Raw genomic sequence first — 55,928 nt, forward strand, 5'->3', positions numbered from 1 at the left:
CCCGACTCGTGCAGCGAGATGGTGAGGCTATGCCTCAGAGAGCGAACGCAGGGCCGCGCTGCCAGCATGGATCCACGAGTACAACCACCACCGACCCCACACCGCCTGCGGGAACAAGCCACCCATCACCCGCTTGACCAACCTCTCCGGTCAGTACAGCTAGGTCAGCAGGCCGAGTTCGACCGCCTCGACTTCGGGAAGCTGGGTGCCGACGGCAAGCCCGCGATCCCGGTCGACGCCCACGTGGCGCTCGCGCACGAGAGCCGGCTGAACGGCATACGCATCCTGCGCCGTGGCTACAACTTCACCGACGGCTCGGACGGAGTCGGGCACCTCGACGCAGGGCTGTTCTTCATCGGCTTCATGCGCGACGCCCACCAGCAGTTCGTGCCGATGCAGCGGTCACTGGCGGCCAAGGACGGTCTCAACGAGTACATCGAGCACACCGGCTCGGCGATCTTCGCCTGCCCGCCGGGACTGGGGCCTGACGAGCACTGGGGTCAGACGCTCTTCTCCTGAGCGGCGCGATGGCGGTACCACTGGTAGGCGAGGACGGCGCAGACCAGGCCGTTGAGCATGCCGGCCAGCACGTCGGAGATGTGGTGGGCGCCGCGGTAGAGCCGGGCGATCCCCACGAGGAACGGGATGACGGCGCACGCGGTCATGAGCAGCCGCCGCAGCCAGGGCCGCTCGATGCTGGCCGAGGCCATCATCAACAGCGAGAAGTAGAGGGCCGTCGCCGCGCCCGTGTGCCCACTCGGGTAGCTCGAGGTCGGGGGTGAGGCGTCCATCGGGATCGCCGGCGGGCGCTGTCGCCCGACCACCAGGGTCAGGAACAGGAAGATGGTCGCCTGCAACGAGATCGCGATGAGCGGCACCACGGACCAGCGCCACTCTCGGGTGCGCCACCAGATGATCGCGACGGCGATGAGGCAGACCCCGATCACGACCTCGGTGTTGCCGAACCGCGAGAAGACCCAGCTGATCGGGTCCCAGAAGTCGGTGCGGTTCCGGTTGAACGCGTCGGTGACCTTGTCCTCCGCGTCGTCCACGGCGTCGAGCGGACCGTTGAGGAGCAGGCCGAGGCCGGCGAGCACCCCGAAGAGGACTACGCCGGGTGCGACGGCCCTGACGAGGAGGTCGCTGACGTCTTGCCGATGAATCCGAGCCATGAGGAGAACGTAATGCCCACGCCGAGGACATAGCCCGCCAACACGTCGGACGGGAAGTGCACACCGAGAAAGATCCGGTCCAGGCCCACGACCAGCGCAAACACCGCTGCGAGCACGACCGAGACCCGGTGGCCGAGGGTGGACAGCAGCGGCCAGAGCAGGAAGACGACCACGGTGACGACGACCGCGACGTTGAACGCGTGCCCCGACGGGAACGAGAAACCGGGTGAGTGCGAGATCGGGTCCTCGACCACCGGCCGGGCCCGGTGGACCAGGACCTTGGCCAGCAGGCCGACGTTCCACGCGACCATCATGGTGACGAACGCCCACAGGGCCCGGCTGCGCAGGTCCTTGGCGAGCCAGGCCCACAGGCACAGCCCGGTGGCCAGGAGGTAGAGCAGGAACGGCTGGCTGATCCCCTGGAGCGCGACCAGCGTGTCGCCGATGCCGTGCTCGCGGGTGAAGTCCGTCGCGCTCCGGATCAGGTCGTTGTCGAGCCGGATCAGCGGGTCGAACTTCTGCCGCACCGCGAACCCGAGCAGCAGCACGGGCACCACGAACAGCACCATCGCCACCGCCCCACGCGCCAGCCGCGCGGCGCGGGACACCGCGGGTGACGCGGTCCCGACGGCCATCAGTCGACCGACCCCACCCGCACGACGAGGGCTCCGGGGACCACCTCGGCGGAGATGGCGCGGGCCTTGCCGAGGGTGTCGCCGTCGATCTGGACCTCCTGCGGGCGGTCGGCGCGGATCTTCATCGAGGGACTCGTGTAGTGGTCGACGATCTGGTGCCCCTTGCGCTTGCGCGTGGCCAGGCGGGCCGCGACGGCGGCCCAGCCGGCGACGCCCTTGGGGGAGAGGATGACCATGTCGAGCTGGCCGTCGTCGACCTCGGCCTCGGGCATGAGGACCAGGCCACCGAGCAGCTTGCCGCAGTTGCCGATGACCACGGTGCGCGCGCGGCGGCTGAACTCCTCCTGCTCCTCGACCTTGACCCGCACCTTGAACTGCGGGCCGCGCAGGTTGCGGGTGCCGGAGACGACGTATGCCGCGGGGCCGACCTTGGCCTTCAGCTTCTCCGGGGCGTCGGCCATGATCGCCGCGTCGAAGCCGAGCCCGGCCATGACGAGGAAGACGTGCTCGGCGGGGGTCTGGTCCTCCCCGGAGGTGTCCATGGTCAGGCGCCCGACGTCGACGCGCTTGTTCTGACCGGTCAGGGCCACCCGGAGCGCGTCGTCCAGGTCGTCGACCGGGAGGTCGAGGTTGCGGGCGAGCAGGTTGCCGGTGCCACCGGGCAGCAGCCCCATCGGCACCTCGCTGCCGACCATCGCCTCCGCGACCGCGCGCACCGTGCCGTCACCGCCGAGGGGGCAGACCAGGTCGACGCCCTTGTCGAGGGCCTGCTTGGCCTGGCCGGTGCCGGGGTCGCGCTCGGTGGTGAGGATGAAGAGGGGCTCGGCCCAGCCGTGCTTGGCCGACTGCTCGGTGATCCGCCGGCGCACCGCCGCCACGTCGTCGAACTTCGTGGGGTTGACGATGATCGCGGCGCGACGGGTGGGGGAGTCGGACACGGTGCCCTCCGGGCGGAAGTCGTTGCGGTGCGGGCGGCGCCCCCACCGGCGGCCACGGTGGGCACCTCCGACGGTGCGCACGCGCATCCCGGCCCACCCGGCGATGCCGAGGGCGAGGATGACGACGAGCACGATCGCCCCGAGGGCGACCCAGCCGGAATGTTCGCGAAGCACGGGCCGACGCTACCCCACGGCAGCGGTGGCATCCGCACAGGTCAGAGCGCCTGCCCGGTGCCCAGGCTCCCGGCCAATTGGCCGATTCCGTGGGTCGGTCGGCCGCTTCGGCCGCTGGCTTTCGGGCAATTGGCCGAAAGTTGTGGGTGAGTGGCGCCGCTGCCCCTCGGCGGGCGGGGCGTCGCCACCTACCGTGGTCGCCATGGCCGACCAGCACGCAGAACCCGGCGACCCGATCGTCCCGGACACCAAGGACTGGACCTGGACCCTCCAGCGCCCGTGCCCCGACTGCGGGTTCGACGCCCGCACGGTGGCAGCGGCGGAGATCGCCGCGACCACCCTCGCGTCGACGGCGCCCTGGGCTGCGGTGCTCGCCAGGCCGGACGCCGCGCAGCGCCCGGCGCCGGACGTGTGGTCACCCCTGGAGTACGCCTGCCACGTGCGCGACGTCTGCCTCGTCTTCGACGGCCGGCTCAGGCTGATCCTCGACGAGGACGGACCGCGGTTCGCCAACTGGGACCAGGACGAGACGGCGGTGGCGGACCGCTACGGCGAGCAGGACCCGGCGGTGGTCGGCCCCCAGCTGCAGGAGGCGGCCGCCGTGGTGGCGGACCGGTTCGCCGGGGTGCGCGCCGACCAGTGGGGCCGCACCGGTCTGCGCAGCGACGGGTCCGAGTTCACCGTGCTGTCGCTGGGGCAGTACTTCCTGCACGACCTCGCGCACCACCTGGTGGACGTCCGCGCCTGACTGGTGCAGGCGGCATACCCGCGGCCGGTCAGGCTTTGTGAGGATGTCCCGTCAGCGCCGCGGCGCCGCCCATGACGAGGAAGATGCTCCCCGACACGTACTTCTGCCGCCGGACCGCGCGCGGGTGCCGGGCCAGCCACTGGCCGATCGACCCCGCACTGAGCGCGTAGACGCTGTCGAAGACCGCGCCGATCGCGACGAAGATCGCACCCAGCACCAGCACCTGCGACCAGATCGGCCCGGACTCGCGGTGCAGGAACTGCGGGAAGAACGCGACGAAGAAGACCGCCGTCTTGGGGTTGGAGATGCCCACGAGGAAGGCGTCACCGAAGGCGCGCCGGGAGTGCGTGACGGGCGCGCGGTCGAGGGCGAAGTGCCCCTTGCTGCGGAACTCCCTGATCGCCAACCAGACGAGGTATGCCGCGCCGGCGTACTTCACGATCGAGAAGGCCAGGACCGAGGAGCTGATCACCGCGGACAGGCCGAACGCCGTCGCGACCACCATCACCGCTGTCGCGGTCTCGATGCCGGCCATCGAGGCGACGGCCAGCCGGCGGCTGCCCTGGCCGATGCCCCGCGAGATGAGGAACAGCATCGCCGGACCGGGCAGCAGGATGAGGGCGGTCGCCGCGAGGGCGAACGACGCGAGGGTGGGCGTGGACGGCATACCGCAAGGATCGCGTCCCGAAACCCTCCCGGGCAACGTGTTTCAGGGGCTGGTCAGCGGGTCGGTCAGACCGCGAGGTGGCGGCGGGTGAGGGCGGCCGCCTGCTCCACGACGTCGATGCCCTGTCCCTGGCTGGGGTGCCGCTGGCTGAGGATCGCCAGCCGCAGGTCGAGCGAGCTGCTGGTGATCCGGCCGATGCTGTTGATGATCCAGCGCTTGCCGAGGGTCGTCCGGGGCAGCCAGCCGTTCTTGAGGCAGACCCGCTCGGTGCCGTGGGCCGCCGCGCTGACCCCCCATTTCTGCTCGGCGACCACGTCCTCCATGAGGTCGAGCAGCACGGTCCCCGAGTGAGCGTCGAGCGGCGAGGAGCTCGTCCCCGCCCCGCTGATCGCACCCACCAACCGCAGCTGGTCGCGGGCCGAGGTGCGGGTCAGCCCCCAGCTGTAGTCGAAGCACTGGGTGCTGCGCAGCCCGAAGCGCTGGTTGGCGGCCGACATCCCCGACGCCAGGCCGACCTGGCGGAAGAGGGTCCACGCCGACTCGTGGTCGCTGCGCCGGATCATCGCGTCGGCGACGGCGAGCTGGCTCGACGACGGACGCGCGCCCCGGTCCTGCAGCTGGAGCAGCAGGGTGGCCAGGATGTCGGCCTTGGCGATGCTCGCCGTCTCGATCGTGGTGTCGGCGCCCCACGTGAAGCTGCGCCCCGACCGTCGCTCGGTGGCGGCGATGCCGAGGTCCACGCCGTACCTGCGGGACAACGCCGACAGCTCCTCGCGCAGGTCGTCGAGGCTGGCCGCGGCGCGGGTGGGCCTGCTGGGGGCCCGGGTCGTGGTGGCCTTGGACGTCGGGGTGGCTGTCGTGGTGGTGGCCGTCGTGGGGCTGGTGCTCGTCGGCGTCGTGGTGCCGGAGGTGACCGCCCCGGTCGCCGCCGGCGGGTTCCCGGCGGCCGGCTCCCCGGCGCAGGCCGCGGCGACGCCGAGGGGCGCCACCGTCAGCAGGTACCGCCGCGTGAGCATGCAGGCATTGTGACCTGCGACCGCGCCCAGTGGCCGCTTCATCGCTCGATAGGCTGACCCGGTGATCGACATCAAGCTCCTGCGTGAGGACCCCGACCGCGTCCGCGCCAGCCAGCGCGCCCGTGGTGAGGACGAGGGGATCGTCGACGCGATCCTCGCTGCCGAGCAGACGCACCGCTCCTCCCTCACCGAGTTCGAGCAGCTGCGGGCGCAGCAGAAGTCGATGGGCAAGCAGGTCGCGCAGGCCCAGGGTGACCAGAAGCAGGCCCTGCTCGCCCAGACCAAGGACCTGTCCGCCCGGGTCAAGCAGCTGCAGGCCGATGCCGACACCGCGCAGGCCGAGCTCGGCGGGCTGATCCGCCAGATCGGCAACATCGTCGAGGAGGGCGTCCCGACCGGTGGCGAGGACGACTACACGGTGCTCGAGACCGTGGGGTCGGTGCCGGAGTTCGACTTCGAGCCGCGCGACCACCTCGCGCTCGGGGAGGCGCTGGCCGCCATCGACATGGAGCGCGGCGCCAAGGTCGGCGGCTCGCGCTTCTACTTCCTCACCGGGGTCGGTGCCCGGCTCGAGCTCGCGCTGCTCAACATGGGCATCGCGCAGGCCGTCGAGCACGGGTTCACTCCGATGATCACGCCCACGCTGGTCAAGACCGACGTGATGGCCGGGGCCGGGTTCATCGACAAGCACGCCGACGAGGTCTACCGCCTCGAGGCCGACGACCTGTTCCTCACCGGCACCTCCGAGGTGGCGCTCGCGGGCTACCACGCCGACGAGATCCTCGACCTGTCCGCGGGACCGAAGCGGTATGCCGGGTGGTCGGCCTGCTACCGCCGTGAGGCCGGGTCGCACGGCAAGGACACCCGCGGCATCATCCGGGTCCACCAGTTCCACAAGGTCGAGATGTTCACCTACTGCCGGGTCGAGGACGCGGCTGCCGAGCACCAGCGGCTGCTGGGCTGGGAGAAGGAGATGCTGGCCAAGATCGAGGTGCCCTACCGCATCATCGACACGGCGGCCGGCGACCTCGGTGGCCCGGCGGCGCGCAAGTTCGACTGCGAGGCGTGGGTCCCGACCCAGGGCCGCTACCGCGAGCTCACCTCCACCTCCAACTGCACGACCTACCAGGCCCGGCGGCTCAACACCCGCGAGCGCGACCCGAACGGCCAGGGCACCCGCGCCGTCGCCACGCTCAACGGCACCCTCGCGACGACCCGGTGGATGGTGGCCATCCTCGAGAACCACCAACAGGCCGACGGCTCGGTCATCGTGCCCAAGGCGCTGCAGCCGTTCCTGGGCCTCGAGGTCCTCAAGCCGGTCTGACCGAACACGGGTAGCGTCGGTGAGGTGAGCGATCGCCAGCTGCCCAAGTGGTCCGAGCTCAAGCCGCTGCTGCGACCCAAGCCGGTCGAGCTCAACGCGAAGAAGCGACGGCTGGCGGCGGCGCTCACGATCGCCGACCTGCGGGAGGTGGCCAGGCGCCGCACCCCGCGGTCGGTGTTCGACTACACGGACGGCGCGGCCGAGTCGGAGCTGAGCCTCCAGCGCGCCCGGGCGACCTTCCGCGACCTGACCTTCCAGCCCTCGGTGCTGCAGGACGTCGGCGACATCGACACCACCACGACCGTCCTGGGGAAGCCGTCGGCCCAACCGTTCGGGTTCGGGCCGACGGGCTTCACCCGGATGATGCACCACGAGGGCGAGCGCGCCGTGGTCCGCGTGGCCGAGCGGGTCGGTATCCCCTACGGCCTCTCGACCCTCGGCACCACCGACGTCGAGGGCCTGGCCGCGGCGTCGCCGGGTGCGCGCAAGTGGTTCCAGCTCTACGTCTGGCGCGACCACGGTCCGGCCGAGGACCTGATGGCCCGGGCGAAGGCGGCCGGCTTCGAGGCACTCATCCTCACCGTCGACGTGCCGGTGGCGGGCGTGCGGCTGCGCGATGTGCGCAACGGCTTCAACATCCCGCCCGCGCTCTCGGCCCGGACCGTGCTCGACGGGGCGATGCACCCGAGCTGGTGGGTCAACTTCCTCACCACCGAGCCACTGCGGTTCGCCAGCCTCGACCGCTGGGACGGCACCGTCGCCGAGATGATGAACGCGCTCTTCGACCCGACCATGACACTGAAGGACCTCGACTGGGTGCGCACCACCTGGGACGGCCCACTCATCGTCAAGGGCATCCAGACCGTCGACGACGCACGGCGGATGTTCGAGGCCGGCGCCGACGCGATCGTGCTGTCGAACCACGGCGGACGGCAGCTCGACAAGGCGCCGGTGCCGGTCCGCCTGGTGCCCGACGTGCGCGACGCGCTCGGCGACGGGCCGGAGGTGATGGTCGACACCGGGGTGATGTCGGGGTCGGACGTCGTCGCCGCCATGGCCCTCGGCGCCAGTTCGGTGCTCGTCGGTCGCGCCTACCTCTACGGCCTGATGGCCGGTGGCGAAGCCGGGGTCGAGCGCGCCGCCCAGATCCTCAGCACCGAGGTCCGCCGCACGATGGCACTGCTCGGCGCGCGTCGCATCGCGGACCTCGGTCCACAGCACGTCCGGCTTCCCTAGGCTCGTCCCATGAACCCCGGGCTCGCGGCATGACACGTCCCCAGAAGGCGTGGTCCCAGGCGGGTACGCCCCACCTCGTCGCGCTCGACGTCGACGGCACGACGATCAACCACGCCGGCGAGCTGTCACCCGCCGTGCGCGACGTCGTGCACGACGTGCTCGCGGCCGGTCACCACGTGATCATCGCCACCGGACGGTCGATCGTGGCGACGACCACCATCATGGCCGAGCTCGGCATCGAGAGCGGGTATGCCGTGTGCTCCAACGGGGCGGTGACGATCGAGCTGGACGCCAGGGAGGACAACGGTTTCCGCATCATCGACGCAGTCACGTTCGACCCTGCTCCCGCCCTCAACCTGCTCCGCCACGAGTGGCCGGATGCGGTCGTCGCGGTGGAGGAGCTGGGGGTCGGGTTCAAGCTGAGCGCGCCGTTCCCCGACGGCGAGCTCCAGGGCGAGCTGCGGGTCGTGCCGTGGGACGAGCTGGTCGCCGACCCGGTGACGCGCGTGACCTTCCGCGCGCCGAACGGCACCGCGGAGGACTTCCTCGCGCTCACCGAACGGATCGGCCTGCACGGCGTGAACTACGCGGTCGGCTTCTCGGCCTGGCTCGACCTCAACCCCGAAGGCGTGTCCAAGGGTTCGGCCCTGGAGCTCCTGCGCCGCCGGCTGGAGGTCGAGCCGCAGTACACCCTCGCCGTCGGCGACCAGCGCAACGACGTGGAGATGTTGCACTGGGCGGCGCGCGGAGTGGCGATGGGCAACGCGCCCGACTCGGTGAAGGAGGTCGCCGACGAGGTGACCCTCACGGTCGACGAGGACGGTCTGGTGCCGGTGCTCCGCTCCCTGCTGTGACCACGCGGCCGGCAGGGCTCTGGCTGACCCGGTAGCCGGTGATCCAGTCCTGCGCCCGGTCGGTCACCAGGTGCCGGAAGACGACCCGCAGCATCGCCTCCATCGGCACCCGACCGATCCTGCCCGGGATCTTGGAGCTGCTCGAGCGGGCGCCGACGGCGACCACCTTCTCCGCTCTCCTGCGGCGAGCGGCGACGAAGGAGTCGTATGCCGCGGGCACCCCGGTGCCGTGGGACGCGGCCGTGGCGAGGCAGCCGGCGAGCACGACGGCGTCCTCCAGGGCGAGCGACACCCCTTGGCCCGAGCTGGGCGACGGCGCGTGCGCGGCGTCCCCGACCAGCACGAGGCGGCCGCGGTGCCAGGTCGCCACGTGGCCGAGGTCGTAGGTGTTGTCGCCGGCCAGCTCCAGCTCTCCCGACTCGATCAGCGCCCGGGCCGGTCCCGCGTCATCGGCGACCAGGTCCGCGAGCCGGGCTCGCCACTGGTCCAGCGAGGTGTCGGCGCGCTGCGTCCGGCTGATCTGCGCCTCGGGCACGTTCACGAACCACACCACGTCGTCGGTCGGGGTGCGGTGGAGCCCGACGAAGGCGTGCCGGCCGAAGGTGAACTGCCAGCCGTCGCCGGGCAGGTCCTGCGCGAGGTCGGTGTTGCGGGTGATGCCGCCGAAGTTGGTCAGCCCGACGTAGCGCGCCGCAGGGGCCCCTGGGTCGACCGCGGTCCGGACTGCCGAGTGCACGCCTGATGCCCCCACGAGCAGGTCGCCCTCGACCGTGTTCCCGTCCTCGAGGACGGCGACCGCACGCTGCCCTTCGGTGCGCACGGAGGTGACCTTGGCGGCATACCTGACCTCGATGCCGCGCCGCGCGGCCTCGTCCATCAGCGCGCGGGTGAGGTGGGGCCGCTTCATCGTGAGCGCGGGCGTGCCGTCGGCCAAGGGGGTGCCGAGAGTGATCGAGCCGAGCCGCCGCCCCGTCGCCCCCAGCATGGTGTTGCGGCGCGAGGGGAAGCCGAGGTCCCGCACGAGGTCGAGGCAGCCGATCGCGGCCAGGGCGTCGAGGCCGTTGGGCGCGATGGTGAGGTAGGAGCCCGCCTCCGTGGCGGCGCGGTCCCGGGCCTCGAGGACGACGGCCTCGATGCCGACTTGCTGGAGGGCCATGGCGGTGGCGGGTCCGGCCACTCCACCTCCGACGACGACAGCCTTCACGGTGATAACCTTTCTTACGACAATCGGATAGTTCGATAATCGAAAGGATTGCACGCGTGGCGCGGACCCGTCAAGCAGCCATCGAGCAGGCCGGCAGGGCGATGCAGCGCTACCAGCGCAGCGTCCAGTCGTTCGACGACGCGGTGGGCCGGGCGCTCGGGCTCGGTCCGGCCGACATGCGGTGCCTCGACATCCTCAGCGAAGGCCCCCGCACGGCCGGTGAGCTGAGCGCCGCGACCGGGCTGCGGCCGGCAGCCACCACGGCGCTCATCGACCGGCTCGTGGTCAAGGGGTTCGTCCAGCGGCAGCCGAGCGAGACCGACCGGCGGCAGGTCCTGGTGGCGATGACCGAGGAGGGGGCCCGACGCACCTGGGAGGCGTACGGTCCGATGGTCACCGAGGGTCAGCAGGCCTTCGCGTCGTTCACCATCGCCGAGCTGGACCGGCTGCGCGACCTGCTCGACGGGTTCACCGAGCTGACCGCGCGGCACCGCGCGCGCGTCGAAGGGTCAGCGTGACTGGAGCGCGTCCAGCGCGACCGCCATGCCCAGACCGACCCGCCAGTCGAGCTGCCACCCGTTGCTCGCCTGGGGCATGTGGATGTCGTAGCGGTCGCGCAGGCTCCGCTTGCGCTCCGACGACAGGACGATGCTGCCGTCCGCGGTGGTGAAGTCGAAGTGGAAGAGGAACGGCAGCGGGATGTCTCCGACGACCGGGATGAAGTCCCAGACCCGGCGCAGGATCGCGATGTTCTGGTTGCGCTCGGTGCCGAACGCCTCAAGCCCGTCCGGGGTGCCCAGGTGCCAGGACGAGCGCAGCAGCGACTTGCCGAAGTCCTTGCGGAACCACCCGATCGGCGCCCCGGTCGCGTCGAAGACGTCGTAGGTGGCGCCGAGGTCCATCCGGGTGCGGGCCTTGAACGAGAAGACCGGCTGGGTGCGCGCCTCGTCCGCGTAGAACGTGACCTGCTCCTTGAACGCCATCCGCTTCTGCTGGGCGACCGCGATCACCGGCCCCTCGACCCCGGACGCGTCGACCGCCCGGATCTCGTAGCGGTTGACCATCATCGTGATCTTCTGGCTCAGCGAGTAGCGCTCGGTGACAGCGGGTTGGCTCATGGCGGACAGTGTGCCGCATGGCCCAGCAGTGACTGACAGACTGGCCACGCCATGGCTGACCTGATCATCACCTCGCCGTCGAACCCGCGCCTCAAGGCGCTCGCCGCGCTGCGCCGGCGGCGTACCCGTGAGGAGACCGGCCGCACGCTGATCGAGGGGTTCGAGGAGCTCAGCCTCGCGCTGGGGGCCGGGGTGCTCCCCGAGGCGCTCTACTACTGCCCCGAGCTGATGCTCGACCCGACGAGCCAGGAGCGGGTGGTCGACGAGGTGCGTCGCGACGGGGTGGAGACCGTGCAGGTGTCGCGGACCGCGTTCGAGCGGGCCGCGTACCGCGAGGGGCCGGACGGGTTCATCGCCGTGGTGCCCTCGGTCGTGCGGTCGTGCAGCGAGCTGACCGTCGGGCCGAGCGCCCTGACCGTCCTCTGCCAGGGCGTGGAGAAGCCGGGCAACCTCGGGGCCATGCTGCGCACCGCCGATGCGGCCGGTGCCGAGGCGGTGGTCGCGGCCGACCCGGTCACCGACTGGGGCAACCCGAACCTCGTCCGCGCCTCCAAGGGGACCGTCTTCAGCGTGCCGGTCGCGAGCGACTCGACGGCCGACACCCTCGTCTGGCTGGATGCGCACGGCATCGCCCTCGTCGCCACCACCCCGGACACCGACCTGCTGCACACCGACGTCGACTACACCGGCCCGGTGGCCATCGCGGTGGGGGCCGAGAAGTACGGGCTGACGGACGAGGTGCTGGCGCACGCGGCATACAAGGTGCGGATCCCGATGGTGGGCAAGGCGAACTCGCTCAACGTGGCCACCTCCGCCGCCATCGTGATCTACGAGGCGGTGCGTCAGCGGGGAGCCGCCGCCCCCGCCCCGGCTCACTGAAGCCTCACTGACCACACCCGTGTCAGGAGCACTCCCTGACGTATGTCACGATGTCGGGTATGCGAGTTGACCACGTTTCGTATGCGGCAGAGCACGACGGACTGCAGGCGACCGCGGAGCGCCTCGCCAAGCTGATCGGGGTCGACCCGGTCGATGGGGGCATCCACCCGCGGTTCGGCACGCGCAACGTGATCCTCCCGTTGGCGCACGAGCGCTACGTCGAGGTCGTCGAGGTGCTCGACCACCCGGCGTCCGACAAGGCGCCGTTCGGGCAGGCCGTCCGCGCCCGGTCCGAGGCCGGCGGCGGCTGGCTCGGCTGGTGCGTCGCCGTCGACGACCTCACGCCACTTGAGACCCGCATCGGTCGGGAAGCGGTCCCCGGCAACCGGTACCGTCCCGACGGCGTCGAGCTGCGCTGGCGCCAGCTGGGCATCAAGGGGCTGATGTCCGACCCGCAGCTGCCCTACTTCGTGCAGTGGGAGGACGCCTCGCTGCACCCGTCGACCGCGGCCATGACGACGGTCACGATCGACAGCCTGCAGATCGCCGGCGACCCGGCCCGGGTGCGTGACTGGCTGGGCCTGCCGCCCGACGAGACCTCTTCGGTCATCGACTTCACCTTCGTCGCCCCGCGCGGCACCCCCGGTCTGCTCGCGGTCACCTTCGACACCCCCGACGGCAAGGTCACCATCTGACCCCTGCACTCCCCGACGTACGCCCCGCTCGACCTCGGTCGCTCGCGGGGCGTCGTCGTCCCCGGTCTAGGGCATGTCGAAGTGGTCCCGGAGCAGCGCCTGGAGCGGGTGGGGTGTCGACTGTGGCGTGGCCAGCGTGTACAGGACGCCGTCCACCACCGCGTGGTGGAGCTGCGGGCTGCCCCAATATCCCTCGTTGAAGGCGACGGACTGCACCTGGCCGGCGGGTAGCGGGAGTGGATCGGCCCCTTCGTCGACGACGAGCAACGACGTGCCGGGGGTCGCCACGACCACCGACCTCACTTCCTGGGTCGAGTCCGGGAGCAGGACGCTGGTCCAGTTGCCGGTGGGGCAGTCGAAGTCATCTGGCTCGTTGGGGAAGTCCTCGATGCCCCAGAACTGCGGATGCCCGTCTTGGAACCCAGCGAAGCGAACGTCGCCCGGCCAGTCACCCATGTCGGTGACATGCACCGCCGCGGACGGCTCAGGGAGGGCATGCCACTCGCGCGAGTAGCGACCTTCCTCTCCATGGTCGAGGAATCCTGACCACGCCCACGCGAAGGACGCCGTGGCCGGCTCCCCGTCGACCCGCAGGTCCCCGGCCACTGCGACCACACCCGAGTGCGAGCCGCACATCACGTCGTCGACGCTGCCACGCACGTCGAGCCGATTGACCTGCGGCAGGAGCCGAAGGGGAAAGCCGCCGCCCAACACGCGAACCTCCTGGCTCGGGCCATACGTGGCGACCACCCGGACGTCTTCGTCACCGGCCACCGGCCACAGGCGGGTGGCCTGGTGGCCCACCTCGTCAGGTGGGGCGGAGGCTGCCCTGATCTCCCCGCCCCAGTCGCAGTGCCAGAGCCCTGTCGCACCGCACACGCCCACCAGTCGATATTCGACTTCACTTGAGCCGACCGGCGCCAGTCCCCACCGCACCGTTCGGACCGCACCCTGGGCGGCCGCCTCCTGTGGGACATCCACGACGCGGACGAACGCACCGTCCTCCATCAGAGCGAGCACCACGCGACCGTCATCGAGGTGCCCCCACACCGCTGTGCAGCTGGCTCCCGCGTTGGTCACTCCGTCAACCTGGACCGAAGGCCAGTCGACTCGCTGCCAGGCCTGCTCGGGTAGGTCCACGACAGGGAAGGTAGCCGATCGGTGGTCTGCCCCTCGGCTTCCCGGCTAGTCGTCCCAGGTGCGGTAGCAGGCGAATACCTCTTCTTCGTCCGCGTCCCTCATTGGCCACCGGGGGTCATCTGCGTCGGTGGGTGCGCCCGGGTCATGGCCGGGTGGTTTGACGAGGTGGAGCTGTCGGTCCCAGTGGGCTAGATGGTCGGGGAGGATCTCGATGTCGTTCCAGCGGGCGGGTTCGCCGGTGGGTGGTTGGTATGCCGCGGCTGTGCGTGGCTGGGGTGGGTCGCCGCCCGGTGGCGCGGCGAGCTCGACCGCGGTCGGGGGTCGGACCGGGAGGCCGTGCCGGGTGGTGACGACCAGCCCGTCGAGCCGGGTCGGGTCACCGGTCATCCGGTAGTCGCCGCGGCCGACCGCGTCGTGGTGGAACGGGCAGAGGCTGACCTGGTTGTCGTCGTCGGTGGGCCCGCCGTCGGCCCAGTCGTGCAGGTGGTGGATCTCGACGAACCGGGTGGCGGTGCAGCCGGGGAACCGGCAACCGCGGTCGCGGTCCTCGATCAGCCGACGGGACCGCTGCGGCAGGATCCGCATCGAGCGCCCGACGCTGACCGGTCGTCCTTCGGTCTCCCAGACCGGCTGGACCACCCCGTCGGAGATGAACCGGTCGAGCAGCCGCCGCGGGATGGCTCCGCCGCCGTTGACCCAGGCCCCGTCGGTCGACAGGTGCAGGTAGACCCGGTAGTGGCTGGCCCGACCCGACGAGGTGACCGAGGAGAACGACCGCCGGGCCAGCTCCTCGAGCGCGTCCGCGTAGGTCGGCCGGTCCGTCGCGGCGATGCCGTGCGCACGCGGAGCCCTCACCGACACGGAGGTGGCGTCGAGGGTGGCGCCGGGTGTGGTGCTGGGCGTTCCGTCGAGCTCGCCGTCGGTGGTCTCGGAGGCGGTGGTGTCGGGGGCGGTGGTGTCTGCGGCGGCGAGGAACAGGGCGTCCTTGGCTTCCTTGAGTGCCTGCTCGACCAGTGCCCCGACGGGCGCCGGCGCGCTGTAGCGCAGCTGGAACCGGCCGTCGACGTCGTAGTGCATCGACAGGTCAGGCCGGGCGCAGGCCCGACGCTCCGACTCGTCCTGCCCGGGCAGCCCAGGCGCCGGAGCGGGGTCGGTCGGGGCGGTGTCGGTCGCAGCGGTGTCGGCCGTGGCGTCTGCGGAAGGGTCGGCGGTCTCGGCGGGCGTCGCTGGCGCAGCGGCGAAGGCGTGCCGGCTCAGCGCGCGACGCAGCTGCGGCACCGTGGCGTGCCTGGCGAACTCTGCAGCCGACCGCTGGTGGGACGCCGGCGCGTGGTGGGCGACCACCGCGGTCTGGTCGAGGGACAGCAGCCCGTCACGCAGGGCCTCGGAGGCCGCGGGCAGCTCGTGGCGGCGCTTCGCGATCGCGACCACGTCCCGCGCGTGCGCCGGCGACAGGCCGGCCCGCACGACCAGGTAGTGCTCCGGCGAACGGAACCCGCCGTCACCCCAGTGCTCGCCGTCGATGAGCTCGGCAGTCAGGTCGACCAGCTCGCCCTGCGCCCGGTTGAGCCGCCCCGCGACCTCGGCCGTGCGCGTCCAGAGGGCTCGCTGCTCCTCGTCGCGCTGCACGGCTGCCGGGCTGACTGACATACCTCAATCGTACACCTGTTCGAATGCTGTGACCGGTAATCCACAGCTGAAATCAGTTGTGGGACAACGGATTCCGCTCTCAGCGAAGAAGTGCAGTGCGCTCGTGCTGGCCCGCGGCGGGCACAGTGGGGCGGGCACGCCGCCCGCCACTCACACGCGCCGTGCCGCCCACACCCGTGCGCTACCCACACCCGTGCGCCACCCCGTGTCCCGCGCCGCCCGCGGGACCCGAGCCGGTCACTGGCTCAGAAGTAGCGCTGCCAACCCGTCCCGATCACGCGCCCGGCATACACGCGCCCGGTGCCGTTACCGGCATAAAGCCGGAACTCACCGCCATGGTGATGCCGACGACGTCGGCCTTCCCATCACCGGTGAAGTCGCCGAGCGGGCCGACCGACCCGAGCGTGTTCCAGCCGGTGCCGACCTTCGACCGGACGCCGCGGAACCCGCCCTTGCCGTTGCCGGGGTAGAGCCACAGAACCCCGGCCTGGTCGACGGCCAGGATGTCGCGGGTGCGGTCGCCGTTGAAGTCCGCGGTCATGAACACCGACGTCATGGTCTGCCACCCGGACCCGATCTGGCGCCCCGTGGCCACCTTGCCGCGACCGTTGCCGGCATAGAGGTTGAGCACCCCGGTGGGGGTCACGCCCAGCACGTCAGCCCGTCCGTCGCCGGAGAAGTCGCCGCCGCCGGTGATGAACCGCATCGACGACCAGCCGGTGCTCGCGATGGTGGGATCGGTGAGGAAGCCGCCGTTGGTGCCCTGATAGAGCTCGAGCCGACCGACGTGCTCGGCGATCAGGTCGGGCTGTCCGTCACCGGTGAGGTCGCCGGCGGGCAGGATGCGAGTGCCCGGGACGACGTCCGCGATGTTGCGGACGCCGCCGCTGAAGCCGCCCTTGCCGTTCCCCCAGTAGCCGAAGGTGTGGGTCCAGTCACGCCTCAGGGCCACGAGGTCGCCGTGCCGGTCGCGGTTCAGGTCGCCGATGCCCACGACGTTGGACGTCAGCATCGGCGTGACGGTGAACGTCGTGGCCGGGCCGGGGCCGGCAGCGCTCAGGGAGGTGACCTTCACGGTGTACTTGGTGCCGGCCGTGAGGCCCTTGACGTATGCCGTGTAGAGGTTGATGCCGGTGACCCGCGAGACGTGGTGTCCGGGCTCGGCGACCATCTCGTAGCCGGTGATGTTGCCGATGTCGTCGTCCATGCCGGGGTTGAAGTCGATCCTGGCGCCGCGCGCCCACGCCCTCGCGGTGAGCTTGGGCGGCTTCGGGATCACCCGGATGTCGAGGCTGCGGAGGTCGAACTGGTGCGTGCCGACGACCTGGTTGAACCTCAGGTTCACCACCGTGCCGTCGGAGCGGTACTCAAGGGCGGGGGTGTAGCCGTTGTGGACGACGATCGAGTCCAGGTGATACAGCCCGATCCGGTCCATCACCTGGCTGATGGTCCCCGTGCGGGGTGCGTCAAGCCGTCGGACTTCGACGTCGCGCAGACCGTCGCCTTGGTAGGTGTACAGGAGCCGCACCCCGTCCAGGGTCGCCTGCCGATTCTGCACGGCGTACGAGACGACCACGGGCTTGCCGACGAGGACGGTGGGTGCCGCAAGCCGGATGGAGGTCAGCACCGGCGGGTCCGAATTCACGTCGAAGGTCCCGGAGAAGGTCGGCTGGGCGCCGGTCGGCGTCCGGGCCCCCCTGGCCAAGGTGACCGAACCATCGGGGTGGTACTCCGCACAGTTGAAGGACTTGTCGCACAGCATGAAGCTGGTCAGGTCGTAGAGACCGTTCGGGGTGCCGCCGGCGACCCATCCCCCGAACCTGCCGGCAGCAAGTGCCACCGGATCGCGGGAGTCGAGAATGACGCCCACCTGCCCGGTACTGCGGTTGGTGAAGCGGGCCGATACGTAGGCGAGGTCGGGAGCCGGGGACCGTAGGGTCCATGCGAGGTTTGCCTGGCGCTCGGGCCCGACGACCAGTGGCGCCGCCGGGGACACCGTCACCGAGGCGAGCTGCGGTGCGTCGTACTCCGGTGTCATCCCCCGCACGGTGACGTCACCCGCGGACAGGTCGCGGGTGACTGTGCAGTCTGAGACGCGTAGTGCCCAGAACGTGCCGCAGACCTTGGTGATCAGGTCGGGCTCGCTGCGCAGGCGCACCGAGCCGAGCCGCCACGTGCTGGTCTCCGTACCCGTCGGCACGGTCAGCGTGCCGGCGCCGGTCGAACCCGGCGTCAGGACCACCTTGTGCTGGACCCCACGGTCGTCGACGAAGACCGCGTCGGCCAGCGCCACCGGCGGACCCTCCGCGGTGTAGGTGACCTGCGCCGTGCCCGGCGCGGCCACCGTGGTGGGAGCGACGGTCACCGACGTGAGGCTCGGCGGGTCGGCCGCCTGGGCCGGTGAGCCGGCAAGCACGCCACCCACCACGGCCAGGACGGTCAGGAGCGCGGTGCTCGCGCGTCGCGTCAGGATCTGGTGCACGTCGTCCCCCCGGATGTTCGATGACCGGAGCAGCATAGGTGTGCGGACCGACGGGGCGCGGCGAAACAGCGCAAAGCCCCCGCGGAGGGCGATCGCGGAGAGACCTTTAGTCGCCGAAGTAGTCCGCGACCAGCCGCTTCGGCGCCTTCGTGGCCCACGCGTCGGTGATGACCTCGGCGAGCTCGGCGCGCGTCAGCCGTCCCAGGTCGCGCTGGCGCAGCAGCACCGCGTTGTAGCCGTCGAAGTGCGGCGTCGTGAACCACGGACCCCCACTTCCGAGGAGGGCTTCCTTGTCGTCCTGGTCGCCCACCGCGAACATGATGACGTCCTGCATCCGCTCCCCGGTCTCCGGGTCGATGGCGTCGGGCCGTGGCTCGCGGAAGTGCAGGAACGACTTCTTCCGCACCACGTAGGCCGGGTTGCCCCACGACGTGCCCTCTTCCACCTCCGGGAGCGACAGCGCGATCTCCGCGAGGTCCGACAGCTTCGCCTTGCGTGCGGCCATGGCGGCGACGCTACGCCGAGCCCCGTCCGCGCGCGCCCCGCCCGCCGGCGTCCCCGGCGCCGGCTGCCTCCGACTCGGCCACCAGTGCCCGGACCGAGGGGAGCAGGGCCAGCCCGTTCACCACCACCGAGAAGACCAGGAACGCCACCGCCCACCCGTGGTGCCCCGCGGCCCAGAGGCCGAGTCCGGCCAGTCCGAAGACCAGCACCTTGGCGACCGGCCGGATCACTGGACCGCCGAGTGGCGCTTTCGGCGACGCGAACGCCCACCAGACCCCGACCACGACGACCACCATCAGTACCGCGAGCAGCACGCCCCTCTCGTGGTTTCCCCAGACGCCCGCCGCCGCAGCAGCCAACAGCTCGTCCAGGAACACCAAGGCCAACACCACCCAGCCCAACGCCACCATGGGCCAAGCGTCGCACGTGCCCCCGTCGTGACCCGCGAGGTATGCCGCGTGGTCACCTCGCGGCATACGCGTCAGTCGGGCCGGCCCAGCCCAGCGGGCCCAGCCCAGCCGCTCAGTCCAGGAAGTCGACCAGCTCGGGCGCGACGCCGATGTAGCTCTGCGGCGTCAGCTCGGCCAGTCGCTTGGCGACGTCGTCGGGCAGTCCGAGCCCGGCGACGAACTCGCGCAGGTCGTCGCCGGTGATCCGGCGGCCGCGGGTGAGCTCCTTGAGCCGCTCGTAGGGGTTCTCCATCCCGGCGACGCCCTGGGCGCCGAGCGCGCGCATGGCCGACTGCACCGGCTCGCCGAGGACCTCCCAGTTGGCGTCGAGGTCGGCGGCCATCGCGGACGGCACGGCGTCCAGGCCGGCCAGGCCGCGGGCGGCGTTGTCGATCGCCAGCAGCGAGTGCCCGAACGCGACGCCGATGTTGCGCTGCATCGAGGAGTCGGTGAGGTCACGCTGGAGCCGGCTGTTGACCAGCGTCGAGGAGAGCACGTCGAAGAGCGCGTTGCTGACCTCGAGGTTGGCCTCGGCGTTCTCGAACCTGATCGGGTTCACCTTGTGCGGCATCGTCGACGACCCCACCGTGCCCTGGCCACGCACCTGGGCGAAGTAGCCGAGCGAGATGTAGGTCCAGACGTCGGTGCAGAGGTTGTGCAGGATCCGGTTGAACCGCGCGAGGTCGGCGTAGAGCTCGGCCTGCCAGTCGTGCGACTCGATCTGGGTGGTGAGCGGATTCCACTGCAGCCCAAGGGATTCGACGAACTCACGGCTGAGCGCGGGCCAGTCGGCCTCCGGCACTGCGGCGAGGTGGGCGCCGTAGGTGCCGGTGGCGCCGTTGAGCTTGCCGAGGAACTCGGCCGCCCCGATCCGCCGCAGCTGGCGGCCGAGCCGGTGCGCCAGCACGGCCAGCTCCTTGCCCATGGTGGTCGGTGTGGCCGGCTGCCCGTGGGTGTGCGCCAGCAGCGGCACCTCGCGCAGGTCGGACGCCATCGTCGCAACGGTCTCGACGAGCGCGGTGGCGCGCGGGAGCCAGACCTCGGTGACCGCGCCCTTGACCATGAGGGCGTAGGACAGGTTGTTGATGTCCTCGCTGGTGCAGCAGAAGTGGATCAGCTCGGCCAGCCCGCGGTCCTCGTCGCCGGGGGCGATGGCGGTGAGGCGGCGCTTGAGGAAGTACTCGACCGCCTTGACGTCGTGCTGCGTCTCGCGCTCGATCGTCGCGAGCTCCTGGATCTCGGCGGCGCCGAAGTCGTCGACCACCTGGCGCAGCTGCCGCTGCTCGTCGTCGGTGAGTGCGCGCACGCCCGGCACGACCTGGTGGGTGGTGAGGAAGATCAGCCACTCCACCTCGACCCGGATCCGCTCGCGGTTGAGCGCCGGCTCGGACAGGTGGTCGACGAGGGGGGCCACCGCACCGCGGTAGCGACCGTCGAGGGCGCCCAGCGCAATGGGAGGGGTCGCGTCAGCAAGCGAAGCCATGACCCACAGTCTCCCAGAGAGCGGGGCCACCTCCGGACACCGGTATGCCGGGTGCCCACCTCCCCGATGCGGGGCGCCCGAGGCGCCGGCACCGGCGGCCGTGGCACGGCCGCGCGCTGGGTCAGCGCGCGGCATACCGTGGGAGCCATGCGATACACCACGCTCGGCTCCAGCGGCACCGTCGTCTCCACCCAGTGCCTCGGCACGATGACCTTCGGCGCGGAGGCGGACGAGGCGACGTCCGGCGCGATCCTCGAGGCGTACGTCGAGGCCGGTGGCACGTTCGTCGACACCGCCGACGTCTACTCGAAGGGGGTCTCCGAGGAGATCATCGGCCGGTGGCTGGCGTCCCACCCGGACGACGCCAAGGATCTCGTGATCGCCACCAAGGGCCGCTTCGCCATGGGTGACGGCGCGAACGACCTGGGCCTGTCGCGCCGCCACCTGCGCCGCGCCCTCGACGACTCGTTGCGGCGGCTCGGGGTCGAGCACATCGACCTCTACCAGATGCACGCGTGGGACGCGGTGACGCCGCTGGAGGAGACGCTGCGCTTCCTCGACGAAGCCGTCAGCGCCGGCAAGATCTCCTACTACGGCTTCTCCAACTACCTCGGCTGGCAGGTCACCAAGGCCGTTCACGTGGCGCGCGAGCACGGCTGGACGGCTCCGGTCACGCTGCAGCCGCAGTACAACCTGCTGGTCCGCGACATCGAGCACGAGGTCGTCCCGGCCTGCCTCGACGGCGGCCTCGGACTGCTCCCGTGGTCGCCGCTCGCCGGCGGCTGGCTGACCGGCAAGTACCAGCGCGACGCCACTCCCGCCGGTGCGTCCCGGCTGGGGGAGGACCCCGAGCGCGGCATGGAGGCGTGGGGTCCCCGCAACCAGCAGGACCGCACCTGGGCCGTGATCGACGCGGTCGGCGAGGTGGCGTCCGAGGCGGGGGTGACGTCGGCCCAGGTCGCGCTCGCGTGGGTCGGTGCCCAGCCAGCCGTCACCTCGGTCATCCTCGGGGCCCGCTCCGTCGAGCAGCTCACCGACAACCTCGCCGCCGCCGACCTCGACCTGTCCGCCGAGCAGCTCGACCGGCTGGGCGAGGTGAGCGCGCCGCACGCGGACGACTACCCCTACGGCGCCGGCGGTGTGGACCAGCGGCACCGCGACGTCCAGCCGCGAAGTCTGACCAAGGTCTAGCCGGGCGGCGTGAACTGGCTGACGGTGAACTGCGCCCCGAGCGGGTCGGCCACGACGGCCTCCCGGGTCCAGTCGGAGGTCGAGCTGCGGATGACCGTGCCGCCGAGGCGCTCTGCCGTCGCCGCCGCGTCGTCCCGGTCCGCCACGGAGAAGGTGACGTGCCAGTGCGCCGCCTCGTCGGGCGCGAGCGGGGCGACCCAGCCGATCGCGTCGGCGAACCCCGGCGGCACCATCGCGCCCGACTGGCGCTCGCGGATGCCCGGGTCGACGGTCGCCTCGAGGTGGTCGCCGTAGCCGGGGCGCCGGATCATCCGGGCGAACCCGAGGTCCGAGACCTCCCAGTCGAACAGCGCGGTGTAGAAGGCAGGGGCGCCGTCGGGGTCGGCGGTGTGCAGGTCGCTGAAGTTCCAGGCGCCCGGCTGGTTGGTCACCTGGGCGCCGAGCCTGCGCCTGGCCTGGAAGAGCCCGAAACGCAGGCCATCGGGGTCGGCGCACAGGGCCGAGCGGCCGCCCTCGCCGGCGTCGGCCGGGGGCAGCAGCACCTGCCCGCCTGCGCGGGCCACGGCCGCGGCCGTCGCGTCGGTGTCGTCGACGGCGATGTAGGTCGTCCACTCCGTGCCACCCGGTCGGTCGGGTGACGCCGGTCCACCCAGGCCGGCTGCGTCCTGGCCGTCCAGCCGGGCGATGAGGTAGCGGAACGGTGCCTCGTCACGGGTGGCCGGCTGGAAGGTCCAGCCGAGCAGGTCGCCGTAGAACCGGGTGGCGACGTCGAGCGCCTCGAGGTCGGCCACCTCGAGGTCGACCCAGGAGGTCACCCCCGCCGGGTAGGTGCGTTCCATGGTCATCGGGGTCCCCTTCGGTCGGTCGTGCGCACAGCCTTTCCGTCCACGCTAGGACGGCGGACCGACAGTGGGGGATCGGCTCCCGGCGCGAGCAGGTGCGAGACCGACCGGACCCCGCCGGCGACCGGCTCAGTAGAAGCCGTGGCGGTCGAGCGCGGTGACGAGCTCGGACTCCTCGTAGGCGAGGTGCTCGAGGAGGGTCGACGACAGGACGTCGACGACGCGCTTGAGCTCCGTGGTCCCCGAGGCTCCAGAAACCAGCCCGACCAGGGCCTCGTCGAGCTGCTCGAGCACGTCGTGGATCACGAGGTGCTCCGACTCCAAGCGGTCGAGCACCGGCGTGAGCGCCGGGTCGCTGCGGCGCAGGTGCGGGAACACCGACCGGTCCTCGAGGCCGTGGTGGCCGGTGACGAACCGGCAGTACTGCGCGCAGTAGGCGCCCAGCGTCCAGTTGTTCTGGCGCATGGTCAGCTCGTTGATGGCGTTGCGTGCCCGATGGGCTTGCTCCTCGCCTGCGACCACCTGCTCGACGATGTCGCGCAGCCGGGTCAGCTCGGCCCGCAGGCCGTCGTGCACCTCGACGAGGTGCGCTCCCGCTCCCGAATGCGCTTGCGGCGCAACGGCTTCGGTGAATGACTCAGCGGTCAAAGGCTCAGCGGTCAAGGACTCAGTGGTATGCCGCGTGGCGGCAGCCGGGGCCGCCTCCTGCCCACGCACCTCGACTGCGGCAGTCTGCGTCGAAGTACCCGCGGCGCGCCTCGCGCGCTCGTCGTCGACCAGCTCGCGCACCGCTGGCGCGACCTCGTGGGCGAAGCGCTGGACCTGGTCAAGGCTCTTGACGGCGAGGATGTAGGTGCTCATCCCCTCGGTGAGGGTGAGCTCGGCGAGCTGCTCGGCCCACTCGCGCGGTGACCCCTGCAGCATCCCGCCGCCCGAGCCGAACCGCCCGTGGATGTTGTAGAGCCGGCGGATCGACGCTGGGTCACGGCCCGCCTTGGCGGCCGCGTCGTCGATGGTCCGGTTCAGCCCACCCAAGGTGTCCGGCGCGGCATACCCCATGCTCGGGAGCCAGCCGTCCGCGGACCGGCCGGTGAGGCGCAGCATGCGCGGCTTGTACGCCCCCAGCCAGATCTCGACGGGGTGCGCGGGTGCCGGGCCGGGGTGCAGGCCGACGACGCGGTGGTGCTTGCCCTCGATGCGCACGGTCGGGCCACCCTCGCCGGCCCACACCGCGCGGATGACCTCGATCGCCTCGGTGAGCGACTTGATGGACTCGCCGGGCGTGAGCCGGGTGCCGCCGGCCGCGACGATCGCGTCGAAGAACGCACCCGTGCCCAGCCCCAGCTCCACCCGTCCACCGCTGAGCAGGTCGAGGGTGGCGACGCTGCGGGCCAGCACGACGGGCGGGCGCAGGGGGAGGTTCGCGACGTTGGGCGCCACCCGCACCGACGTGGTGCGGGCCGCGATGACCGACAGCAGCGTCCAGGTGTCGAGGTGCTTGGCCTGGTAGGGGTGGTCCTGGATGGTCACGAGGTCGAGCCCGGCGACGTCCGCCGCCTCGCTGAGCTCGAGCACGAGGTCGGCGGACGCGGCGTCGGGGCTGGGGAAGATCCCGAACTGCAGGTCCTGTCCGTAGTCGGTCATGACGCGGGAGCGCCGTAGGCAGCCGGCCGCTCGTAGTCACCGAGGACCTCGGCCAGCGCGAGGTGCCGCTGGGCATCGGCGTGCCGACGCTGGCGCTGGAGCGTGCGTCCGAGGAGCAGGTGCAGGTAGCCGTCGTCGGGGGCGTCCTCGACCAGCTGTCGCAGCTCGGTCTCGGCCCGCCCGAGCTGGGCCGACCCGAAGTAGGCACGGGCCAGCAGCAGCCGCAGGTCGGCCGTGCCGTGCAGGTGCTCACCGCTGCCGGACTCGTCGACGAGCTCACGCAGCGCGGTGGCAGCGGCGCTGAAGTCGCCGTGGTCGAAGAGGCTCCGGGCCCAGTCGAGCCGCAGGGCGAAGGGCGTGCTGTTCGTCGTCATGACCCCTCAACAATAGTTCGATATTCAACTATTCCGGTCGGCGAGGGCGCGGCGCACGTGGTCCACGACGCCGTCAGCGGCGGCCACGACCTCGGCGTAGGTCTGGTCGAAGGCGGAGTCGTCGCCGTACCAGGGGTCGTCCATGTCGAGCTCGCCCGAGCGCTGCGCGTCCGGGTCGAAGGACCGGAACATCCGCACCTTGGCGCGCTGGCTGTCGGTGCGGGCCAGCTTGGTCAGCTCCCGAAGGTGACCGGCGTCGGCGGCCAGGACGAGGTCCACCTCGTCGAGCCAGGACCGCTCGAACCGTCGGGCCACGTGGTCGCGTCCGCCGAAGTCGTCGTGCCCGTTGCGGGCCAGCACCGCCAGGGTCCGCGGGTCGGCGGGGTTGCCCACCTCCCACGAGTGGGTGCCTGCGGAGTCGACGACCACCTGGTCGCCGAGACCGGCCTCCTCGAAGCGCTCGCGCAGGACGAACTCGCCCATCGGTGACCGGCAGATGTTGCCGGTGCACACGACGGTCACACGGTAGGGCCGCTTCTCGTGGAGCTCGGGTGCCATGGCCCCATTCAACCCACCGTGACGACCAGCAGCGCCACGGGGGCAGCGAGCACGCCCAGTGCAAACACCACCATCGCCGTGCGCAGCCAGGGTGGGGCGACTGGTTCGGTGAGCAGCCGCATCCGCGCTGCGGTGGTGGCCCGGTCCTCGGTCGCCCCGAGGGTGGTCTCCGGGTGGCTGCCCGCGGCGAGCGCCACCAGGGCCCGGGCGAGTGGCACCGGACCGACGGCGCGGCGGGCGGCGCGGTCGGCCAGCACCTCGATGAGGAGGTGCACCTCGCGCAGCGCCTCGGCCGCCCGCAGCCGAGCTGGCACCGCACGGTGCAGCACCGTGAAGAACTCCAGGACGAGGTCGTGCCGGGCCCGCAGGTGGGCGCGCTCGTGCGCCATCACGGCGGCCAGCTCGTCGGGTGGGAGCGCCGCGAGGGTGCCCTCGGTGAGCACCACCCGGCGGCGCAGGCCGGGCAGGCAGTATGCCGTGGGCGTGGGGTGGGCGAGCACGCGCACGTGGTCGCCGGTGTCGGTCCCCAACGCGTCGACGAGGGTGCGGTGCTCCCGACGCTGGGCGCGCAGCCGTGTGCCGATGGTGTGCCCCGACCAGAGCAGCCGCGCGAGCATGGCGGCGCTGAAGAGGAGGGCGAGGAGCAGCCCCCAGAGCGGGAGCGTGGTCGACAGGGCCGCCGCGGGAGCCACGGACAGTGCCGCGACGACCCCGGCGAGCGACACGGCCTGCCAGACCAGGAGCGCTTCTCGTGGCGCGCGGCGAAATCCATTGAGCCGAGCCATGACCCGTGGCGCCGGGCCGGTCAGGCCGAGCGCGAGGACCGCGAGTCCCGCCGTGGCGAGGGCGGCGCTGCTCAGGGCGCCTTCGTCCCCGAGCCGTCGCCGTGCCGCGCCTCCACCTCGGCGAGCGCGGCCTTGAGGTCGGCGATCTCCTCGGGCGAGGCGTCCCCGAGGAAGTGCAGCATCGCCGAACGTCTGTCGGTGGTGTCCATGCCGTGCAGCTGGTCGAGCATGGTCGAGGCGGTCAGCTCCTCGCGGGAGCCGGCGGCCGCATAGCGGTACGCCCGCCCGGTGCGCTCCTGGGTCAGCAGCCCGGCCTCGGCCAGCCGACCCATCACCGTCATCACCGTCGTGTAGGCGAGGTTGCGACTCGTGCCCAGCGCCTCGTGCACCTCGCGCACCGACACCGGCGCGCGGTGTTCCTCGGCAGCGCGCCAGACCTGTTCCATCACGGCGCGTTCGAGGTCGCCCAGCGTGTTCATCGCCTTGCGGGGCATCGGCACCTCGTTCCACTCACGGCAGGGTCGGCACGGCATCGGGGACCGGGTCACGAGGGGCCACGGTGGTCCGGGTCAGGTCCATGATGCCGTGTGCCTCGGCGAGCCCCTCGGGTCGGTGGCTCACCACCACGACACTGCGCTCGCCGCGGGCGGCCAGCAGATCGGCCATCACAGCCAGTGCCGTCGGGTGGTCGAGGTGGGCGACTGGTTCGTCGAGGAGCAGGACCGGCCGCTGCGAGAGCAGCGCCCGCGCGATGGACAGGCGGGCCCGCTCCCCACCGCTCAGCCCGCGTCCGCTGGCCCCGAGCCGGGTGTCGAGCCCGTCGGGCAGTCCCGCGAGCCAGGCCCCCAGCCCGGCTGCACCGACCGCCTCGAGGAGGTCCTGGTCCAGCGCGGCCGGCCGAGCCAGGCGCAGGTTCTCGCGCACCGTGGTGGCGAAGACGTGCGGCTCGTCGTCCACGACGGCGAACAGCGCGCGCACCCGCTCCACAGGGAGGCCCAGGGCGTCCTGGCCGTCGACGAGGTAGCTCCCCGTCGCCGGGTCGAGCTGTCGGGCGAGGACGGCGAGCAGGGTCGACTTGCCGCAGCCGCTCGGACCAGTGACCGCGACCACCTGACCGGGCGCGACGGCCAGGTCGGCGCCCTGCAGCGCGGTCCGTCGGCCGTCCCAGGAGGCGCCCACACCTCGGAGCCGGAGGTGCGGGACGTGCGTGCCGGCCTTCCGGTCGGCGGGGGTGATCACCGGTGCAGCCGACACGGCGGCGGCGTGGGGCGGGGCGGCGACGCCGGGGCGTTCGTCGAGCAGCTGGCTCAACCGCCGCTCGGCTGCTGACGCGCGAGCCCACGCGCGGGCTGCCTCGGGCAGGGTCCCGAACACCTCCGCCAGCGCGAACGGCGCCAGCACGAGTAGGGCGGACACCGCTGCGCTGTGGTCGGTCCGCGTAGCCACGAGGGCGCAACCCACGGTCGCCACGGCCGTCGCGAGCGGGAGCGTGGCCGTGGCCACGGCGCGCCCGCGACTCTGCACCCGGCTGGCCCGAGCGACCCGCCGCTGCGCGTCCCGCACCCACTCGATCGCCTGGCCTCCGGCGCCGACGGCCTGCAGGTCGAGGGACTGGCTGGCGACCAGCTCGGTGACGCGGGCGACGTCGTCGCGGGCGGCCACGAGGGCGTCCATCGACCGGGTTTCCAGCAGCCGTGCGAGCAGGGTGGTCAGCGCCGCGACGACGAGGAGGCCGCTCACGACGAGCCCGGCCGCGGGCTCGACCCACGCGCAGAGCAGCACCGTCGCGAGCCCGGCCAGGGCCGTCGTCACGAACGGCACGGTGACCCGCACCTGCGCCTCCACCCGCTCGGTCAGGTCGTCCACGACCCCCGCCAGCATGGCGGCCCGGCCGCGCCGCGGGAGCCGGGCGGGCGTGAGGGGCACCAAGGCGGCATACAGGTCGGCGCGGGCGGTCGCGAGGTCGTCGAGAGCGGCGTCGTGCGAACGCAACCGCTCCCAGTAGCGGAAGACCGGTCGGGCCATGCCGAACGTGCGGACGGCCACGATCGCCGTGAGCAGGGTGAGGATAACCGGGCGCTCGCTGGCGCGGACGACGAGCCAGCCGGACGTCGCGGTGAGCGCGACGCCGGAGCCGAGCGCGGTCGCGCCGAGGGCGCCGGCGGCCAGGATGCGGGGCGAGCGGCGGTTCATGCGGGGACTCCGGGCGCGGCGGCGGTCGCGCGCAGGGCGACGTGGTGGTCGGCCAGGGACAGCAGCTCCCGGCGGTGGGTGACGGCGACGACGCAGCGGTGCCGCGCCAGGTCGAGGATGACGCGGTGGGCGACGGCGGCCGACTCGTCGTCGAGGTGGGCCGTCGGCTCGTCGAGCAGGAGCACGTCGGCGTCCGCGAGGCGGGCGCGGGCGAGCACCAGCCGCGCGCGCTGCCCTGCGGAGAACCCCCGTCCGTCATCACCGAGCGGGGTCTGCAGCCCGTCGGGCTGGGCGGCGACCACCCCGTCGAGACCCACCTCGCGCAGGGCCGCCCAGATGGCGGCGTCGGAGACCGGGCCGGTGCCGAGGGTCAGGTTCTCGCGGAGGCTGCCGACCGTGAGGAACGGTCGCTGGGTCACCAGGTGGGTCGACTGCGCGCGGACCGCACCGGCGGTCGGCGTGCGCAGCCCGGCGACGAGCTCGAGGAGGGTGGACTTGCCGCAGCCCGAGGGTCCGGTGACGACGGTGAGCCCGGTCGGCGCGGTGAGGTCGACACCGTCCAGCACCCGATCGCTCGACCCCGGGTAGCTGTAGGCGAGTCCCTGCACGACCACGGTTTTCGGCCAATTGCCCGGTTTCCCGGGGCTGGGCGGCTCGGCCCCGTCGGAAACCGGGCGATTGGCCGGTTGTTCACGACCGGCCGGCTGGGCCCGCGAGACCTGGGGGAGCGCCGACGCAAGGGCCGCTGCGCCGTCGGCGGCGCTGTGGAACTCGGCCCCCACCCGTCGGATCGGCCAGTAGGCCTCGGGCGCGAGCAGGATCGCGAGCAAACCGGTGCCGAGCTCGACCGACCCGTGCGACAGCCGCAGCCCGACGGTCACCGCCACGATGGCCACGCAGATCGTGGCGAGCAGCTCGAGCGCCGCCGAGCTGAGGAAGGCCAGTCGCAGCGTCGCCATCGTGGCGCGCCGGTGCCCCTGGCTCACGTCGGTGATCGTCCGCACCTGGCGCTCGCCCCGTCCGTACGCCACCAGGGTCGGCAGCCCGCGCACCACGTCGAGGAAGTGGCCGGAGAGGTCGGCGAGCGCCCCCCAACGGCGTTCGGTGGCATCGCGGGTGGTCGCCCCGATCAGCGCCGCGAACACGGGCAGCAGTGGCAGCGTCAGCACGACCACGAGCGCGCTCAGCCAGTCGACGAACGCCAGGGTCACCACCGCAAGGGTCGGCACGACTGCCGCGGTGACGAGGGCTGGGAGGAAGCGCGCGACATACGGCTCCACGCTGGCGGCGCCCTGGGTGGCGAGCGTGACGGCTTCCGCCGACCCGGGGCGGTCCTCCGCCGGTGCCGACAGCCACCGGTCGAGCAGCCGCTCGCGCAGGGCGCTGCTCACCGTGGTCCCCGCCGCCGCCGCGACCGTCTCCCCGACGAACGACAGCACTGCGCGCGCCACCATCACGACGACGAGGTATGCCGCGGCGGACGCCACGGGCGCGCCGCGCACCACCGCGACCACGAGCGACGAGAGCGCGAAGGCGGTGCCGATCGTCGCCACGCCCTGGGCCACCCCGACCGCCGCGAGCACCCCCAGCGGCCGACGAGCCTGCGGGACCGCGCGCAGCAGGGCCGGGTCGACCGGACGCATCAGTGGCTCGCCACCGCGGGGATGTGCTGGGTGCCGATCCGCTTGCGGAAGACCCAGTAGGTCCACGACTGGTAGAGCAGGACGATCGGCGTGAAGACGAGGGCGACCCAGGTCATGATCTTCAGCGTGTAGGGGGTGCTGGACGCGTTCGCGGTGGTCAGCGACCAGGCCGCGGCGGTGCTGCTCGGCATGACGTCGGGGAAGAGCAGCAGGAAGTAGGTGGCCACCGCCATCGCGATCGTTACGAAGGTGCCGACGAACGCCCACCCCTCGCGCCCGCGGAGGTTGGCGGCGAGGGCCCCCACCAGGGCGAGCGCTGCCAACACCGTCGTCACCCACGAGGCGGCGCGGCCGTCGGCTGCGCCGAGGATCCCGAGCAGGGCCACGGCGAGGACCGCGGTGACGGCACCGGTGCGGGTTGCGATGCGGCGGGCGTCGCCGCGGATCGGGCCGTCGGTCTTGAGCGCCACGAACAGCGCGCCGTGGGTGAGGAACAGCCCGAGGGTCACCAGCCCGCCCAACAGCGCGACCGGGTTGAGCAGGGTGACGAGGTTGCCGGTGAACTCCTTGTCGCCGTCGATCGGCAGGCCCCGCACGACGTTGGTGAGCGCGACACCCCACAGCAGCGCGGGGAGGAACGACCCGACGACGATGGCCTTGTCCCAGCGCGCCCGCCAGCGCAGGTCGTCGCGCTTGCCGCGGTAGTCGAACCCGAGGTTGCGGACGATGAGGGCGACGAGGATCAGCAGCAGCGGCAGGTAGAACGCGCTGAACATCGTGGCGTACCAGTGCGGGAACGCCGCGAAGGTGGCGCCACCGGCGGTCAGGACCCACACCTCGTTGCCGTCCCAGACCGGCCCGATGGTGTTGATCAGCACCCGGCGGCGCTTCTCGGTGGTCTCGGCGTCGCCGCCCCTCCCGAGCACGGGCAGCAGCATGCCCACGCCGAAGTCGAAACCCTCGAGGACGAAGTAGCCGGTCCACAGGACGGCGATGATGACGAACCAGACGGTGCTGAGTTCCATTGCGGTGCAGGTCCTTCCGAGTGACGCAGGTAGGTCGGGGGGTCAGTAGGCGAACGCGAGGGGAGCGTCGTCGTCGTGGGTCGCCGGGGTCGCGGGCTCCTCGAAGGGCAACGCGCCGGCCCGCAGGTAGGTGAGGAAGAGCTTGACCTCGACGACGGCGAGCAGCCCGTAGAGCAGCGTGTAGACGACCATCGACGTGACGACCTCGCCGGCTGACACCGAGGGCGACACCCCGGTCTTGGTCGCCATCACCCCGAAGACCAGCCAGGGCTGTCGGCCGACCTCGGTGAAGATCCAGCCGAAGCTGTTGCCGAAGATCGGCAGCAGGGGGGCGGCCATGATCGCCCAGTGCCACCAGCGCGCCCGGGGGACGCGCTCGCCGCGGGTGGTCCACAGGGCCAGCAGTGCGATGAGAGCAGCCAGCACGCCGACGCCGATCATCAGCCGGAAGCTCCAGTAGGACAGGGGGATGTTCGGTGTGTAGGTCGCGTCGGCGGTGAGCGGGCTGCCGGTGCCGTACTTCTGCGCGTACTCGGCCTTCAGCTCGTTGATCCCCTGCACGCTGCCGTCGAAGTGCCCGGTCGCGAGGAAGCTGAGCACCCCCGGCACGGTGACCGCGAACTTCTCCTCGGAGCCGTCGAGCGATCCGATGGTCAACAGGCTGAACGGCGCGTTGCCGTCCGAGCTCTCATAGAGGGCCTCGGCCGCGGCCATCTTCATCGGCTGGACCTCGGTCATGATCTTGCCCTGGAGGTCGCCTGTGACGGCCACGCCGAGCCCGGCGACGAGGACCACGGCCGCGCCGAGGCGGGTGGCCCTGCGGTACATCCCCGCGTCCCCGCCGACCTCCCGACGCCGCAGGTGCCACAGCGCCACGGCCATCACCATCGCCCCGCCGACCATGTAGGCGGCGGTCACCACGTGCGGGAAGGTCACCAGCTGCACCTTGTTGGTGAGCACCGCGACGAAGTCGGTCAGCTCGGCCCGCTTGGTCTGCGGGTTGTAGCGGTAGCCGACGGGATTCTGCATGAACGAGTTGGCGGCGAGGATGAAGTAGGCCGACAGCAGCGTGCCGACGTGGACGATCCACATGCACGCGGCGTGCAGCTTCTCGGGGATCCGGCCCCAGCCGAAGATCCAGAGCCCGAGGAAGGTCGACTCGAGGAAGAACGCCAACAGTGCCTCGATGGCCAGCGGCGCCCCGAAGATGTCGCCCACGAACCGGCTGTAGTCGGACCAGTTCATCCCGAACTGGAACTCCTGGACGATGCCGGTCACCAGTCCGAGGGCGAAGTTGATCGTGAAGAGCTTGCCGAAGAACTTCGCCAGCCGCAGGTCGTCCTCCCGCCGTCGGCGGACCCACGCGGAGTGGTACCAGGCCACGAGCGCCGACATCCCGATCGTCACCGGGACGAACAGGAAGTGGTAGACGGTGGTGATGGCGAACTGCCACCGGGCGAGGTCGAGGTTGTCCATCCTGGCTCCGCGGTCGATGGGACTACTACATGTCGTAGTATATACTACGCCATGTAGTAGACGTCCCGACAGGGCCGAAGGTCCCGGGGGTGTGCTCGCTCAGTCCGGGTAGCCGAGCGGGTTGCCGCGCTGCCAGCGCCACTGGTCGGCGCACATGTCGTCGATGGTGCGCGTCGCCTTCCAGCCGAGCTCGCGCTCGGCACGGGACGGGTCGGCAAACGAGGCGGCGATGTCGCCGGCCCGGCGACCCACCACCTCGTGCGGGAGGTCGTGGCCACACGCCTTCTCGAACGCCCGCAGCACCTCGAGGACCGACGTGCCGTGCCCGGTACCGAGGTTCCAGGTCGACACCCGCTCGTCGGTCGAGCCCAGCTTGGTCAGCGCCGCCAGGTGGCCTGCGGCGAGGTCCTCGACGTGGATGTAGTCGCGCAGCGCGGTGCCGTCGGGGGTGTCGTAGTCGTCGCCGTAGACCTCGAGCTTCTCGAGCTTGCCGACCGCCACCTGGGCGATGAACGGCATCAGGTTGTTGGGGATCCCCGAGGGGTCCTCGCCGATGCTGCCCGACTCGTGCGCGCCGACGGGGTTGAAGTAGCGCAGCAACGCGATCCGCCACCGGTCGTCCGTGCGGGCGACGTCGCGCAGCACCTGCTCGATCATCACCTTGGTCCAGCCATAGGGGTTGGTCGCCGAGGTCGGCAGGTCCTCGGTGAACGGCGGGGTCGCGCTCTCGCCGTAGACCGTCGCCGAGGACGAGAAGACCAGCCGGAAACAGCCGTGCCGCTGCATCGCGCGCACCAGGGCGAAGGTCGAGTCGAGGTTGGTCTGGTAGTACTCCAGCGGCACGTCCACGCTCTCGCCGACGGCCTTGAGCCCGGCGAAGTGCACGACCGCGTCGAACTTGCGCTCGGCGAACAGCGACTCGACCTTGTCGCGGTCGGTGAGGTCGAACGCGTGCACCTCCAGCGGCCCACCGGTCAGCGCCTCCAGCCGTGGCACCACGGTGGGCTTGGCGTTGGAGAAGTTGTCGACGACGACGACCTCGTGGCCGGCGGCCCTCAGCTGGACGACGGTGTGGGACCCGATGTACCCGGCACCGCCGGTGACCAAGACGCGCATGCGCACACCGTATGCCGCGGCCCCGGCTCCCAGCCACGCGCCACCACGACGTGGGCAGGGAGCCGGGTCACCGGCGTCGCCGGCGCGGGCTCAGCGGCCGCTCCTGGCGCGCTCGATGGTGACGGGGCTGGCGGGGGCGCCGTCCTCGGGCGTGCCCTCCGTGCCGGGTCTCGGCCATCTCGGACCCTAGGGACAAAGGCCGCATTCGCGCGCCGACACCTAGGTCGGGGCATCGCCCGCGCGGGGCGGGAGGCTGCGCGACCGGCCGCGGAACTCCGCGATGAGAGCACCGTCGGACTCGCGGGTCACGGTCACGTCGGTGATGCCGCTGCGCCCGTATGCCGCGCGCACCCGTCCGTCCGCCACGAGGACGTCGCCTCGGTGCGCCACGGTGACGAACGAGATGTCCGCCCCGGCTGCGACCGTGAGCCGCCCGCGGGAGTTGCAGGCCAGCGCGAAGGCCGAGTCGGCCAGGGCGAAGATGAAGCCGCCGTGCGCGATGTCGTGCCCGTTGACCATGGCGTCGGTGACCGTCATCCGCACCACCGCGTGGTCGACCTCGACGACCAGCGCCTCCATGCCGAGCCCGCGTGAGGCCCGGTCGTCGTCCCACATGGTCCGGACATGGCTCAGGTCGTCGCTCAGGTCGTCGCTCGGGTCGTCGTGGGTCACCACCCCATCGTGGCAAACAGTCGGTCAGTCAGCAGCGGTGAACCGCACGTCCCAGGGCTGCACGGTCACCGACAGCACCCCGCCGGTCACCGACCCGTCGTCGGTGCGGGCCAGCTCGTCAAGCTCGGGGCCTGCCCCCACAGGGATGTGCACCACGGCCATCCCGGCTCCGTTCGCCGCGTCCACCGGCCCTGCAGCGACCAGCCAGCCGCGCTCCCGGAGTCGGTGCAGGAAGGCGACGTGCTCGCGGAACAGCGGGTGCGCGAACACCGAGCCACCGTCGGCGAGCCCGGGTCCGGGACGGTGGTGCAGCGCGAACCATTCCCCGGTCGGCTCCGTGCCAGCGCCAGCGCCAGCTCCAGCACGCTCGACCCACTGCTCGAGCCCTCCCAGCACCAGCGGCCAGCCGCGGTCGTAGTCCGCCCGTGCGGCCTCCGGCTCCGCGAGCCGCTCCCAGCCCGTGTGCGTCAGCGTGACCAGCGTGCCGTCGCCGTCCGCGGTGAACTCGACGGCGACCTCGGTGGCCCGTTCGGGGCCCTGACCCGGGTGCCAGGTCATCGCGAAACCGACCGGTCGCTCCCAGCGCAGCACCGTCCCCCAGACCGCGGTGTCCGCACCGCGCCGCTCCACGACCGTGCCGTCCTCGAAGGCGACGCTGCCCTCGGCGCCGAACACGCTGTGGGTGCCCAGCGGCCACCAGGCCCCGAGATGGGCGGTGAACAGCTCGAAGGCGGTGTCGGCGTCGCACCGCACCCGGACCTCGCGTCGGACGGGTGCGATCGGGTGGGAGGTGCTGGGAACGGTCTCGGCAGTCATCGACGTCGTCCTTCCGACTCCACCCTGTGCTCCTCCACATACGCCTGGAATGCGTTGAGCGCGGTGTCCCAGGTCGTCACCAACCACTGCTGGAGGTCGGCCAGGCCGTCGGGGGCGAGCGCATAGAGGTTGCGGGTGCCACGGCTCTCGTGGTCCACGAGGCCGGCGCCCTCGAGCACCTTGAGGTGCTTGCTCACCGCAGGACGGCCGATCGGCATCGCCGCGGCGATCTCACCGACCGCGCGAGGGCGCTCGGCGAGGAGCTCGAGGATCTGCCGCCGGCTGGCGTCGCCGAGGGCGTCGAGGGCAAGGGCTGATTGGTTACTCATGGGCAACGGTTACTCTAGAGCGACGGTTAAGGTCTTGTCCAGACCCCCTTACGATGAAAGGCATGATCGATGACGGCATGACCACGGCAACGGCGCCCAGCACCCACCCGCTCGTCGACAAGCACGCGGAGCTGCTCGCGCAGGCGACCACGGCTCTCGCGGAGCGGGCGTACTTCAGCCGCTTCCCCGAGTCCCCCTCCCCCCGCGTCTACGGCGAGGGGTCGGCGGAGGCCGGCCAGGCGGCATACGAGGCGCTGCGCGACAACGCGTTCGGTGGTCTGGGTGACGTGCGCACCGACGGCGGCTGGGTCGGCGACGAGGTCTCGCCGTACGGCCCCGCGCTGGGGATCACCTACCCCCACCTCGACGTCGACGCGGCGCTGGCCGCCGCGACCGAGGCGATGCCGGCCTGGCGGGACGCCGGCGCGCGCACCCGGGCCGCCGTCTGCGTCGAGATCGTCGAGCAGATCAACGCGCGGTCCTTCGAGATCGCGCACTCGGTCATGCACACGACCGGCCAGCCGTTCGTGATGGCGTTCCAGGCCGCCGGACCGCACGCCCAGGACCGGGCGCTCGAGTCCATCGTCGCCGGCCTGGTCGAGCAGGAGCGGGTGCCGAGCTCGGTCGTGTGGGAGAAGCCCGGCCGCGACAAGGAGGGCAACCCGGCCCCGCTGCGGATGCAGAAGGACTACCGCGTCGTGCCGCGCGGCGTCGCCCTCGTCATCGGCTGCAACACCTTCCCGACCTGGAACGGCTACCCCGGGCTGTTCGCCTCGCTGGTCACCGGCAACCCCGTGGTGGTCAAGCCGCACCCGCGCGCCGTACTGCCCCTCGCCATCTCCGTGGCGGTGTGCCGTGAGGTGCTGTCCGCGGCCGGCTTCAGCGCCGACCTCGTGCAGCTCGCCCCCGAGGCCGAGGGGGAGGGGCTGGCCAAGGTGCTCGCGGAGCGCGACGAGGTGCGGATCATCGACTACACCGGTGGGCCCACCTTCGGCGCGTGGCTCGAGGAGACCGGTGCGGCCCGTGGCCAGCTGGTCTACACCGAGAAGGCCGGCGTCAACACCGTCGTGGTCGACTCGACCGACAACCTGCGCGGCGTGCTGGGCAACCTCGCGTTCTCACTGAGCCTTTATTCCGGCCAGATGTGCACCACCCCCCAGAACCTCTACGTCCCCCGCGACGGCATCGAGACCGACGAGGGCCACGTGTCCTTCGAGGACTTCGGTGGTCGCCTGGCGGCGGCGGTGGGCAAGCTCACCGGCGACGACGCCCGCGCCGTCGAGCTGCTCGGCGCGACCGTCAACGACGGGGTCCGCGCCAACGCAGCCGGTCTCGCCGCGCTCGCCGAGGAGGCGGGCGGCACGGTGGTGCTGGACTCGCGCGAGGTCAGCCACCCGGCATACCCCGATGCCATCGTCCGCGCCCCGGGCCTGGTGAGCATGGACGCGAGCCGCGAGGACGTCTACACCCAGGAGTGCTTCGGGCCGGTCACCTTCCTCATCGGCACCAGCGGCACCGACCAGTCGCTGGCCCAGTTCCGCGACACGGTGCGCGAGCACGGCGCCATGACGGCCGCGGTCTACTCGACCTCCGAGGACGTCCTCGACGCGGCCCGCGACGCCGCCGCCGACGCGGGCGTCGCACTGTCCGAGAACCTCACCGGCCCGGTGTTCGTCAACCAGACCGCGGCGTTCTCCGACTTCCACGGCACCGGCGCCAACCCCGCCGCGAACTCGGCCTACGTCGACGCGGCGTTCGTGGCCAACCGGTTCCGGGTCGTCACCTCCCGCCGCCACGTCTAGCGATCTGGCACGATCGGGACCATGAACTTCCTGATCAAGGTCGCGGTCAACGCGGTGGCACTGTGGGTGGCGGCATGGCTCCTGCCCGGAATCAGCTTCGGGGACGGCAAGTTCGGCTCCAAGTTCGCGACCGTCCTGCTCGTCGCGCTGGTCTTCGGGCTCGTCAACGCCGTCGTCAAGCCGATCGCGAAGTTCCTCAGCTTCCCGTTCATCATCCTGACGCTCGGGCTGTTCACCTTCATCGTGAACGCCTTCATGCTGCAGCTGACCGAGTGGATCGCCGACCCCCTCGGGCTGAGCTTCACGATCAACCACTTCTTCTGGGACGCAGTGCTCGGCGCCATCGTCATCACGATCGTCTCGATGATCCTCGGCTGGGTCCTCCCCGACGGCGACGACAACTGACCGCACCACTGACGAGTCACGAATCCGCATCGCCTCGGGCGATGCGGATTCGTCGTCCGTGTCACCTCCGTACGCTTCCCGCGTGATTTCCTGGACCCACCTCGTGCTGCCCGCACTGGCCTTCGTCGCCTGCGCGGTGGGCGGGGTCGCGTATGCCGTCCTCACGGACCGACTCGCCCGCCGGAGTCTCGGCGTGGCCCGTCGCGGGCGCGCGATCACCGTGCCGATGCTGGTCACCGTCAATGGCGACCAACGACGTGGCCGTGCGGTCCTTGACGGTGACGACATCCGCCTGGTCGGGTCGGGCGTCAACGTCCGCGTCGCACGGCGCGGTTACGAGGCGGCCGCCGTTCGACGGGGTCAGGTCGACGCCGAGATCCTCGACTTCGCTGAGCAGCGCGCCTTCACCGACGCGTCCGGCACCAGGTACCTGCTCGGACCACTGGAGGAGTGGGAGGAGGCCTTCGATGCATCCCTCGGCGCACCGACCCGACCCGCGACCCGCGCCCGCTTGCTGCGGGCGGCGTTCCCCCGCAGGGCGCTCGGCCCCGTGCTGCTGTCCGTGCTCGCATTCGCGGCCTTCCAGGCAGTCTGGACTAGTGGTCACGACGTCGAGGCCACGATGGTCCGGGTCGTCGGTGACGAGGGACTCGAGAGCTGCGGAGTCGCCTGGACCGAGGAGGGCCGCGACGAGTACGCGGAGGTCGACTGCTACTCACCGTTCCCCAAAGTGGGGGCGCCAGTGCTGGTCCGGGCCATGGCTTGGCCGTTCGACGAGAGCGCTATGGACCACGAAGACACCTACTTCCTGGCCACGTTCCTCTTGGCCGGTGCGGTCCTGGTCCTCGGCGGGGTGGGCACCGCCGTGGCCATGGGGCGCCTGCGCGGACCGGGGGTGCCCCTCGCACCCCTGCCAACACCGCAGGTGACCCACGTGGTGACTCCGGCGCGGCAGACATCCGTGGAGCTCGGTCGTGACGCCCCGCTGCCCGACCTGCTGTCCGCCGTGGCGGCGCGCGAGGGCTGGGAGGATGACGGCGTGGCCGCGCCGCCCATCCAGCCCCGGTACGCGAGGTACCTCATGGCTCTCAGCGCCGGCACCTGGTGGCCCGGTGTGGTCCTCGCGGGTGTCGGGCTCCTCGTCGAGGGCCTGCCCCACGCCATGCGCTTCGCCCTGGCCGCCGGTGCCGCCGTCGCCCTGCTCTGGGCAGCTTTTCGCGCGGTCACGGCGTGGCTCGCCATCCGTCGCGCGTATGTCGGCCAGGTGACCAGCGAGTGGGACTACCGGCTGGTCCGGTCGCTGGACGACGAGTGGTTCGCCGTCCTCTTCCTGGGATCGACCCCGCACTGGATGGTGCTGCTGGACGGACCGGGCCATCCCGCGCCGGTCGGCCGCTGCGGCGTCCGTGGCGACCTTTGTGACGGCGGGGCGATCCAGCTCCAGTTCGGAGGCGAGTACTGGCCCACGCTCTCGCCGGTCTCGCGGGTCGACGACGAGCTGGTCTCGGACCTGCGCAAGGACCTGGTCGAGCGCCTGGGCTGAGAAATCGGCCAATTGCCCGACTCTCAGCGCCCTCAGGCCCTTTCATCCCAGGAAGTCGGCCAATTGGCCGAAACCACGGACCTGACCCACGCGGCATACCCCGCCGTGGCCCGCGCCTAGAGTGAAGGCATGAGCGACAGCACCCCCTCGAAGGACACCGACGTCCGACTTCGGGCGGCCCTCGACCAGGTGCCGGCCTACGTCCCCGGCAAGCCCGCAGCCGCGCCCGAGGGAGTGACGGCCTACAAGGTCTCCTCCAACGAGAACCCGTACCCGCCGCTGCCCTCGGTGCTCGAGGTGGTCCGCGAGGCTGCCGGCACCATCAACCGCTACCCCGACATGGCGGTCACCGAGCTGACCCAGGCGCTCGCCGACTCGCTCGGGGTGCCCGCCGAGCACGTCGCCACGGGCACCGGCTCGGTCGGCGTCCTCGGGCAGGTCATCGCCGCCACCTGCGACCCCGGCGACGAGGTGGTCTACGCCTGGCGCTCCTTCGAGGCCTACCCGATCGTCACCGCGCTGGCCGGCGCCAGCTCGGTGCAGGTCGGGCTCGACGACCACGCCCGGCACCGCCTCGACGCGATGCACGCCGCGATCACCGACCGGACCAAGGTCGTCATCGTCTGCACCCCCAACAACCCCACCGGCCCGATGGTCACGCACAAGGAGCTGGAGCGATTCCTCGACGCCGTGCCGAGCCGGGTGCTCGTGGTGATCGACGAGGCGTACCTCGAGTTCGTCACCGACCCCGAGGCGCCGCGCAGCCTCGAGCTCTACCGCGACCGCCCCAACGTCATGGTGCTGCGCACCTTCTCCAAGGCGTACGGCCTGGCCGGCCTGCGCATCGGGTATGCCGTGGCGCACCCCCCGGTCGCGGCTGCCCTGCGCAAGACGGCGACGCCGTTCGGCGTGAACTCGATCGCCCAGGCGGCCGCGGTGGCGTCCCTCAAGGCCTTCGACGAGCTCAAGGAACGGGTCGACGCGCTGGTCGCCGAACGCACCCGCGTGGTCGCGGCGCTGCGTGGCCAGGGCTGGTTCATCCCCGAGACGCAGGCCAACTTCGTCTGGTTCGGGCTCGGCGAGCGCTCGGCCGACTTCGCCGCCGCCGCGCAGGAGGCCGGGCTGACGCTGCGCCAGTACGGCACCGACGGGGTGCGGGCGACGATCGGCGAGACCGCGGCCAACGACGTGCTGATCAGGGTCGCGGGCGACTTCCTTTCCGAACACCCAGCCTCACCGAGCACCCGGTCAACCCCGCCTGAGCGGCCCTCCTGACCTGAGCCAGGCTGCGTCGTCCCTTTGGGGGAGGTGCGTCGGCCGGGGTCGGGAGGAGAGTCGGCAGCACACTCCCGGAGGCTCGCCATGACCGACCTGACTGACGTACGTCCCACGATCCCGGACTTCTCGGGACAGCAGCTGGCCCCGGGCGACGACGGGTACGACCGGTCCCGCAGCGTGTTCAACGGGATGATCGACCGGTCGCCGAGCCTGATCGCGACCTGCCGCAGCGCGGAGGACGTCGCCGCGGCCATCGCGTGGGCGCGGGCGTCCGACCTGCCGATCTCCGTCTACGGCGGCGGTCACTCGGTCCAAGGCTCGGCGGTGCTCGACGGCGGTCTGTGCGTCGACCTGCGTGGGCTGCGCGACGTGGTGGTCGACCCCGAGGCAGCGACGGCCCAGGTGGGGGGCGGCTGCACCTGGGGCGAGCTCGACGCGGCCACCCAGGAGCATGGCCTCGCGGTCACCGGTGGGCGGGTGTCGACGACCGGCGTCGGCGGCCTCGCCCTCGGCAGCGGGAGCGGGTGGCTGGAACGCCGGCTGGGGTTCACCTGCGACAACCTCATCGAGGCGCAGGTGGTGACGGCGGACGGGCAGATCGTGACCGCCTCGGAGACCGAGCACCCCGACCTTTTCTGGGCGGTGCGCGGCGGGGGTGGCAACTTCGGCGTCGTCACCCGGTTCACGCTGCGGCTGCACCCGGTCGGGCCGATCGTCTTCGGCGGCATGCTCATGTACCCGGCGCCGATGGGTGCCGACGTGCTGCGCAACTTCCGCGACTTCATCACCGACGCCCCCGACGAGGTGGGCGGCGGCGTCGCCTTCATCACCGCGCCGCCGATCGAGATGGTGCCGGAGCCGGCTCGGGGCAAGCCGGCGGTGGGCGTGATCGTGGCCTACACCGGACCGCTCGAGCAGGCTGAGGCGGTGTTGGCCCCACTGCTGACGTTCGGGCCGCCCGTCTTCGCTCACGTGGGGCCGATGCCCTACGTCGCCCTCCAGCGGATGCTCGACGACGCCAACCCGCACGGCATGCAGAACTACTGGACGGCCGACTTCTTCGACGAGCTGCCGGACGAGGCGGTCGAGACCCTCGTGCCGCTAGCGACCGCGCCGGTCTCGCCACTCAGCCAGGTCATCATCGTGCCGGGTGGCGGTGCGATCGCGCGGGTGCCCGAGGACGCCACCGCGTTCGGGGAGCGGCAGGCGCGGTTCAACATCCACTACCTGTCGATGTGGCCGGACCCGGCCGACACCGAGGCCAACATCGCGCACACCCGCACCCTGGCGGCGGCGCTGAAGCCGTGGACGACGGGAGCGGTCTACCTCAACTTCATCGGCGACGAGGGCCAGGACCGGATCGAGAGCTCCTTCGGCGAGACCAAGCTCGCCCGGCTGCGGGAGATCAAGGCCACCTGGGACCCGGACAACCTGTTCCGGCACAACCAGAACATCGCCCCCAAGTAGTCGGCAGCACCACGGCGCGACAGACTGGGGCCATGGTCGACACCTGGCTCCCGCCCTATCTCGCCCGCCCCGACCGCTACGGTCCGATGCCCTACCGCAAGGTCGGGCAGAGCGGGCTGCGGCTGCCGGCCGTCAGCCTCGGCATGTGGCACAACTTCGGCGACGACAAGCCGTTCGACGTGCAGCGCGCGATCCTGCGGCGGGCCTTCGACATCGGCATCACCCACTTCGACCTGGCGAACAACTACGGCCCGCCCTACGGCAGTGCCGAGCAGAACTTCGGGCGCCACTTCGCCGCCGACTTCCGCCCCTACCGCGACGAGCTGATCATCAGCTCCAAGGCCGGCTGGGACATGTGGCCAGGACCCTACGGCGACGGCGGCTCGCGCAAGTACCTGGTCGCCAGCCTCGACCAGACCCTCCAGCGCACCGGGCTCGACTACGTCGACATCTTCTACTCGCACCGCCCCGACCCCGACACCCCCCTCGAGGAGACGATGGGCGCGCTGGCGAGCATCGTCAAGCAGGGCAAGGCGCTGTATGCCGGCATCTCCAGCTACGGTCCCGAGCTCACCGCGCGCGCGGCCGACCTCCTCGACGAGATGGGCGTGCCGCTGCTCATCCACCAGCCGTCCTACTCGATGGTGAACCGCTGGGTCGAGGGCGGCCTGCTCGACACCCTCGGTGAGCGCGGCATCGGCTGCATCGCGTTCAGCCCGCTCGCGCAGGGGATGCTGACCGACAAGTACCTCGGCGGGATCCCCGAGGGGTCGCGGGCCAGCCAGGGCAAGTCCCTGTCCCCTGACCTGCTCACCGGCGAGACGCTGACCCACGTCCGCAAGCTCAACGACCTGGCCTCCGAGCGGGGCCAGTCGCTGGCCCAGCTGGCGCTGGCCTGGGCCCTGCGCGACGACCGGGTGACCTCGGTGCTGATCGGGGCCTCGTCGGTCGGCCAGCTCGAGGACTCCGCCGCAGCGGTCGGCAACCTCAGGTTCAGCGACGCGGAGCTCGAGGAGATCGACCGCGACGCCGTCGAGGCGGGCATCGACCTCTGGCGCACCCAGTCCCGCCTCACCTGAGCCAGCACTGAGTCCCACCTTTATCGGGTCTAGGGACAAACGCCGGCTTCACCCCGGAACCGTTCCGGGGTGAAGCCACCCTTTATCGGGTCACCCGATAAAGGTGAGGCGTGCGGCACCTGGGCGCGCGGCACACGCGGAGTCGTCCGGCAGGCAAACACGCTGGTGGGAAGCATGCCGGAGTCCGGATTCTGAGATTTTCCGCCGTCCCGATATCTTGGCCGGGTAAGGCCCCCTGTGAGCGCCGCCACAAGCGCGCCCCACACCAGCCGCCCCACGACGGCGGAGACCCCGCCCGGGTGAAGAAGGAGTTCCAGTGAGCGACAACGCAGTCGCCGGCGCCACGAGCGTCGAGCATGAGGACGAGGTGCTCGCCGAGCTGACCGCCCCGGTCCCCGAGGTCGGTGACGGTGGGCCCGAGATGGTCCAGCTGCTCACGCCCGAGGGCCAGCGCGTCGAGAACACCGAGTACGACGAGTACGTCAAGGACCTCACCGACGAGGACCTGCGCGGCTTCTACCGCGACCTCGTGCTGATCCGCCGCGTCGATGCCGAGGCCACCGCGCTCCAGCGCCAGGGTGAGCTCGGCATCTGGGCCAGCCTGCTCGGCCAGGAGGCGGCCCAGGTCGGCTCCGGTCGCGCGATGCGCCCGCAGGACTACGCCTTCCCGACCTACCGCGAGCACGGCGTCGCCTGGTGCCGCGGGGTCAACCCGCTCAACCTGCTCGGCCTGTTCCGGGGCGTCAACCACGGTGGCTGGGACCCGAACGAGAAGAACTTCCACCTCTACACGATCGTCATCGGCGCCCAGACGCTGCACGCGACCGGCTACGCGATGGGCATCCAGCGCGACGGTGACGTCGGCACCGGCGACGACGAGCGGGACGCCGCTGTGATCGCCTACTTCGGTGATGGCGCGACCGCCCAGGGCGACGTCAACGAGTCGTTCGTCTACGCGGCGGTCAACAACGCCCCGGTCGTGTTCTTCTGCCAGAACAACCAGTGGGCCATCTCCGAGCCCAACGAGCGGCAGACCCGCATCCCGCTCTACCAGCGGGCCCGCGGCTTCGGCTTCCCCGGCGTGCGGGTCGACGGCAACGACGTCCTGGCCGTGTACGCCGTGACCCAGCAGGCGCTCAACGCGGCGCGCTCCGGCAACGGCCCGACCTTCATCGAGGCCTACACCTACCGGATGGGCGCGCACACCACCTCGGACGACCCCACCAAGTACCGCGTCTCCGCCGAGGTCGAGGTGTGGAAGCACCGCGACCCCATCGAGCGGCTGAAGTCCTACCTCGTGCACACCCAGAAGGCCGACCAGGAGTTCTTCGACGCGATCGAGGTCGAGGCCGACGCGCTGGCCGTCACCGTCCGTGAGGGCTGCCTGTCCATGCCCGACCCGACCCCCGACTCGATGTTCGACCACATCTACGTCGAGGAGCACCCGGTCGTCGAGGCCGAGCGCCGGGAGTTCGCCGCCTACCACGCGGGCTTCGAGGGCGAGGGGAGCCACTGATGGGCACCATGACGATTGCCAAGGGCATCAACAACGGCCTGCGCGCCGCCATGGAGCGCGACCCGAAGGTCGTCCTCATGGGTGAGGACATCGGCAAGCTCGGTGGCGTCTTCCGCGTGACCGACGGCCTCCAGAAGGACTTCGGCGAGGACCGCGTCATCGACACCCCGCTCGCGGAGGCCGGCATCGTCGGCACCGCGATCGGCATGGCGCTGCGCGGCTACCGGCCCGTCGTCGAGATCCAGTTCGACGGGTTCATCTACCCCGCGTTCGACCACATCGTCAGCCAGGTCGCCAAGATGCGGGCCCGCTCGCTCGGCAAGATCAAGCTGCCGATGGTCATCCGCATCCCCGTCGGCGGTGGCATCGGCGCGGTCGAGCACCACTCCGAGTCCAACGAGGCCTACTTCGCGCACACCGCCGGCCTCAAGGTGGTCTGCTGCTCCAACGCCGAGGACGCCTACTGGATGATCCAGCAGGCCATCGAGTCCGACGACCCGGTGCTCTTCTACGAACCCAAGCGTCGCTACTGGGACAAGGGCGAGGTCGACGAGTCCGCCGCCCCGCGCGAGCTGCTCAAGGCGCAGGTATGCCGCGAGGGCACCGCTGCGACGCTGGTCGCCTACGGCCCCATGGTCAAGACCTGCCTGCAGGCGGCCGAGGCCGCCGCCGCCGAGGGCAAGGACCTCGAGGTCATCGACCTGCGGTCGCTCAGCCCGCTGGACCTCGACACGGTCGCCGCGTCGGTCGAGAAGACCGGTCGGGCCGTCATCGTCCACGAGGCGTCCACGTTCCTGGGCATGGGTGCCGAGATCGCGGCCGCCCTCCAGCAGCGCTGCTTCTACCACCTCGAGGCGCCTGTGCTCCGGGTCGGCGGGTACAACCTGCCCTACCCACCGAGCAAGCTCGAGGAGGAGTTCCTCCCCGACCTCGACAGGGTGCTCGACGCCGTCGACCGCTCGCTGGCCTTCTGAGAGGGGCGCGAAAACCCATGGCAGTCAAAGAGTTCAAGCTCCCGGACCCCGGTGAGGGCCTGACCGAGGCCGAGATCGTCACCTGGAACGTCAAGGTCGGCGACACGGTCAAGGTCAACGACATCATCGTCGAGATCGAGACCGCCAAGTCGCTGGTCGAGCTGCCGGTGCCGTTCGCCGGCACCGTCACCGCGCTGCACGTGTCCGAAGGCGACACGGTCGAGGTCGGCACGCCGATCATCTCCGTCGACACCGCGGGTGGACCGGCTTCCGTGCAGGACGCGCCCGCTGCCGGTGCCGTCGAGCCCGGCATCGAGGGCTCGCCCGCTCCCAAGATGGCCGCCGCGGCCGCAGCTGCTTCGGACGAGGAGGAGATCGAGGAGGGCAAGATCGGCGGCACCACGTCGACCGGTCGCACCGCCGTCCTCGTCGGCTACGGCGTCAAGCAGACCGAGGCCAAGCGACGTCCCCGCAAGGGCGACGTGGCACCTGCCGTCCAGCCGGCCAGCCCCGTCGCCGAACAGCCGGTGGCGACCCTGCCGGCCGCGTCGGCCCCCGTCGCCCGTGAGGGTGGCGCCCGCGCGCTGGCCAAGCCGCCGGTGCGCAAGTACGCCAAGGACCTCGGCATCGACCTGGCCACCGTCGCCGGCTCCGGCGAGGGCGGCATCATCAGCCGCGCCGACGTCGACGCCCACGCGGCGGGAGGTGCGGGCAGCGCTGCCGGCAACGCAGCGATCGGCGGCGGGGAGCGCGAGACGCGGATCCCGATCAAGGGTGTGCGCAAGATGACCGCGCAGGCGATGGTCGGCAGCGCGTTCACGGCGCCGCACGTCACCGAGTGGGTCACCATCGACGCGACGGCGACCATGGAGCTCGTCGAACGGCTCAAGAAGGACCGCGAGTTCAAGGACGTCAAGGTCACGCCGCTGCTGGTGCTGGCCAAGGCGATGGCCGTCGCGATCCGTCGTCACCCCGAGATCAACGCGACGTGGGACGAGGCCGCCCAGGAGATCGTGGTCAAGCACTACCTGAACCTCGGCATCGCCGCCGCCACCCCGCGGGGCCTGATCGTCCCGAACATCAAGGACGCCGACCAGATGTCGATGCGACAGCTGGCCGAGGCCATCGGAGCGCTGACCGCCACGGCCCGCGACGGTCGCACCCAGCCGGCCGAGATGTCGGGCGGCACGATCACGATCACCAACGTGGGCGTCTTCGGAGTCGACACCGGCACCCCGATCATCAACCCGGGTGAGGCGGCGATCCTCGCGTTCGGCGCGATCCGTCGCCAGCCGTGGGTGGTCACCGCCGCCGACGGCACCGAGACGATCGAGCCGCGCTGGGTCACCCAGCTGGCATTGTCGTTCGACCACCGGCTGGTGGACGGCGAGCTCGGCAGCAAGTTCATCGCCGACGTCGGTGCGATCCTCGCCGACCCGGCACGTGGCCTCGTCTGGGGCTGAGCGAGCACTTTCCGGCGCTGTGCCTTGCCCCAGACGACTGGGGCAAGGCACAGCGCCGCGAGCTCGCCTCGGAACGGGCGGCCGCGGGTCAGCTGAAGAAGTCCGTCTTCGCCGAGGTGCAGTGCGGGTTGGCGTACACCGTGCAGGCCGACACCACCAGGACGTAGGCCTTGTCCTCGGGGATGCTGAGGTTCGCCGTGCAGACGAACTGGTTGTCCCCGTTGCCGTAGTCGGTCTTCGACCACTGCGTGACCCCGTTGAGCCGGATCTCGGCCGTCGCCCACGTCGCCGAGGTGTTGAAACCGCTGTCGACCTTCGCGCACAGCTGGTCAGTCAGGTCCAGGTACTTGCCGGTGGCCCACGAGTGGGTCAGGACGGGGTTGCTGGCGTAGGCCGGGGTCGTGGTCAGCACAGCCAGCGCGACTGCACCCACGGCTGCCCCCCACACCTTGCGTCTCGTCGACATGGTCATCCCTTCGCTGGTGGTCAGCCCCGAGGCCTCGGGGCATTCGGAGTATGCAGCGAGATGGTGTTTGGCGCGCGATGAAGACGATCATCAGGGTTTGCCAGCACTGAGCAGCACTGGGCAACCGTGTGGCGCACTGAGTGGTGTTGCCGTGCAGAAGGGCGACGTTGCGACTACTCGTCGCCGCGGAGGGTGAACGAGCGCAGCCGGTCGCCGGTGAACCAGAGTGCCGCGACGGTGAGGAGGACGGCGGCCACCAGGGCGTAGGTCAGGCCGGTGCCGGGCCCGGTCAGCTGCCCGCTGACGTCGTGGCCGACGCCACGCCCCCACGCGCCGATCGAGACCCACTTGATCCCGCCGAGGAGCGAGCCGAGCAGCCCTTCCCACAGCAGCGCGAAGAGCAGCCCGATGACGACGGCGTGCCGGGTGAACGCGGCCAGCGCGATGAAGAGTGCGGTGTAGGCCGTGCCCGCCACCACTCCGGCGACTCCCCACGCCACGGCCTGGCGGGTGTCGCCGCTGTCGAGGACCAGCCCGGCGACCAGCAGCGGCAGGCCCCCGAACACGACCGTGGCAGCCCACGCGACCGCGAACTTGCTGAGCGCGATCACGTGCCGGCTCACCGGTTTGGAGATCAGGTAGACGATCGACCCGTCGTCCACCTCGGGACCGAGCACCGCGGTGGCGGCGAGGAGGGCGACGAGCGGCAACGCGAGGGTGTACCCGAGCGTGAGCACGGACTCGTAGCCGACGGCGTCGTCGGTCAGGGCCGCGACGATGACGGCCAGCGCGAGGAGCACGGTCGGGATGATGACGAGCACCAGGCCCCGGCGGCGGCCGAGGAGGGCCTGGCGGGACAGCCGCAGGATCGTGGGGTTGAGCGGTGGTGTGAGTGGCGCGGGGTTCCGGGTCGGCATGCGTCAGCCCCCCACCAGGTAGGCGAAGACGCTCTCGAGCGACTCGTCGGTCGGGGTCAGCTCGAGGATCCGGATGCCGTGCTGCCGGGCCACCTGGGGCAGCCGGACCGTGAAGGCCCCGAAGTCGGAGACGGACACGTCCACGCCACCTTTCGGTCGCAGCGACACCGCGACCACCGAGGGTTCGCCGATCAGGGCACTGGCCAGGCCGCGGTCGTCGTCACCCACGACGACGTACTGCACCGGGCGGTCCGTCATCAGGCGGCGGATCTGGCCGAAGTCGCCCGACGCCGCGTGCCGCCCCGACACGACGACCTCGATCTGCCGGGCGACCTGCTCGACCTCCTCGAGGATGTGCGAGCTGAAGAGCACGGTGCGACCCTCCGACCCCATCCGCCGGAGCAGGGTCATCAGGTGCAGCCGCTGGCGGGGGTCGACGCCGTTGAACGGCTCATCAAGAAGCAGGACAGCAGGGTCGTGCACGAGGGCCGAGGCGAGCTTCACGCGCTGTCGCATGCCCTTGGAGTACGTGCCGATCCGGCGGGCGGCGGGCTCGCCCATCTCGACCACGTCGAGGGCGCGTTCGGTCGCGGCGCCGGGGTCGGCGAGCCCGTGCAGCTCGGCGTTCGCCTGCACGAACTCGCGGCCGGTGAGGTAGCCGAAGCTCAGCTCGCGCTCGGGCACCAGGCCGATCACGCGGTAGGCGTCGGTGTGCCGCCAGATCGGTGTGCCGTCGAGGGTCACCGACCCGGCCGACGGCGCGAGGAAGCCGGACATCAGGGCGATCAGCGTGGTCTTGCCCGCACCGTTCGGACCGAGCAGCCCGGTCACGCCGGGCCGCACCGTCATCGAGATGCCGTTGACGGCCACGACGTTGCCGTACCAGCGCGAGGCCTGGTCGATCCTGATCTCAGACATGCGACGGCCTCCCCGGGCGCGGCGCACTCATGCCGTCGCCACCCGCCGGTAGCGCCAGACCAGGCCGCCGAGGCAGGCGGCGGACAGGCCGACGAACACGACGACGTAGGCGGTCTGCATCGGCACGCCCGTCGGTGGCGTCGCGATGTCGCCATCGGCCCACATCGCCATCAGCCCGCGGTAGAGCGAGTAGGGCGAGAAGAGCCCGGCGACCTCGCCGACCCGCGCGTGGTGCTCCTCGCCGGCGATGGCCTGGATCGCCGTCACGATCCCGTTGCCCAGCAACAGCAGCGCGATGGTCGCGACCACGGCGAACCCCCGCCGGGTCGACCACGAGGCGATCAGCCCGGCCACGCCGGCCAGTGCGAGGGCGAGCAGCACGGCCATCCCGGCCGCCACGGCGGCATCGCGGCTCTGGTCGGAGACGTCCAGCTCACCCAGCAACGCCACCGCATACAGGATCACGACGGGGGACACCAGGAAGACCAGGGTCGCGCCGAGGAGGGCGCCCCACCGGGCGATCGCGTAGGTCGCGGACGGCAGCGGCCGCGCGAGGTAGAGCGAGATGGTGCCGTGCCGCAGGTCGCGCGAGAAGAGCACCGGGGCCTGGGCTGCGACGAAGATGCCCAGCAGCACCTGCGTCGTCGAGGCGTACTGCGCGTAGCCGATCGGCAGCTCCTTGAGGCCGACCAACACCATCACCCCGCCGATGATGACGGAGGGCAGGATGTTGAGGCCGAGCAGGATGAACGGCAGCACCTTCGAGCGGCCCGAGCGGCCGAGCCCGAACGCGTTGCGGAAACCGGTGACCAGCAGGGCCCGGGCGATCGCTGCGGGTCCGAGCCGCGGGCCGGTGTAGGGGCGGTAGCCGAGGTCGTGGATGACGCTGCGGCCCTCGGGGGTCGCGGAGGAGGGATCGGTGGAGAGCTCACTCATCGCTGAACACATCCTCGATCCGGCGGTGGTCGACCTGCAGCCGGACCAGGCCCACCCCCAGGTCGCTCGCGGTGTCGCGGATGACGTCGTGGATGTCGTGGATGTCGTGGCTGTCGTGCACCTCGTGCCCGTCGGGATGGCCGGCAGTGGCGTCGACGGTCAGGAGGGCGCCACGCGGAGTGGTCGCCACCCCGGCCGCGGCCAGTGCCTGCGCCATCCGGGCGGTCGCGTCGTCGCCGAGCACCTCGACCAGCAGGACACCGGTGGCGTCGAGGAACTCGTCGGTGCGCGAGGCCCGCAGGAGGTGGCCGCCGTCGAGGACGACGACGTGGTCGCTCACCCGCTCGAGCTCGCCGAGCAGGTGCGAGGTGACGATGACCGCGATCCCGAAGTCGTGCCCGATCCGCTGCACCAGGCCGAGCATCTCGTCGCGCGCGGCGGGGTCGAGGCCGTTGGTCGGTTCGTCGAGCAGCACCAGCCGCGGGTCGTGGGCCAGCGCCTGGGCGAGCTTGGCCTTCTGCTTCATGCCGGTGGAGTAGCCGCCCATCGGCCGGTAGCGCTCCTCGGCCAGACCGACGTGCCGCAGCACCTCGGCGGCCCGCTCGCGCGCGGCGACCTTGGGCAGCCCCGACATCATCGCCATGTGCACGACGAAGTCGCTCGCACTCACATCGGGTGGCAGGCAGTCGTGCTCGGGCAGGTAGCCCACCGCCGCCCGGATCGCCGGTCCCTGGGTCGCGATGTCGTGCCCGAGCACCTGCGCTCGGCCACCGGTCGCAGGGACCAGCCCGAGCAGGATCTTGAGCAGCGTCGACTTGCCGGCCCCGTTGGCCCCCACCAGTCCGGTGATCCCCGGACCGATCTCGAGGTCGAGGGCGTCGAGGGCCAGCACCGCACCGTAGTCCTTGGTGAGGCGCTGGGTCTGCACCACGACCCCCGCGTGAACTGGTTCCACGCGAGTCACAGTAGCCGCGCCAGTCGGGTCGACCGGGGCGACTCCGTGCAGATTCAGGGGAGGTTCGGTGCAGATTCAGGGGAGCTTCAGGGAAGACCCCGACGTGCGGCCAGCCCAGGAGAGGCGAGGTATGCCGCGGTCGTGGGTCCGCGGCATACCTCGCCTCGTCGTGCTGGCTCGGATCAGTGGCCGATCGCGGGGGGCGCCACGGCTGCCGCGTCAGCGTCAGCGTCAGCCTGGTCAGCGTCCGCCTTGTCCCTGTCAGCCTTGTCTGCGGCGCCGCGCTCGGAGTAGGCCGAGCCGCCGCGCAGCTCGACGTGCGGGAGCAGCAGCATCACGAGGAAGCCGATCACCATCACGCCGGCGCCGACCAGGAACACCAGGTCCATGGAGTCAGAGAACCCGGTGAGGATCGGCTTGGCCAGACGGGCGTCCAGCTTCTCGATGATCGAGCTGTCCTTGAGGACGTTGGCGATGGGTCCGGGGTCACCACCCTGGGCCGCCGACTGCAGCCCCTTGGCGAACGCGGCGTTGGCCGGGTCGGAGAGCACGGCCGGGTCGTGGAGTGCGCCTTGGAACTCTTTCGTCGGGGCAGCCTTGACCATCGCCGCGTTGATCTTGTCGGGCACGGTGGAGAAGAGGATGGAGAGGAAGACCGCAGTGCCGAGCGTGCCGCCGATCTGCCGGGTGAAGGTCGCCGACGACGTGGCGACGCCGATCAGGCGTGGGGACACGGCGTTCTGGACGGCGAGGGTCAGGGGCTGGAAGTTGAAGCCCAACCCGAGCCCGAACGCGACCATGACGATGCTGGTCTGCCACAGCGGGGTGTCCGCCTTGATGAAGTGGAAGACGAACAGCGCAATCGCCAGCAGGGCCGACCCGATGATCGGGAAGCGGCGGTAGCGGCCGGTCCGGCTGATGATCTGGCCCGAGATGATCGAGCCGGCCATGATGCCGAGCGTGAGGGGCAGCAGGAGCAGACCGGCCTTGGTCGGCGACGCACCCTTGACGATCTGGAGGTAGAGCGGCAGCGAGGCGAGGCCACCGAACATGGCCATGCCGATGAGCACCGAGGCACCCGAGGCGACCGCGACGGTCCGCTCCTGGAAGAGCGTGAGCGGCAGCAGCGCCTCGTCCTTCATGGCCCGCTCGACGAGCAGGAACGCGATGACGCCGATGATGCCGACGACGTAGCAGGCGATCGAGCGCCCGGAGCCCCAGCCCCAGTCGCGGCCCTGCTCGGCGACGAGGAGCAGCGGCACCAGGCCGAGGGTCAGCGTGGCCGCGCCCCACCAGTCGATGCGGTGGTCGAGACGGGTGTGCTGCAGGTGCAGGGTGCGCGACACGACGAAGAGCGCGGCGATGCCGATCGGCACGTTCACGAGGAAGACCCAGCGCCAGCCGTCGACGCCGAGGATGCTGCTCTGGCCGGCGAAGAACCCGCCGATGACCGGGCCGAGCACGCTGGAGGTGCCGAACACGGCGAGGAAGTAGCCCTGGTACTTGGCGCGCTCCCGGGGCGGGACGATGTCGCCGATGATGGCCAGCGCCAGGGAGAACAGCCCGCCGGCGCCGAGGCCCTGCACGGCGCGGTAGAACGCCAGCTGGAGCATCGACTGCGAGAGAGTACAGAGGACAGAGCCGATGACGAAGATCGTGATCGCGGCCGAGAAGAACTTCTTGCGGCCGTAGATGTCGGACAGCTTGCCGTAGAGCGGCGTGACGATCGTCGAGGTGATCAGGTAGGCGGTGGTGGCCCAGGCCTGCTCGTCGAGGCCCTTGAGGTCGTCCGCGATGGTGCGGATGGCGGTGGCCACGATGGTCTGGTCGAGGGCGGCGAGGAACATGCCCATCATCAGGCCGACGAGGATCGTGATGATCTGTCGGTGGGTCAGGGGCCCGTCGGGACGGGCGGGGGCGGCGGCTGCCATGTCAGTTCTCCGAGGAACGAGTCGGGGCGGGTGAGGGAGTTGGGTTGGCGAGGTTCTTGCGGTGGCGTTCGAGGTCGGCGCCGAACCGTTCGAGGTGCCCCGCGAAGTCGCTGGCCTCCTCGGGAGTCCAGTCACCCATCAGCTCGCGGAACCACTCGGTCCGGCTCTGCTGGATGCGGGCGAGGAGCCGGGTGCCCTCCTCGCTGAGCTGGACGACCTGGGCGCGTCCGTCGGCGGGGTCGCTCACCTTGTCGACGAGGCCGTGGCTCTCGAGGGTGCTCACCTGACGGCTCACGGTGGAGACGTCGGAGTGCACGACCTCGGCGAGGACCGAGACGCGGCGCGGCTCCGCGGCGAGGTTGAACAGGATCGGGTACGCGGTGGCGTCAACCGCCGGGTGGATCCGTGGTGCGTGCTGGCGCATGGCCTGCAGGAGCTTCATCAACCGGATGAGGCCGACGCTGACGCGTTCAGCCGTCTCCCGGTCGAGCTGGTGCTGCGACATGGGGGTACCTGCGTGTAGAGAGAGGAGAGGTTGCTTGCAACATACAAGTATCACGAAATGGTTGTGTGCGGCAAACAAACAGCAGAAGCTCTCAGGGCACGAACACCAGGTTCTGCAGCACCTGGCGGGCGACGGCCTCGTCGCCCTGCACGGTGAAGTGGATGTCGTCGACGGTGCCGCGCCCGGCAGCCCGCCGGGTCAGCGCATCGGTCGAGAGCGTGATGGTGGTGAACACGTCGTCCGGGTCGCCGTCGTGGGCGATGCCGGAGAACAGCGGTATGCCGCGTGGCTTGCCGTCGTCGCTCGACTCCACCCAGACGCCGGCCCGGCCGACGACGGGGCCGGTGCTCTCGATGATGACGACGTTGCCCGGCGGGATCTGGGCGTTGCGGGCGATCAGCTTGGGCAACGACGCGAAGAGCAGGTGCATGAAGACGACGGCGCCACCGGAGTCCAGGTCCCCGGGACGACCGAGCGCCTGGCGGATGTCCTGCTCGTGCGTCCAGATGTCGAGGATCCGGGTGGGCAGGCTCTCGCTCAACGGGGCCGGGCCCCAGGCGCCCCGCACCACGGTGTCGAGGGTGACGCCGGGGGCGGTGAACTGCTCCACCCGTTGCGCCGCAATGGTCTCCAGCTCGGCGACCACCTTGGCGCCGACCATCGGCCGCCGGATCTCCACGGCCCGCTCGAGGAACTTCCCCTCGGCGTTGTGGATGTGCTCGTAGTCGGGCAGCTCGACCCGCGGGTTGTCGCCGCTGTGCAGCCACGACTCGAGGCCGACGACGTGCGAGATCTGGTCCTTGACGGTCCACCCCGGGCACGCGGTGGGCAGGGCGAAGTCGGCATCCGAGCAGGAGTGGCCGAGGTCGACCACCGCCTGGGTGGTCTGCTGGTAGGCCGCGACGAGTCCGGCCAGGTCTTCGGGTGCTGCCGGGTGCAGAGGCATGCCCCCACCCTACGAGCACGGGCTCTGTCCCGGTCGAACAGTTCGCTACCTAGGCTGTGCGCATGACCTCCACCGTCGCGGCCGCCGGGAGCAAGGACCTGGGGCCGGCCCGGGTGCCGCTGCTGGCCCTCGGCGTCGCAGCCGTGCTGGCCGTGCCGCTCGCCGCGGTCATCGGCGAGGCAGCGACGGCACCGGTCGTCGCCGACCCCGGGGCCTTCGTCCGCTGGGGCATCCTCTACACCCGAGTGGTCCACGACCTGGCTGCGGCGGTGACGATCGGGCTGCTGGTCCACGCGGCATACCTCGTGCCGGAGACCACCCGCACGAACCGTCGCCTCATCGCCACCCGGCTCGCCGGCATCGCCGCCGGTCTGTGGGCGCTCGCGGGCGCCGCAGGCGCGGCCCTCACGATGGCGGACTCGATCGGCATCCCGCTGACCGACCCGGCCTTCGGGCAGCAGTTCACGACGTTCGCGTGGTCCTACGAGCCGACCCGGGTGGCGCTCATCACCGCGGGGGTCGCGGCGGTGATCTCGCTCGGGGCGCTCGTCGCGAACAGCCGCGCCACGATGGCTTGGCTGTCCCTGCTCGCCGTGCTGGGCGTGCTGCCCCTGGCCCTCGCCGGGCACGCGGCCGGAGCCACCGACCACAGCACCGCCGTCAACGCGCTCGCGGTGCACCTCGTCGGGGTGACCGTCTGGGTCGGCGGCCTGCTGGCCCTCGCCCTGCTGCGGCCGCTCCTCGCTGACGGGTACGACTTCGCCGCCACCGCGTCGCGCTACTCGACGCTGGCCGGCTGGTGCTTCGGGGCGGTGGCCCTGTCGGGCCTGCAGAGCGCGTTGATCCGGATCGGCCCGCTCAGCGACCTGGGCACCCGCTACGGCGTGCTGCTCCTGGTCAAGACGGCGGCCCTGCTGCTCCTCGGGTATGCCGGGTGGCGGCACCGCCGCTCGCTGCTCGCCGGCCTGCGGGCCGGCCGGTCCACGGCCTTCCTGCGCCTCGTCGTCGTCGAGCTCGTGGTCATGGGCATCGCGATGGGCACCGCGGTGGCGCTCGCGCGCAGCGCCCCGCCGGTCCCGGACACCGCGGTCGACGACCCCTCCCCGGTGTTCGCGCTGACCGGCTACCCCGACCCCGGCCCGCTGACCGGCGACTCGTGGCTGACCTCGTGGACCACCGACTGGCTCTGGCTCAGCCTCGCGGTCGTCGCGGTGGGGCTCTACGTCGCCGGGGTGCAACGACTGAGGAAGCGGGGCGACGCGTGGCCGCTGCACCGCACCGTGGTCTGGGTGCTCGGCTGGGCGGTCTTCGTCTACGCGACCTCGGGTGCCCCGGGCGTCTACGGTCGGGTGCTCTTCTCGATGCACATGGTGATGCACATGGTCGTCGCCATGCTGGTGCCGCTCCTGCTGGTGCCGGCGGCCCCGATCCTGCTCGCGCTACGGGCCCTCCCAGCCCGCCCCGACAAGACCTGGGGACCCCGCGAGCTGGTCCTCCAGGTCGTCCACTCGCGGCTGCTCAAGGTGTTCGCCAACCCGGTGGTGGCGGCTGCGCTGTTCTTCTTCAGCCTGGCGATCTTCTACTACTCGCCGCTGTTCGAGCTCGCGCTGCGCACCCACACCGGGCACGTCCTGATGATGGTGCACTTCCTGCTCACCGGGTACCTCTTCACCTGGGTGCTCATCGGCATCGACCCGGGCCCGAAGAAGTGGCCACCGCTGATGCTGCTCGTCGTGCTGTTCGCGACGATGTCGTTCCACGCCTTCTTCGGGGTCGTCATGACCGGCAGCTCGAC

The 55,928-nt window shown here is 71.3% G+C and carries 54 protein-coding genes and 1 pseudogene (1 of these 55 running past the window's edge); 20 read left to right on the top strand and 35 right to left on the bottom strand.

All coding sequences use genetic code 11. The annotated features are described in order from the left end of the window. Positions 1-28: 28 nt before the first annotated feature. Positions 29-163 (top strand): annotated as a pseudogene (locus ASG91_RS21150) (integrase core domain-containing protein); the annotation flags it as partial. Between the two features lie 38 nt (positions 164-201). Then, on the top strand, positions 202-519 hold the full coding sequence (locus ASG91_RS20125) for a hypothetical protein (protein WP_371262040.1): 318 nt from the start codon (positions 202-204) through the stop codon (positions 517-519). Here the strand turns inward: ASG91_RS20125 and ASG91_RS06520 are convergent. From ASG91_RS06520 to ASG91_RS06530, 3 genes are read right to left on the bottom strand one after another with little or no spacing between them, the layout of a single operon-like run. Further along, positions 501-1,172, bottom strand: coding sequence for a phosphatase PAP2 family protein (locus tag ASG91_RS06520; protein WP_056921846.1), 672 nt, complete (start codon positions 1,170-1,172; stop codon positions 501-503). The genes ASG91_RS20125 and ASG91_RS06520 overlap by 19 nt on opposite strands. Beyond that, complete coding sequence (locus ASG91_RS06525) at positions 1,109-1,807, bottom strand: phosphatase PAP2 family protein (protein WP_056921847.1); 699 nt, start codon at positions 1,805-1,807, stop codon at positions 1,109-1,111. Before ASG91_RS06525 ends, ASG91_RS06520 begins: the two co-directional genes overlap by 64 nt. Then, on the bottom strand, positions 1,807-2,919 hold the full coding sequence (locus tag ASG91_RS06530) for a diacylglycerol kinase family protein (RefSeq protein WP_235543231.1): 1,113 nt from the start codon (positions 2,917-2,919) through the stop codon (positions 1,807-1,809). Before ASG91_RS06530 ends, ASG91_RS06525 begins: the two co-directional genes overlap by 1 nt. A gap of 202 nt (positions 2,920-3,121) precedes the next feature. Between ASG91_RS06530 and ASG91_RS06535 the strand changes: the two genes are divergently transcribed. Then, positions 3,122-3,667: a DinB family protein gene (locus ASG91_RS06535; RefSeq protein WP_056921848.1), complete on the top strand. Its 546-nt coding sequence runs from the start codon at positions 3,122-3,124 to the stop codon at positions 3,665-3,667. 28 nt (positions 3,668-3,695) lie between these two features. Here the strand turns inward: ASG91_RS06535 and ASG91_RS06540 are convergent, their stop codons facing one another. Both ASG91_RS06540 and ASG91_RS06545 read right to left on the bottom strand, forming a co-directional pair. Next, positions 3,696-4,334: a LysE family translocator gene (locus ASG91_RS06540; RefSeq protein ID WP_056921849.1), complete on the bottom strand. Its 639-nt coding sequence runs from the start codon at positions 4,332-4,334 to the stop codon at positions 3,696-3,698. Between the two features lie 65 nt (positions 4,335-4,399). Beyond that, positions 4,400-5,350 (bottom strand): hypothetical protein, encoded by a 951-nt coding sequence (locus ASG91_RS06545; RefSeq protein ID WP_157606163.1) that lies wholly within the window; start codon positions 5,348-5,350, stop codon positions 4,400-4,402. 61 nt (positions 5,351-5,411) lie between these two features. On the opposite strand from ASG91_RS06545, the gene serS reads away from it, so the two are divergent. The 3 genes from serS to ASG91_RS06565 are packed head-to-tail and all read left to right on the top strand — an operon-like array spanning position 5,412 to position 8,764. Continuing rightward, a complete protein-coding gene (serS, locus tag ASG91_RS06555; RefSeq protein WP_056921852.1) occupies positions 5,412-6,674 on the top strand; it encodes a serine--tRNA ligase in 1,263 nt (420 codons plus the stop codon). Positions 6,675-6,698: 24 nt separating this feature from the next. Further along, positions 6,699-7,910 carry an alpha-hydroxy acid oxidase gene (locus tag ASG91_RS06560; protein ID WP_056921853.1) on the top strand — a complete coding sequence of 404 codons (1,212 nt, stop codon included), beginning with the start codon at positions 6,699-6,701 and terminating at the stop codon, positions 7,908-7,910. Between the two features lie 29 nt (positions 7,911-7,939). Continuing rightward, positions 7,940-8,764, top strand: coding sequence for an HAD family hydrolase (locus ASG91_RS06565; protein ID WP_056921854.1), 825 nt, complete (start codon positions 7,940-7,942; stop codon positions 8,762-8,764). On the opposite strand, the gene ASG91_RS06570 is transcribed toward ASG91_RS06565, so the two are convergent. After that, positions 8,715-9,968, bottom strand: a complete 1,254-nt coding sequence (locus ASG91_RS06570; RefSeq protein WP_082593975.1) for an NAD(P)/FAD-dependent oxidoreductase — start codon at positions 9,966-9,968, stop codon at positions 8,715-8,717. The two genes, ASG91_RS06565 and ASG91_RS06570, sit on opposite strands and share 50 nt — an antisense overlap. Positions 9,969-10,024: 56 nt before the next feature. On the opposite strand from ASG91_RS06570, the gene ASG91_RS06575 reads away from it, so the two are divergent. Further along, on the top strand, positions 10,025-10,486 hold the full coding sequence (locus tag ASG91_RS06575) for a MarR family winged helix-turn-helix transcriptional regulator (RefSeq protein ID WP_056921855.1): 462 nt from the start codon (positions 10,025-10,027) through the stop codon (positions 10,484-10,486). Here ASG91_RS06575 and ASG91_RS06580 read toward each other — a convergent pair. Continuing rightward, positions 10,478-11,086 carry a hypothetical protein gene (locus ASG91_RS06580; protein ID WP_056921856.1) on the bottom strand — a complete coding sequence of 203 codons (609 nt, stop codon included), beginning with the start codon at positions 11,084-11,086 and terminating at the stop codon, positions 10,478-10,480. The genes ASG91_RS06575 and ASG91_RS06580 overlap by 9 nt on opposite strands. 51 nt (positions 11,087-11,137) lie before the next feature. On the opposite strand from ASG91_RS06580, the gene ASG91_RS06585 reads away from it, so the two are divergent. Both ASG91_RS06585 and ASG91_RS06590 read left to right on the top strand, forming a co-directional pair. Then, entirely contained in the window at positions 11,138-11,965 is an 828-nt protein-coding gene (locus ASG91_RS06585) for an RNA methyltransferase (RefSeq protein WP_056921857.1), read from the top strand. Positions 11,966-12,024: 59 nt separating this feature from the next. Continuing rightward, a complete protein-coding gene (locus tag ASG91_RS06590; protein ID WP_056921858.1) occupies positions 12,025-12,660 on the top strand; it encodes a VOC family protein in 636 nt (211 codons plus the stop codon). A gap of 66 nt (positions 12,661-12,726) precedes the next feature. Here the strand turns inward: ASG91_RS06590 and ASG91_RS06595 are convergent, their stop codons facing one another. From ASG91_RS06595 to purB, 6 genes are all read right to left on the bottom strand, one after another. Next, positions 12,727-13,539, bottom strand: coding sequence for a hypothetical protein (locus ASG91_RS06595; protein WP_157606166.1), 813 nt, complete (start codon positions 13,537-13,539; stop codon positions 12,727-12,729). Positions 13,540-13,845: 306 nt separating this feature from the next. Further along, positions 13,846-15,450, bottom strand: a complete 1,605-nt coding sequence (locus tag ASG91_RS06600) for a DUF222 domain-containing protein (RefSeq protein WP_056921860.1) — start codon at positions 15,448-15,450, stop codon at positions 13,846-13,848. A 274-nt stretch (positions 15,451-15,724) separates the two neighbouring features. After that, complete coding sequence (locus tag ASG91_RS06605) at positions 15,725-17,932, bottom strand: FG-GAP-like repeat-containing protein (protein WP_162257511.1); 2,208 nt, start codon at positions 17,930-17,932, stop codon at positions 15,725-15,727. Positions 17,933-18,038: 106 nt separating this feature from the next. After that, positions 18,039-18,437, bottom strand: coding sequence for an MmcQ/YjbR family DNA-binding protein (locus ASG91_RS06610; RefSeq protein ID WP_056921862.1), 399 nt, complete (start codon positions 18,435-18,437; stop codon positions 18,039-18,041). A gap of 10 nt (positions 18,438-18,447) precedes the next feature. Next, positions 18,448-18,912, bottom strand: coding sequence for a DUF2568 domain-containing protein (locus ASG91_RS06615; protein WP_082593976.1), 465 nt, complete (start codon positions 18,910-18,912; stop codon positions 18,448-18,450). Between the two features lie 46 nt (positions 18,913-18,958). Further along, positions 18,959-20,368: an adenylosuccinate lyase gene (gene purB, locus ASG91_RS06620; RefSeq protein ID WP_056921864.1), complete on the bottom strand. Its 1,410-nt coding sequence runs from the start codon at positions 20,366-20,368 to the stop codon at positions 18,959-18,961. 147 nt (positions 20,369-20,515) lie between these two features. Between purB and ASG91_RS06625 the strand changes: the two genes are divergently transcribed. Beyond that, positions 20,516-21,559, top strand: a complete 1,044-nt coding sequence (locus ASG91_RS06625; protein ID WP_056921865.1) for an aldo/keto reductase — start codon at positions 20,516-20,518, stop codon at positions 21,557-21,559. Here the strand turns inward: ASG91_RS06625 and ASG91_RS06630 are convergent. The 14 genes from ASG91_RS06630 to ASG91_RS06695 all read right to left on the bottom strand — a co-directional run bounded on the left by ASG91_RS06630 (position 21,556) and on the right by ASG91_RS06695 (position 35,032). Next, entirely contained in the window at positions 21,556-22,404 is an 849-nt protein-coding gene (locus tag ASG91_RS06630) for a VOC family protein (protein WP_056921866.1), read from the bottom strand. The genes ASG91_RS06625 and ASG91_RS06630 overlap by 4 nt on opposite strands. Positions 22,405-22,530: 126 nt before the next feature. Beyond that, positions 22,531-24,045, bottom strand: coding sequence for an LLM class flavin-dependent oxidoreductase (locus ASG91_RS06635; RefSeq protein ID WP_056921867.1), 1,515 nt, complete (start codon positions 24,043-24,045; stop codon positions 22,531-22,533). Continuing rightward, a complete protein-coding gene (locus ASG91_RS06640) occupies positions 24,042-24,419 on the bottom strand; it encodes a tetratricopeptide repeat protein (protein ID WP_056921868.1) in 378 nt (125 codons plus the stop codon). Before ASG91_RS06640 ends, ASG91_RS06635 begins: the two co-directional genes overlap by 4 nt. A 24-nt stretch (positions 24,420-24,443) precedes the next feature. Next, complete coding sequence (locus ASG91_RS06645; protein ID WP_056921869.1) at positions 24,444-24,977, bottom strand: low molecular weight protein-tyrosine-phosphatase; 534 nt, start codon at positions 24,975-24,977, stop codon at positions 24,444-24,446. Between the two features lie 8 nt (positions 24,978-24,985). Continuing rightward, positions 24,986-25,702, bottom strand: a complete 717-nt coding sequence (locus ASG91_RS06650) for a M56 family metallopeptidase (RefSeq protein WP_235545458.1) — start codon at positions 25,700-25,702, stop codon at positions 24,986-24,988. A 131-nt stretch (positions 25,703-25,833) separates the two neighbouring features. Next, positions 25,834-26,256 (bottom strand): BlaI/MecI/CopY family transcriptional regulator, encoded by a 423-nt coding sequence (locus ASG91_RS06655; protein ID WP_200961247.1) that lies wholly within the window; start codon positions 26,254-26,256, stop codon positions 25,834-25,836. A 16-nt stretch (positions 26,257-26,272) separates the two neighbouring features. Next, on the bottom strand, positions 26,273-27,955 hold the full coding sequence (gene cydC, locus ASG91_RS06660; RefSeq protein WP_056921871.1) for a thiol reductant ABC exporter subunit CydC: 1,683 nt from the start codon (positions 27,953-27,955) through the stop codon (positions 26,273-26,275). Then, positions 27,952-29,598, bottom strand: coding sequence for a thiol reductant ABC exporter subunit CydD (cydD, locus tag ASG91_RS06665; RefSeq protein ID WP_056921872.1), 1,647 nt, complete (start codon positions 29,596-29,598; stop codon positions 27,952-27,954). Before cydD ends, cydC begins: the two co-directional genes overlap by 4 nt. Continuing rightward, the gene (gene cydB, locus ASG91_RS06670; protein WP_056921873.1) at positions 29,598-30,623 is read right to left on the bottom strand and encodes a cytochrome d ubiquinol oxidase subunit II; all 1,026 of its coding nucleotides are present in this window, start codon (positions 30,621-30,623) and stop codon (positions 29,598-29,600) included. Before cydB ends, cydD begins: the two co-directional genes overlap by 1 nt. Positions 30,624-30,665: 42 nt before the next feature. Further along, positions 30,666-32,099, bottom strand: coding sequence for a cytochrome ubiquinol oxidase subunit I (locus ASG91_RS06675; RefSeq protein WP_056921874.1), 1,434 nt, complete (start codon positions 32,097-32,099; stop codon positions 30,666-30,668). Between the two features lie 99 nt (positions 32,100-32,198). After that, positions 32,199-33,215, bottom strand: coding sequence for a UDP-glucose 4-epimerase GalE (gene galE / locus ASG91_RS06680; RefSeq protein ID WP_056921875.1), 1,017 nt, complete (start codon positions 33,213-33,215; stop codon positions 32,199-32,201). Positions 33,216-33,434: 219 nt separating this feature from the next. Continuing rightward, positions 33,435-33,887: a hydroxyphenylacetyl-CoA thioesterase PaaI gene (gene paaI, locus ASG91_RS06685; protein WP_235545460.1), complete on the bottom strand. Its 453-nt coding sequence runs from the start codon at positions 33,885-33,887 to the stop codon at positions 33,435-33,437. Positions 33,888-33,911: 24 nt separating this feature from the next. Continuing rightward, positions 33,912-34,703: an SRPBCC domain-containing protein gene (locus ASG91_RS20130; RefSeq protein ID WP_200961248.1), complete on the bottom strand. Its 792-nt coding sequence runs from the start codon at positions 34,701-34,703 to the stop codon at positions 33,912-33,914. After that, on the bottom strand, positions 34,700-35,032 hold the full coding sequence (locus tag ASG91_RS06695; RefSeq protein ID WP_056921876.1) for a helix-turn-helix transcriptional regulator: 333 nt from the start codon (positions 35,030-35,032) through the stop codon (positions 34,700-34,702). Before ASG91_RS06695 ends, ASG91_RS20130 begins: the two co-directional genes overlap by 4 nt. Before the next feature lie 62 nt (positions 35,033-35,094). Between ASG91_RS06695 and paaN the strand changes: the two genes are divergently transcribed. The 9 genes from paaN to ASG91_RS06740 all read left to right on the top strand — a co-directional run bounded on the left by paaN (position 35,095) and on the right by ASG91_RS06740 (position 46,559). Beyond that, complete coding sequence (gene paaN, locus ASG91_RS06700; RefSeq protein WP_235545462.1) at positions 35,095-36,834, top strand: phenylacetic acid degradation protein PaaN; 1,740 nt, start codon at positions 35,095-35,097, stop codon at positions 36,832-36,834. Between the two features lie 21 nt (positions 36,835-36,855). Further along, positions 36,856-37,239, top strand: coding sequence for a phage holin family protein (locus tag ASG91_RS06705; protein ID WP_056921877.1), 384 nt, complete (start codon positions 36,856-36,858; stop codon positions 37,237-37,239). 82 nt (positions 37,240-37,321) lie between these two features. Beyond that, on the top strand, positions 37,322-38,782 hold the full coding sequence (locus tag ASG91_RS06710) for a hypothetical protein (protein WP_157606169.1): 1,461 nt from the start codon (positions 37,322-37,324) through the stop codon (positions 38,780-38,782). Between the two features lie 129 nt (positions 38,783-38,911). Beyond that, positions 38,912-40,057: a histidinol-phosphate transaminase gene (gene hisC / locus ASG91_RS06715; RefSeq protein WP_056921879.1), complete on the top strand. Its 1,146-nt coding sequence runs from the start codon at positions 38,912-38,914 to the stop codon at positions 40,055-40,057. 87 nt (positions 40,058-40,144) lie between these two features. Next, positions 40,145-41,527: an FAD-binding oxidoreductase gene (locus tag ASG91_RS06720; protein WP_056921880.1), complete on the top strand. Its 1,383-nt coding sequence runs from the start codon at positions 40,145-40,147 to the stop codon at positions 41,525-41,527. Positions 41,528-41,559: 32 nt separating this feature from the next. Then, complete coding sequence (gene mgrA / locus ASG91_RS06725; protein ID WP_056921881.1) at positions 41,560-42,606, top strand: L-glyceraldehyde 3-phosphate reductase; 1,047 nt, start codon at positions 41,560-41,562, stop codon at positions 42,604-42,606. 316 nt (positions 42,607-42,922) lie between these two features. Further along, entirely contained in the window at positions 42,923-44,122 is a 1,200-nt protein-coding gene (gene pdhA, locus ASG91_RS06730; RefSeq protein WP_056921882.1) for a pyruvate dehydrogenase (acetyl-transferring) E1 component subunit alpha, read from the top strand. After that, positions 44,122-45,096 carry an alpha-ketoacid dehydrogenase subunit beta gene (locus ASG91_RS06735; protein WP_056921883.1) on the top strand — a complete coding sequence of 325 codons (975 nt, stop codon included), beginning with the start codon at positions 44,122-44,124 and terminating at the stop codon, positions 45,094-45,096. The genes pdhA and ASG91_RS06735 overlap by 1 nt, the downstream gene beginning before the upstream one ends. Positions 45,097-45,113: 17 nt before the next feature. Continuing rightward, complete coding sequence (locus ASG91_RS06740) at positions 45,114-46,559, top strand: dihydrolipoamide acetyltransferase family protein (protein WP_056921884.1); 1,446 nt, start codon at positions 45,114-45,116, stop codon at positions 46,557-46,559. 88 nt (positions 46,560-46,647) lie between these two features. Here the strand turns inward: ASG91_RS06740 and ASG91_RS06745 are convergent, their stop codons facing one another. The 8 genes from ASG91_RS06745 to ASG91_RS06780 form a co-directional block, all read right to left on the bottom strand. Beyond that, a complete protein-coding gene (locus ASG91_RS06745; protein ID WP_157581678.1) occupies positions 46,648-47,025 on the bottom strand; it encodes a hypothetical protein in 378 nt (125 codons plus the stop codon). Positions 47,026-47,198: 173 nt separating this feature from the next. After that, positions 47,199-47,942: an ABC transporter permease subunit gene (locus ASG91_RS06750; RefSeq protein ID WP_056921886.1), complete on the bottom strand. Its 744-nt coding sequence runs from the start codon at positions 47,940-47,942 to the stop codon at positions 47,199-47,201. 3 nt (positions 47,943-47,945) lie between these two features. Next, positions 47,946-48,860, bottom strand: coding sequence for an ABC transporter ATP-binding protein (locus ASG91_RS06755; RefSeq protein WP_056921887.1), 915 nt, complete (start codon positions 48,858-48,860; stop codon positions 47,946-47,948). 27 nt (positions 48,861-48,887) lie between these two features. Continuing rightward, positions 48,888-49,796 (bottom strand): hypothetical protein, encoded by a 909-nt coding sequence (locus ASG91_RS06760; RefSeq protein ID WP_056921888.1) that lies wholly within the window; start codon positions 49,794-49,796, stop codon positions 48,888-48,890. Beyond that, entirely contained in the window at positions 49,789-50,751 is a 963-nt protein-coding gene (locus ASG91_RS06765; RefSeq protein ID WP_200961249.1) for an ABC transporter ATP-binding protein, read from the bottom strand. Before ASG91_RS06765 ends, ASG91_RS06760 begins: the two co-directional genes overlap by 8 nt. A 182-nt stretch (positions 50,752-50,933) precedes the next feature. Continuing rightward, on the bottom strand, positions 50,934-52,682 hold the full coding sequence (locus ASG91_RS06770; RefSeq protein ID WP_056921890.1) for an MDR family MFS transporter: 1,749 nt from the start codon (positions 52,680-52,682) through the stop codon (positions 50,934-50,936). Between the two features lies 1 nt (position 52,683). Continuing rightward, entirely contained in the window at positions 52,684-53,187 is a 504-nt protein-coding gene (locus ASG91_RS06775) for a MarR family winged helix-turn-helix transcriptional regulator (protein ID WP_056921891.1), read from the bottom strand. A 91-nt stretch (positions 53,188-53,278) separates the two neighbouring features. Then, on the bottom strand, positions 53,279-54,133 hold the full coding sequence (locus ASG91_RS06780; RefSeq protein WP_082592252.1) for a maleylpyruvate isomerase family mycothiol-dependent enzyme: 855 nt from the start codon (positions 54,131-54,133) through the stop codon (positions 53,279-53,281). 62 nt (positions 54,134-54,195) lie between these two features. On the opposite strand from ASG91_RS06780, the gene ASG91_RS06785 reads away from it, so the two are divergent. Beyond that, positions 54,196-55,928, top strand: the 5' portion of a protein-coding gene (locus tag ASG91_RS06785) for a cytochrome c oxidase assembly protein (RefSeq protein ID WP_056921892.1). The gene runs 271 nt beyond the window's last position; the window shows 1,733 of its 2,004 coding nt (coding positions 1-1,733); the start codon lies at positions 54,196-54,198; the stop codon falls past the right edge of the window.

Source organism: Phycicoccus sp. Soil802 (assembly GCF_001429605.1).
Taxonomy (GTDB): Bacteria; Actinomycetota; Actinomycetes; order Actinomycetales; family Dermatophilaceae; genus Pedococcus.

What these genes read in the sequence shown, in the direction of transcription:
- mgrA (WP_056921881.1), top strand. Translation starts at nt 41,560, where the DNA reads ATGGTCGACACCTGGCTCCCGCCCTATCTCGCCCGCCCCGACCGCTAC.
- ASG91_RS06525 (WP_056921847.1), bottom strand. Translation starts at nt 1,807, where the DNA reads ATGGCCGTCGGGACCGCGTCACCCGCGGTGTCCCGCGCCGCGCGGCTG.
- ASG91_RS06775 (WP_056921891.1), bottom strand. Translation starts at nt 53,187, where the DNA reads ATGTCGCAGCACCAGCTCGACCGGGAGACGGCTGAACGCGTCAGCGTC.
- ASG91_RS06735 (WP_056921883.1), top strand. Translation starts at nt 44,122, where the DNA reads ATGGGCACCATGACGATTGCCAAGGGCATCAACAACGGCCTGCGCGCC.
- purB (WP_056921864.1), bottom strand. Translation starts at nt 20,368, where the DNA reads ATGGCTTCGCTTGCTGACGCGACCCCTCCCATTGCGCTGGGCGCCCTC.
- ASG91_RS06755 (WP_056921887.1), bottom strand. Translation starts at nt 48,860, where the DNA reads ATGTCTGAGATCAGGATCGACCAGGCCTCGCGCTGGTACGGCAACGTC.
- ASG91_RS06520 (WP_056921846.1), bottom strand. Translation starts at nt 1,172, where the DNA reads ATGGCTCGGATTCATCGGCAAGACGTCAGCGACCTCCTCGTCAGGGCC.
- ASG91_RS06630 (WP_056921866.1), bottom strand. Translation starts at nt 22,404, where the DNA reads ATGACCATGGAACGCACCTACCCGGCGGGGGTGACCTCCTGGGTCGAC.
- ASG91_RS06655 (WP_200961247.1), bottom strand. Translation starts at nt 26,256, where the DNA reads ATGCCCCGCAAGGCGATGAACACGCTGGGCGACCTCGAACGCGCCGTG.
- ASG91_RS06540 (WP_056921849.1), bottom strand. Translation starts at nt 4,334, where the DNA reads ATGCCGTCCACGCCCACCCTCGCGTCGTTCGCCCTCGCGGCGACCGCC.
- ASG91_RS06640 (WP_056921868.1), bottom strand. Translation starts at nt 24,419, where the DNA reads ATGACGACGAACAGCACGCCCTTCGCCCTGCGGCTCGACTGGGCCCGG.
- cydB (WP_056921873.1), bottom strand. Translation starts at nt 30,623, where the DNA reads ATGGAACTCAGCACCGTCTGGTTCGTCATCATCGCCGTCCTGTGGACC.
- ASG91_RS06770 (WP_056921890.1), bottom strand. Translation starts at nt 52,682, where the DNA reads ATGGCAGCCGCCGCCCCCGCCCGTCCCGACGGGCCCCTGACCCACCGA.
- ASG91_RS06600 (WP_056921860.1), bottom strand. Translation starts at nt 15,450, where the DNA reads ATGTCAGTCAGCCCGGCAGCCGTGCAGCGCGACGAGGAGCAGCGAGCC.
- galE (WP_056921875.1), bottom strand. Translation starts at nt 33,215, where the DNA reads ATGCGCGTCTTGGTCACCGGCGGTGCCGGGTACATCGGGTCCCACACC.
- ASG91_RS06720 (WP_056921880.1), top strand. Translation starts at nt 40,145, where the DNA reads ATGACCGACCTGACTGACGTACGTCCCACGATCCCGGACTTCTCGGGA.
- ASG91_RS06615 (WP_082593976.1), bottom strand. Translation starts at nt 18,912, where the DNA reads ATGCCGCGAGGTGACCACGCGGCATACCTCGCGGGTCACGACGGGGGC.
- ASG91_RS06590 (WP_056921858.1), top strand. Translation starts at nt 12,025, where the DNA reads ATGCGAGTTGACCACGTTTCGTATGCGGCAGAGCACGACGGACTGCAG.
- ASG91_RS06565 (WP_056921854.1), top strand. Translation starts at nt 7,940, where the DNA reads ATGACACGTCCCCAGAAGGCGTGGTCCCAGGCGGGTACGCCCCACCTC.
- ASG91_RS06645 (WP_056921869.1), bottom strand. Translation starts at nt 24,977, where the DNA reads ATGGCACCCGAGCTCCACGAGAAGCGGCCCTACCGTGTGACCGTCGTG.
- ASG91_RS06585 (WP_056921857.1), top strand. Translation starts at nt 11,138, where the DNA reads ATGGCTGACCTGATCATCACCTCGCCGTCGAACCCGCGCCTCAAGGCG.
- ASG91_RS06545 (WP_157606163.1), bottom strand. Translation starts at nt 5,350, where the DNA reads ATGCTCACGCGGCGGTACCTGCTGACGGTGGCGCCCCTCGGCGTCGCC.
- ASG91_RS06760 (WP_056921888.1), bottom strand. Translation starts at nt 49,796, where the DNA reads ATGAGTGAGCTCTCCACCGATCCCTCCTCCGCGACCCCCGAGGGCCGC.
- ASG91_RS06580 (WP_056921856.1), bottom strand. Translation starts at nt 11,086, where the DNA reads ATGAGCCAACCCGCTGTCACCGAGCGCTACTCGCTGAGCCAGAAGATC.
- cydD (WP_056921872.1), bottom strand. Translation starts at nt 29,598, where the DNA reads ATGCGTCCGGTCGACCCGGCCCTGCTGCGCGCGGTCCCGCAGGCTCGT.
- ASG91_RS06635 (WP_056921867.1), bottom strand. Translation starts at nt 24,045, where the DNA reads ATGACCGACTACGGACAGGACCTGCAGTTCGGGATCTTCCCCAGCCCC.
- hisC (WP_056921879.1), top strand. Translation starts at nt 38,912, where the DNA reads ATGAGCGACAGCACCCCCTCGAAGGACACCGACGTCCGACTTCGGGCG.
- ASG91_RS06625 (WP_056921865.1), top strand. Translation starts at nt 20,516, where the DNA reads ATGCGATACACCACGCTCGGCTCCAGCGGCACCGTCGTCTCCACCCAG.
- ASG91_RS06750 (WP_056921886.1), bottom strand. Translation starts at nt 47,942, where the DNA reads ATGCCGACCCGGAACCCCGCGCCACTCACACCACCGCTCAACCCCACG.
- ASG91_RS06745 (WP_157581678.1), bottom strand. Translation starts at nt 47,025, where the DNA reads ATGTCGACGAGACGCAAGGTGTGGGGGGCAGCCGTGGGTGCAGTCGCG.
- ASG91_RS06705 (WP_056921877.1), top strand. Translation starts at nt 36,856, where the DNA reads ATGAACTTCCTGATCAAGGTCGCGGTCAACGCGGTGGCACTGTGGGTG.
- ASG91_RS06780 (WP_082592252.1), bottom strand. Translation starts at nt 54,133, where the DNA reads ATGCCTCTGCACCCGGCAGCACCCGAAGACCTGGCCGGACTCGTCGCG.
- ASG91_RS06695 (WP_056921876.1), bottom strand. Translation starts at nt 35,032, where the DNA reads ATGAGTAACCAATCAGCCCTTGCCCTCGACGCCCTCGGCGACGCCAGC.
- ASG91_RS06675 (WP_056921874.1), bottom strand. Translation starts at nt 32,099, where the DNA reads ATGGACAACCTCGACCTCGCCCGGTGGCAGTTCGCCATCACCACCGTC.
- ASG91_RS06610 (WP_056921862.1), bottom strand. Translation starts at nt 18,437, where the DNA reads ATGGCCGCACGCAAGGCGAAGCTGTCGGACCTCGCGGAGATCGCGCTG.
- paaN (WP_235545462.1), top strand. Translation starts at nt 35,095, where the DNA reads ATGATCGATGACGGCATGACCACGGCAACGGCGCCCAGCACCCACCCG.
- cydC (WP_056921871.1), bottom strand. Translation starts at nt 27,955, where the DNA reads ATGAACCGCCGCTCGCCCCGCATCCTGGCCGCCGGCGCCCTCGGCGCG.
- ASG91_RS06740 (WP_056921884.1), top strand. Translation starts at nt 45,114, where the DNA reads ATGGCAGTCAAAGAGTTCAAGCTCCCGGACCCCGGTGAGGGCCTGACC.
- ASG91_RS20130 (WP_200961248.1), bottom strand. Translation starts at nt 34,703, where the DNA reads ATGACTGCCGAGACCGTTCCCAGCACCTCCCACCCGATCGCACCCGTC.
- ASG91_RS06535 (WP_056921848.1), top strand. Translation starts at nt 3,122, where the DNA reads ATGGCCGACCAGCACGCAGAACCCGGCGACCCGATCGTCCCGGACACC.